48 protein-coding genes and 2 pseudogenes are annotated in these 54,804 nt (G+C 73.4%); 26 read left to right on the top strand and 24 right to left on the bottom strand.

Annotation, left to right across the window (positions count from 1 at the left end):
- On the top strand, positions 1-867 hold an 867-nt coding region (locus ACFYE3_RS17465; RefSeq protein ID WP_449274660.1), incomplete at its 5' end, for a transketolase-like TK C-terminal-containing protein.
- 76 nt (positions 868-943) lie between these two features.
- On the opposite strand, the gene ACFYE3_RS17460 is transcribed toward ACFYE3_RS17465, so the two are convergent.
- Positions 944-1,717: an IclR family transcriptional regulator gene (locus ACFYE3_RS17460; RefSeq protein WP_368833205.1), complete on the bottom strand. Its 774-nt coding sequence runs from the start codon at positions 1,715-1,717 to the stop codon at positions 944-946.
- 183 nt (positions 1,718-1,900) lie between these two features.
- Between ACFYE3_RS17460 and ACFYE3_RS17455 the strand changes: the two genes are divergently transcribed.
- From ACFYE3_RS17455 to ACFYE3_RS17400, 12 genes are all read left to right on the top strand, one after another.
- Positions 1,901-3,319, top strand: coding sequence for an NAD-dependent malic enzyme (locus tag ACFYE3_RS17455; protein WP_387611246.1), 1,419 nt, complete (start codon positions 1,901-1,903; stop codon positions 3,317-3,319).
- 90 nt (positions 3,320-3,409) lie between these two features.
- Complete coding sequence (aceB, locus tag ACFYE3_RS17450; protein ID WP_387611243.1) at positions 3,410-5,038, top strand: malate synthase A; 1,629 nt, start codon at positions 3,410-3,412, stop codon at positions 5,036-5,038.
- A 26-nt stretch (positions 5,039-5,064) separates the two neighbouring features.
- On the top strand, positions 5,065-6,381 hold the full coding sequence (locus ACFYE3_RS17445; protein WP_387611251.1) for a DUF6986 family protein: 1,317 nt from the start codon (positions 5,065-5,067) through the stop codon (positions 6,379-6,381).
- On the top strand, positions 6,378-7,199 hold the full coding sequence (locus tag ACFYE3_RS17440; protein ID WP_387611240.1) for a bifunctional allantoicase/(S)-ureidoglycine aminohydrolase: 822 nt from the start codon (positions 6,378-6,380) through the stop codon (positions 7,197-7,199). The genes ACFYE3_RS17445 and ACFYE3_RS17440 overlap by 4 nt, the downstream gene beginning before the upstream one ends.
- A 231-nt stretch (positions 7,200-7,430) precedes the next feature.
- Positions 7,431-8,237, top strand: a complete 807-nt coding sequence (locus ACFYE3_RS17435; protein ID WP_387611237.1) for a hydroxypyruvate isomerase family protein — start codon at positions 7,431-7,433, stop codon at positions 8,235-8,237.
- Between the two features lie 76 nt (positions 8,238-8,313).
- Complete coding sequence (locus tag ACFYE3_RS17430) at positions 8,314-9,198, top strand: 2-hydroxy-3-oxopropionate reductase (protein WP_387611234.1); 885 nt, start codon at positions 8,314-8,316, stop codon at positions 9,196-9,198.
- Between the two features lie 69 nt (positions 9,199-9,267).
- Entirely contained in the window at positions 9,268-11,043 is a 1,776-nt protein-coding gene (gene gcl, locus ACFYE3_RS17425; protein ID WP_387611232.1) for a glyoxylate carboligase, read from the top strand.
- A gap of 31 nt (positions 11,044-11,074) precedes the next feature.
- Positions 11,075-12,241 (top strand): glycerate kinase, encoded by a 1,167-nt coding sequence (locus ACFYE3_RS17420; protein WP_387611229.1) that lies wholly within the window; start codon positions 11,075-11,077, stop codon positions 12,239-12,241.
- Positions 12,242-12,662: 421 nt separating this feature from the next.
- The gene (gene allB, locus ACFYE3_RS17415) at positions 12,663-14,036 is read left to right on the top strand and encodes an allantoinase AllB (protein ID WP_387611249.1); all 1,374 of its coding nucleotides are present in this window, start codon (positions 12,663-12,665) and stop codon (positions 14,034-14,036) included.
- Positions 14,037-14,336: 300 nt separating this feature from the next.
- Complete coding sequence (locus tag ACFYE3_RS17410; protein WP_387611226.1) at positions 14,337-15,917, top strand: NCS1 family nucleobase:cation symporter-1; 1,581 nt, start codon at positions 14,337-14,339, stop codon at positions 15,915-15,917.
- 52 nt (positions 15,918-15,969) lie between these two features.
- Positions 15,970-16,701, top strand: a complete 732-nt coding sequence (locus ACFYE3_RS17405) for an aspartate/glutamate racemase family protein (protein ID WP_387611224.1) — start codon at positions 15,970-15,972, stop codon at positions 16,699-16,701.
- 161 nt (positions 16,702-16,862) lie between these two features.
- Positions 16,863-17,495, top strand: coding sequence for an AmiS/UreI family transporter (locus ACFYE3_RS17400; RefSeq protein ID WP_387611222.1), 633 nt, complete (start codon positions 16,863-16,865; stop codon positions 17,493-17,495).
- A gap of 420 nt (positions 17,496-17,915) precedes the next feature.
- Here the strand turns inward: ACFYE3_RS17400 and ACFYE3_RS17395 are convergent.
- Positions 17,916-18,254: pseudogene (locus ACFYE3_RS17395) on the bottom strand (nucleoside deaminase); the annotation flags it as partial.
- 234 nt (positions 18,255-18,488) lie between these two features.
- Between ACFYE3_RS17395 and ACFYE3_RS17390 the strand changes: the two are divergent.
- The 3 genes from ACFYE3_RS17390 to xdhC are packed head-to-tail and all read left to right on the top strand — an operon-like array spanning position 18,489 to position 23,168.
- Positions 18,489-20,000 carry a xanthine dehydrogenase small subunit gene (locus ACFYE3_RS17390; RefSeq protein WP_387611220.1) on the top strand — a complete coding sequence of 504 codons (1,512 nt, stop codon included), beginning with the start codon at positions 18,489-18,491 and terminating at the stop codon, positions 19,998-20,000.
- Entirely contained in the window at positions 19,997-22,372 is a 2,376-nt protein-coding gene (xdhB, locus tag ACFYE3_RS17385; protein WP_387611217.1) for a xanthine dehydrogenase molybdopterin binding subunit, read from the top strand. The genes ACFYE3_RS17390 and xdhB overlap by 4 nt, the downstream gene beginning before the upstream one ends.
- Position 22,373: 1 nt before the next feature.
- The gene (xdhC, locus tag ACFYE3_RS17380) at positions 22,374-23,168 is read left to right on the top strand and encodes a xanthine dehydrogenase accessory protein XdhC (protein ID WP_387611214.1); all 795 of its coding nucleotides are present in this window, start codon (positions 22,374-22,376) and stop codon (positions 23,166-23,168) included.
- A 29-nt stretch (positions 23,169-23,197) separates the two neighbouring features.
- Here the strand turns inward: xdhC and ACFYE3_RS17375 are convergent, their stop codons facing one another.
- The 5 genes from ACFYE3_RS17375 to ACFYE3_RS17355 form a co-directional block, all read right to left on the bottom strand.
- Positions 23,198-23,509: a DUF6907 domain-containing protein gene (locus tag ACFYE3_RS17375; RefSeq protein WP_387611211.1), complete on the bottom strand. Its 312-nt coding sequence runs from the start codon at positions 23,507-23,509 to the stop codon at positions 23,198-23,200.
- A 103-nt stretch (positions 23,510-23,612) separates the two neighbouring features.
- Positions 23,613-25,958, bottom strand: a complete 2,346-nt coding sequence (locus ACFYE3_RS17370; protein WP_387611208.1) for a chromosome segregation ATPase — start codon at positions 25,956-25,958, stop codon at positions 23,613-23,615.
- Positions 25,959-26,161: 203 nt separating this feature from the next.
- Positions 26,162-26,809, bottom strand: a complete 648-nt coding sequence (locus ACFYE3_RS17365; protein WP_387806167.1) for a response regulator — start codon at positions 26,807-26,809, stop codon at positions 26,162-26,164.
- The gene (locus ACFYE3_RS17360; protein WP_387611202.1) at positions 26,803-28,239 is read right to left on the bottom strand and encodes a sensor histidine kinase; all 1,437 of its coding nucleotides are present in this window, start codon (positions 28,237-28,239) and stop codon (positions 26,803-26,805) included. The genes ACFYE3_RS17365 and ACFYE3_RS17360 overlap by 7 nt, the downstream gene beginning before the upstream one ends.
- A 78-nt stretch (positions 28,240-28,317) precedes the next feature.
- Positions 28,318-29,202: a lysylphosphatidylglycerol synthase domain-containing protein gene (locus ACFYE3_RS17355; protein WP_387611199.1), complete on the bottom strand. Its 885-nt coding sequence runs from the start codon at positions 29,200-29,202 to the stop codon at positions 28,318-28,320.
- A gap of 94 nt (positions 29,203-29,296) precedes the next feature.
- On the opposite strand from ACFYE3_RS17355, the gene ACFYE3_RS17350 reads away from it, so the two are divergent.
- Positions 29,297-30,064, top strand: a complete 768-nt coding sequence (locus ACFYE3_RS17350) for a CDP-alcohol phosphatidyltransferase family protein (protein ID WP_387611197.1) — start codon at positions 29,297-29,299, stop codon at positions 30,062-30,064.
- Here ACFYE3_RS17350 and ACFYE3_RS17345 read toward each other — a convergent pair.
- The 5 genes from ACFYE3_RS17345 to ACFYE3_RS17325 all read right to left on the bottom strand — a co-directional run bounded on the left by ACFYE3_RS17345 (position 30,057) and on the right by ACFYE3_RS17325 (position 34,110).
- On the bottom strand, positions 30,057-30,914 hold the full coding sequence (locus ACFYE3_RS17345) for a class I SAM-dependent methyltransferase (protein ID WP_387611194.1): 858 nt from the start codon (positions 30,912-30,914) through the stop codon (positions 30,057-30,059). The genes ACFYE3_RS17350 and ACFYE3_RS17345 overlap by 8 nt on opposite strands.
- Positions 30,911-32,080 carry a glycosyltransferase family 4 protein gene (locus tag ACFYE3_RS17340; protein WP_387611192.1) on the bottom strand — a complete coding sequence of 390 codons (1,170 nt, stop codon included), beginning with the start codon at positions 32,078-32,080 and terminating at the stop codon, positions 30,911-30,913. The genes ACFYE3_RS17345 and ACFYE3_RS17340 overlap by 4 nt, the downstream gene beginning before the upstream one ends.
- Complete coding sequence (locus tag ACFYE3_RS17335) at positions 32,077-32,496, bottom strand: 6-pyruvoyl trahydropterin synthase family protein (protein WP_368822913.1); 420 nt, start codon at positions 32,494-32,496, stop codon at positions 32,077-32,079. The genes ACFYE3_RS17340 and ACFYE3_RS17335 overlap by 4 nt, the downstream gene beginning before the upstream one ends.
- Before the next feature lie 26 nt (positions 32,497-32,522).
- Positions 32,523-33,524, bottom strand: a complete 1,002-nt coding sequence (locus ACFYE3_RS17330) for a zinc-dependent alcohol dehydrogenase (RefSeq protein WP_387611189.1) — start codon at positions 33,522-33,524, stop codon at positions 32,523-32,525.
- Positions 33,525-33,639: 115 nt separating this feature from the next.
- A complete protein-coding gene (locus ACFYE3_RS17325; RefSeq protein WP_387611186.1) occupies positions 33,640-34,110 on the bottom strand; it encodes a MarR family winged helix-turn-helix transcriptional regulator in 471 nt (156 codons plus the stop codon).
- Positions 34,111-34,185: 75 nt separating this feature from the next.
- Here ACFYE3_RS17325 and ACFYE3_RS17320 point away from each other — a divergent pair, with 75 nt between their 5' ends.
- From ACFYE3_RS17320 to ACFYE3_RS17310, 3 genes are all read left to right on the top strand, one after another.
- Positions 34,186-34,827 (top strand): maleylpyruvate isomerase family mycothiol-dependent enzyme, encoded by a 642-nt coding sequence (locus ACFYE3_RS17320; protein WP_387611183.1) that lies wholly within the window; start codon positions 34,186-34,188, stop codon positions 34,825-34,827.
- A gap of 73 nt (positions 34,828-34,900) precedes the next feature.
- Entirely contained in the window at positions 34,901-35,434 is a 534-nt protein-coding gene (locus ACFYE3_RS17315) for an alpha/beta fold hydrolase (protein WP_387611180.1), read from the top strand.
- A gap of 52 nt (positions 35,435-35,486) precedes the next feature.
- Complete coding sequence (locus ACFYE3_RS17310) at positions 35,487-36,422, top strand: hypothetical protein (protein ID WP_387611178.1); 936 nt, start codon at positions 35,487-35,489, stop codon at positions 36,420-36,422.
- Between the two features lie 2 nt (positions 36,423-36,424).
- On the opposite strand, the gene fmdA is transcribed toward ACFYE3_RS17310, so the two are convergent.
- The 6 genes from fmdA to ACFYE3_RS17280 form a co-directional block, all read right to left on the bottom strand.
- Positions 36,425-37,678: a formamidase gene (gene fmdA, locus ACFYE3_RS17305; protein WP_387611176.1), complete on the bottom strand. Its 1,254-nt coding sequence runs from the start codon at positions 37,676-37,678 to the stop codon at positions 36,425-36,427.
- Between the two features lie 40 nt (positions 37,679-37,718).
- Positions 37,719-38,003, bottom strand: coding sequence for an FmdB family zinc ribbon protein (locus ACFYE3_RS17300; protein ID WP_387611174.1), 285 nt, complete (start codon positions 38,001-38,003; stop codon positions 37,719-37,721).
- 161 nt (positions 38,004-38,164) lie between these two features.
- Entirely contained in the window at positions 38,165-39,592 is a 1,428-nt protein-coding gene (locus ACFYE3_RS17295) for an FAD-binding oxidoreductase (protein WP_387611172.1), read from the bottom strand.
- 111 nt (positions 39,593-39,703) lie between these two features.
- Positions 39,704-41,446 (bottom strand): M23 family metallopeptidase, encoded by a 1,743-nt coding sequence (locus ACFYE3_RS17290; protein ID WP_387611170.1) that lies wholly within the window; start codon positions 41,444-41,446, stop codon positions 39,704-39,706.
- Positions 41,447-41,743: 297 nt separating this feature from the next.
- Positions 41,744-42,268 (bottom strand): mycothiol transferase, encoded by a 525-nt coding sequence (locus ACFYE3_RS17285; protein WP_387611168.1) that lies wholly within the window; start codon positions 42,266-42,268, stop codon positions 41,744-41,746.
- A 118-nt stretch (positions 42,269-42,386) separates the two neighbouring features.
- Positions 42,387-43,904, bottom strand: a complete 1,518-nt coding sequence (locus tag ACFYE3_RS17280; protein ID WP_387611166.1) for an MFS transporter — start codon at positions 43,902-43,904, stop codon at positions 42,387-42,389.
- A gap of 122 nt (positions 43,905-44,026) precedes the next feature.
- On the opposite strand from ACFYE3_RS17280, the gene ACFYE3_RS17275 reads away from it, so the two are divergent.
- The gene (locus ACFYE3_RS17275; protein ID WP_387611163.1) at positions 44,027-44,572 is read left to right on the top strand and encodes a TetR family transcriptional regulator; all 546 of its coding nucleotides are present in this window, start codon (positions 44,027-44,029) and stop codon (positions 44,570-44,572) included.
- Positions 44,573-44,581: 9 nt separating this feature from the next.
- Here ACFYE3_RS17275 and ACFYE3_RS17270 read toward each other — a convergent pair whose 3' ends face one another.
- Positions 44,582-45,178 carry a uracil-DNA glycosylase gene (locus ACFYE3_RS17270; protein WP_387611160.1) on the bottom strand — a complete coding sequence of 199 codons (597 nt, stop codon included), beginning with the start codon at positions 45,176-45,178 and terminating at the stop codon, positions 44,582-44,584.
- Complete coding sequence (locus tag ACFYE3_RS17265; protein ID WP_387611157.1) at positions 45,175-46,422, bottom strand: FAD-dependent oxidoreductase; 1,248 nt, start codon at positions 46,420-46,422, stop codon at positions 45,175-45,177. The genes ACFYE3_RS17270 and ACFYE3_RS17265 overlap by 4 nt, the downstream gene beginning before the upstream one ends.
- A 195-nt stretch (positions 46,423-46,617) precedes the next feature.
- Here ACFYE3_RS17265 and ACFYE3_RS17260 point away from each other — a divergent pair, with 195 nt between their 5' ends.
- Positions 46,618-47,175 (top strand): dihydrofolate reductase family protein, encoded by a 558-nt coding sequence (locus ACFYE3_RS17260; protein ID WP_387611155.1) that lies wholly within the window; start codon positions 46,618-46,620, stop codon positions 47,173-47,175.
- Between the two features lie 21 nt (positions 47,176-47,196).
- Here ACFYE3_RS17260 and ACFYE3_RS17255 read toward each other — a convergent pair whose 3' ends face one another.
- Positions 47,197-48,894: a RecQ family ATP-dependent DNA helicase gene (locus ACFYE3_RS17255; RefSeq protein ID WP_387611152.1), complete on the bottom strand. Its 1,698-nt coding sequence runs from the start codon at positions 48,892-48,894 to the stop codon at positions 47,197-47,199.
- A 211-nt stretch (positions 48,895-49,105) separates the two neighbouring features.
- Here ACFYE3_RS17255 and ACFYE3_RS17250 point away from each other — a divergent pair, with 211 nt between their 5' ends.
- The 3 genes from ACFYE3_RS17250 (at position 49,106) to ACFYE3_RS17240 (ending at position 51,110) form a co-directional block, all read left to right on the top strand.
- Complete coding sequence (locus ACFYE3_RS17250; protein WP_368833243.1) at positions 49,106-49,858, top strand: TSUP family transporter; 753 nt, start codon at positions 49,106-49,108, stop codon at positions 49,856-49,858.
- A 157-nt stretch (positions 49,859-50,015) separates the two neighbouring features.
- Entirely contained in the window at positions 50,016-50,552 is a 537-nt protein-coding gene (locus tag ACFYE3_RS17245) for an FG-GAP repeat domain-containing protein (protein WP_387611149.1), read from the top strand.
- A 42-nt stretch (positions 50,553-50,594) separates the two neighbouring features.
- On the top strand, positions 50,595-51,110 hold the full coding sequence (locus tag ACFYE3_RS17240; RefSeq protein WP_387611146.1) for a hypothetical protein: 516 nt from the start codon (positions 50,595-50,597) through the stop codon (positions 51,108-51,110).
- 10 nt (positions 51,111-51,120) lie between these two features.
- Here the strand turns inward: ACFYE3_RS17240 and ACFYE3_RS17235 are convergent, their stop codons facing one another.
- On the bottom strand, positions 51,121-51,543 hold the full coding sequence (locus tag ACFYE3_RS17235) for a ChaB family protein (protein WP_387611143.1): 423 nt from the start codon (positions 51,541-51,543) through the stop codon (positions 51,121-51,123).
- A 37-nt stretch (positions 51,544-51,580) separates the two neighbouring features.
- Positions 51,581-52,483, bottom strand: a complete 903-nt coding sequence (locus tag ACFYE3_RS17230) for an SDR family oxidoreductase (protein WP_387611140.1) — start codon at positions 52,481-52,483, stop codon at positions 51,581-51,583.
- A 200-nt stretch (positions 52,484-52,683) separates the two neighbouring features.
- On the opposite strand from ACFYE3_RS17230, the gene ilvD reads away from it, so the two are divergent.
- Entirely contained in the window at positions 52,684-54,375 is a 1,692-nt protein-coding gene (gene ilvD / locus ACFYE3_RS17225; protein WP_387611137.1) for a dihydroxy-acid dehydratase, read from the top strand.
- Between the two features lie 87 nt (positions 54,376-54,462).
- Here ilvD and ACFYE3_RS17220 read toward each other — a convergent pair.
- Positions 54,463-54,804, bottom strand: a pseudogene (locus tag ACFYE3_RS17220) (SRPBCC family protein); the annotation flags it as partial.

The raw sequence follows: 54,804 nt of genomic DNA, 5'->3' as shown, positions 1-54,804 counted from the left end.
GGCGACTCCTTCTGGGCCGCCGCCGACCAGATGACCCGCGGGTTCATCATCGGGGCCACCGCCGGGCGCACCACGCTCACCGGCGAGGGCCTCCAGCACGCCGACGGCCACTCCCCCGTGCTCGCCGGCACGAACCCGGCCGTGCGCTGCTACGACCCGGCCTACGGCTACGAGATCGCCCACATCGTCCGGCACGGCATCGAGCAGATGTACGGCCCGGACTCGGCGGACCCGAACGTCATGTACTACCTCACGGTCTACAACGAGCCGTACCAGCAGCCGGTCGAGCCGGAGGACGTCGACGTCGAGGGCATCGTGCGCGGCATCCACCTCATCGCCCGCTCCGAGCACCCCGGCCCCAAGGTTCAGCTGCTCGGCTCGGGCGTGTCGGTGCCGTGGGCGCTGCAGGCCCAGCAGGTGCTCGCCGCGGACTGGGGCGTCTCGGCCGACGTGTGGTCGGTGACCTCCTGGAACGAGCTGCGCCGCGACGGCCTGGCCGCCGAGCAGGAGGCCTTCCGCAATCCGGGAGCACCGCGCCGGACGCCCTTCGTGGCCCGGCAGCTCGCCGGGGCGGAGGGGCCCGTGATCGCCACGACGGACTTCGTCTCGGAGCTGCCGGACCGCATCCGGCAGTACCTGCCCCACGACTTCGCCACCCTGGGCGCCGACGACTTCGGCTTCTCGGACACCCGTGCCGCGGCCCGGCGCTGGTTCAGGATCGACGTGCACTCCATCGTGGTGCGGGCCCTGCAGATGCTCGCCGACCGTGGGGAGGTGGACGCCGCGGCCCCGGCCCGGGCCTTCGCGCGCTACCGCCTGGACGACGTCACCGCCGGCACCACCGGCAACGCGGGCGGAGACGCCTGAGTCCGCTCGAGCATGCGACGGCGGCGCCTGCCGGCCCCATGGGGCCGGCAGGCGCCGCCGTCGGGACGAGCAGATCTCAGGCCGGGCCGGGCATCAGTTCCGCGGCGATCGCCTCGGCGGCACGCCGCAGCACGGGCACGGCCCGGCGGCCGAAGTCCTCGTCCACCCGGGACACGGGCCCCGAGACGGAGATGGCCGTGGGCGTCGGCGCCCCGGGCACCGCCATCGCGTAGCAGCGCACCCCGAGCTCGGTCTCCTCGTCGTCGATCGCGTAGCCGCGCTCCCGGATCCGGTCCAGGTCCGCGAAGAGCTCCTCGAGGGTCCCGATGCTCTTGGGCGTGGGCGTGGGCATGCCCGCGGCGCCCACGATGGCGCGGATCCGCTCGTCCGGCAGGGTGGCGAGCATCGCCTTCCCCACCCCGGTGTCGTGGGTGTCGGCTCGGCGGCCCACCTCGGTGAACATGCGCATCGACCGGTTGGACTGGGCCTGGGCGATGTAGACGACCTCCTGGCCGTCGAGCACGGCCATGTTCGCCGACTCGCCGAGCTCGGCCACCAGCTCGTCCAGCCGGGTGCGGGCTGCGGAGCCGAACTGGCGTCCGGCAGCCTCCCCCAGCAGGATCAGGCGGGGACCCAGCGCGTAGTTGCGGTTGGGGAGCTGGCGGACGTAGCCGGAGGGCACCAGCGTGCGCAGCAGCCGGTGGATGGTGGGCAGCGGCAGCTTCACGGTGGCGGAGAGCTCGCTGAGCGACATCTCGCCACCGGCCGCGGTGATCACCTCGAGGAGCTCGAACACGCGTTCCACCGATTGCACCCCGCCCGAGCCGGCTCGTGTGGTCGTGGTGGTCATTGACATCTCCCGTCGGTACGGCCCGGGCGCTGCGTGCGGCGGGCGGAATCTCGGCCGGAAAGTCCGTGACAGGTGTCACGAAGAACGCTTGCCAACCTCAGCTGACTCCCATAATATCCATAATACGAAAGTTTCATTCCACGATACGACTGAAACTGTCAAACCACAGCCTCTGGAGGAACCATGGCCACGCCCAGTCCCGGTTATTCGATGATCCTGCGCGTCCAGGCGCCGGCAGGCCTCACGGTCACCAGCGAGCTCGCCACCGCCGCCGCGCGCGCCGGTGCGGCCGTGACCGCCCTCGACGTCGTCGAGTCCCACTCGGGCCACGTCGTCGTCGACGTCAGCTGCAACGTCTCCGACGCCAGCCACCGCGACGAGGTGCGCGACGCCCTCAACGCCCTCGACGGCGTGGAAGTCCGCAAGATCAGCGACCGCACGTTCCTCATCCACCTCGGCGGCAAGATCGAGGTCACACCCCGCGTCTCGCTGCGCAACCGTGACGACCTCTCCCGGGCCTACACCCCCGGCGTGGCCCGGGTGTGCATGGCCATCCACGACAACCCCGAGGACGCCCGGCGGCTCACGATCAAGCGCAACACGGTGGCCGTGGTCACCGACGGCACCGCGGTGCTCGGCCTGGGCGACATCGGCCCGGCCGCGGCGCTGCCGGTCATGGAGGGCAAGGCGGCCCTGTTCAAGGCCTTCGCCGGCGTCGACGCGTGGCCCGTGTGCCTCGACACGAAGGACACCGACGAGATCGTGCGGATCGTGAAGGCCATGGCGCCGGTCTACGGCGGGATCAACCTGGAGGACATCGCGGCCCCCCGCTGCTTCGAGATCGAGGCGAGGCTGCGCGAGGAGCTGGACATCCCTGTCTTCCACGACGACCAGCACGGCACCGCGATCGTGGCCCTGGCCGCCCTCTTCAATGCTCTGCGGGTGGTCGGCAAGAAGATCGAGGACGTCAAGATCGTGGTCTCGGGCGTGGGCGCGGCCGGGCACGCGATCATTCAGCTGCTCAAGGCTCAGGGCGTGCGGAACATCGTCGCCTGCTCCCGCAAGGGTGCCATCCACCGCGGGGAGAGCTACGACGACGCCCACCGCCAGTGGATCGCCGAGAACACGAACGAGGCCGGGTTCTCCGGTTCCCTCAAGGAGGCCGTGGTCGGCGCCGACGTCTTCATCGGCGTCTCCGCGCCGAACCTGCTCGACGAGGCCGACATCGCGTCCATGAACGACCGTGCGATCGTCTTCGCCATGGCCAATCCCGATCCCGAGGTCGACCCGGGCGTCGCCGCGGAGCACGCCGCGGTGGTCGCGACCGGCCGCTCTGACTTCCCGAACCAGATCAACAACGTCCTGGCCTTCCCCGGCCTGTTCCGCGGCCTGCTCGACGCCGGGGCCTCCGACATCACCACCGACATGCTGGTCGCCGCCGCGCGGGCCATCGCCGACTGCGTGGCCGAGGACGAGCTCAACGCGAGCTACATCGTCCCCAGCGTCTTCGACCAGCACGTGGCCCCGGCCGTGGCCGAGGCGGTGCAGCGGGTGGCCCAGCAGGACGCCCAGCAGCACTCACTGGTGGCCGCCCAGCGGTAGCCCGGCAACCGCCCCCGCACCACCGCGCGTCGAGGCCGCTCCCTGCCGGGCGGCGACGCCCACCCAACCCAGCACCGAACGGAGACCACCATGGCCATCGAGTTCACCACCCCAGCAGGCCTGGACCGCGCGAGCGAGATCCTCACCGACGAGGCCCTCGCCTTCGTGGAGGCCCTGCACCAGAACTTCGCCGACCGCCGCACCGAGCTGCTCGGCGCCCGGGAGCAGAACCGCCGCCGGGCCGCCGAGACCGGCACCCTGGACTTCCTCCCGGAGACCCGGGAGATCCGCGAGAGCCAGTGGAAGGTCGCCCCGGCACCGCCCGCCCTCCAGGACCGCCGGGTCGAGATGACCGGGCCCGCCTCTCCCGCCAAGATGGCGATCAACGCCCTGAACTCCGGGGCGAAGGTGTGGCTCGCCGACCTCGAGGACGCCTCGAGCCCCACCTGGCACAACCAGGTGGACGGCATCCTCAACCTGTGCGACGCCGCGCGGGGCACGCTGTCCTTCACCTCCCCGGAGGGCAAGGAGTACGCGCTGCGCCAGGACGCCCCGCTCGCCGTGGTGGTCACCCGACCCCGCGGCTGGCACCTGCCCGAGCACAACGTCACCGTGGACGGGCAGCCGGTCTCCGGCGCACTCGTGGACTTCGGCCTGCACTTCTTCCACACCGCGAAGCTCCTGCTGGCCAACGGGCACGGACCGTACTACTACCTGCCGAAGATGGAGTCCCACCTCGAGGCGCGGCTGTGGAACGACGTGTTCACGTTCGCCGAGGAGCACCTGGACATCGAGCACGGCACCGTCCGGGCGACCGTGCTCATCGAGACGATCCCCGCCGCGTTCCAGATGGAGGAGATCCTCTGGGAGCTGCGGGAGCACGCCTCGGGGCTCAACGCGGGACGCTGGGACTACCTGTTCAGCATCATCAAGTACTTCCGGGACGCCGGCGAGCGGTTCGTCCTGGCGGACCGCTCGACCATCACCATGACCGCCCCACTGATGCGGGCCTACACCGAGCTGCTCGTGAAGACCTGCCACCGCCGCGGCGCCTTCGCGATGGGCGGCATGGCCGCCGTGATCCCGAACCGCCGGGACCAGGAGGCCACCGAGGCCGCGTTCGCCAAGGTGCGCGCGGACAAGACCCGTGAGGCCAGCGACGGCTTCGACGGGTCCTGGGTGGCCCACCCGGACCTGGTGCCCACCTGCCGCGAGGTGTTCGACGAGGTCCTCGGCGAGCGGCCCCACCAGGTGGACCGGCTGCGCGAGGACGTGCAGGTGACCCCCGAGCAGCTGCTCGACGTCCCCAGCGCCGGCCGGGTGAGCACCCAGCAGGAGCTCGCGGCCAACCTCTACGTGGCCGTCCGCTACACCGCCGTGTGGCTCTCCGGCAACGGGGCCGTGGCCATCCACAACCTCATGGAGGACGCCGCGACCGCCGAGATCTCCCGCTCGCAGATCTGGCAGCAGATCCGCAACGGCGTGGTGTACGAGGACACCGGCAACACCGCGACCCGCGAGCTCGTCGCCGAGGAGCTCCAGAGGCAGCAGGAGGTGCTGCGCGCAGAGGTCGGCCAGGAGCTGTTCGAGGCGTACTTCGAGCCGGCCGCGCGACTCATCGCCGATCTCGTCCTGGACGAGGAGTACGTCGACTTCCTCACCCTGCCCGCCTACGAACTGCTCGAGAAGTCCGCCCGCGACCGGGTGACCACGAAGTGAGCGCCGGCGACCTGGGCACCAGGACGCTGGGAAGGGCCTTCCAGCAGCGCGCGGCCGAGCTGCTGACCGGCACCGACCAGCTGCTCCAGCGGGCCTACCCGGGAGATCCGGGAACCCGCCAACCCGTGCACACCGTCTACCTCCCGGCCGACACCTTCACCCCTGAGACGGCCCAGCAGTGGGGGGCGCGCGCCGCCGAGGCCGTGGCCGGACTCGGGGTGGGCGTCCTCGCGGCGCGCATCGCCCCCGAGGGGGCCGCTCCCGAGCTGGTCGACCAGGTGGCCCGGGCGGTCGAGCGCAAGCTCGCCAGCGAGCCGATCGAGGATCTCCGTCTGGACTTCGAGGACGGCTTCGGTGACCGCGGGGACCAGGAGGAGGACGAGTGGTCCGTCCGTGGGGCACACACCGTGGCCCAGGCCGTCCGGGAGGGCACCGCACCGCCGTACATCGGCATCCGCTTCAAGTGCTTCGAGGCCCCCACCCGGGACCGCGGCCTGCGCACCCTCGACCTGTTCCTCACCACCCTGGTGCGCGAGGGCGGGCTGCGGGCGTCCGGGCACAGCGAGGACGGCCTGCCCCGCGGCCTCGTCCTCACCCTGCCCAAGGTGAGCACCCTGGAGCAGGTCGAGGTCATGGTCGAGGCCTGCGAGCAGCTGGAGGCCGGCCTCGGGCTGCCGGCCGGGCGGCTGCGGTTCGAGGTGCAGATGGAGACCGCCCCCATGATCCTGGGAACCGACGGCACCTGCCCCATCCCGGCGATGCTCCACCGGACGGACGGACGGGTCGAGGCCCTGCACTACGGGACCTACGACTACTCCGACTCCCTGCAGATCGCCGCCCAGTACCAGTCCATGGAGCACCCGGCCGCCGACCACGCCAAGGCCGTCATGCAGGTCGCCGTGGCCGGCACCGGGGTGCGGCTGTCCGACGGCTCCACGAACATCCTGCCCACCGGGAACGACCAGCAGAAGCTGGCCGCCTGGCGGCTGCACTCCCGCCTGGTGCGCCGCTCCCTGGAGCGGGGCTACTACCAGGGCTGGGACCTGCACGCGCACCAGCTGCCCACCCGCTACCTCGCCACGTACTTCTTCTACCGCGAGGGTTTCGCCGCGGCGGCGCTGCGGCTGAAGAACTACGTGCACGGCATCGAGTCGGAGATCATGGACGAGCCCGCCACGGCCCGCGCCCTGGCCCGCTTCGTCCACCGCGGCGTGCTGTGCGGAGCGATCTCCGGGGAGGAGCTCGAGGAGAGCGCCGGCATCGGAGAGCACGAGCTCTTCTCCCTGGCCCACCCCAAGGCCGCGGCACCGGCCACATCGACCACCGGAGGCGACTTCACATGAGCGAGACCACCTACCACGCGCCGCACGGCGGCCACCCCGACCAGACCCAGCTGCTCACGGACCGGGCGATGTTCACGGAGGCCTACGCGGTGATCCCGCGCGGGACCATGCGCGACATCGTGACCAGCCGGCTCCCGTTCTGGGACGACACTCGCGTCTGGGTGCTCGCCCGCCCCCTGTCCGGCTTCGCCGAGACCTTCTCGCAGTACATCGTTGAGGTCGCCCCCGGCGGCGGCAGCGACCGACCCGAGACGGAGTCCGGCGTGGAGGGCGTGCTGTTCCTCATGGAGGGGACGCTGGTCCTGACCGTCGACGGCGAGGAGCACCAGCTCGCTCCCGGCGGCTACGCCTTCCTCCCGCCGGAGTGCGAGTGGACCGTGCGCAACACCGGCGGCGAACCCGCCCGCCTGCACTGGATCCGCAAGGCCTACGAGTACGTCCAGGGCATCGAGGTCCCGGAGCCGTTCGTCACCAACGAGCAGAAGGTCGAGCCGACCCCCATGCCGGGAACCGACGGCAAGTGGGCGACCACCCGCTTCGTGGACCCGGACGACGTCCGGTACGACATGCACGTGACGATCGTGACCTTCGAGCCGGGCGCGGTGATCCCCTTCGCCGAGACCCACGTGATGGAGCACGGCCTCTACGTCCTCGAGGGCAAGGCCGTCTACCGGCTCAACCAGGACTGGGTCGAGGTCGAGGCCGGCGACTTCATGTGGCTGCGGGCCTTCTGCCCCCAGGCCTGCTACGCGGGCGGCCCGGGCCGGTTCCGCTACCTGCTCTACAAGGACGTCAACCGGCAGATGAAGCTGCGCTGACCCGACGGCGATCCCGTCCCCACCGACCGGACCCCGTGCCGCCCTGCCACCGTGGCGGCACGGGGTCCTTCCATGCCACCGAACCATGACTGCGCATTTCCACATAACGAAATAGTTTTTCCAATCGGGGATTGACCTGCATCACAGCGGACCGTACGCTGTTTCATAAGACAGAAATCGCCTTCCACATCTCGAAATAAGTGGGGGCCCGCCTGAACCAGGAGGATCCAGATGTCCTACACCGTGAACTGCTCCATCCTTCTCACCGACCTGCCCCTGCTCGAACGGCCGGCCGCGGCGAAGGCCGCCGGCTTCGACGCGGTCGAGTTCTGGTGGCCCTTCGCCGAGTCCGTGCCCGCGGACCGCGACGTCGACGCCTTCGTGAGCGCGATCGGGGACGCGGGAGTGCAGCTGACCGGGCTGAACTTCAACGCCGGCAACATGCCCGGCGGTGATCGCGGCCTGGTGTCCTGGAAGGGTCGCGGCAGCGAGTTCAAGGAGAACGTCGCCGTGGTCGCTGCCATCGGCGAGCGCACCGGGTGCAAGGCCTTCAACGCCCTCTACGGCAACCGTCAGCCCGAGCACACCCCGCAGGCCCAGGACGAACTGGCCGTGCAGAACCTCGTGGCCGCCGCCGAGGGCGTGGCGCGCATCGGCGGCACCGTGCTGCTGGAGCCGGTCTCCGGCACCGAGGCCTACCCGCTGAAGACCGCCCAGGACGCCCTCGACGTCATCGCGAAGGTCCAGCAGGCCGGGGCGGAGAACATCAGGCTGCTCGCCGACTTCTACCACCTGTCGGTCAACGGCGACGACGTCGCCGCGGTCATCGAGAAGCACGCCGCGGACTTCGGCCACATCCAGATCGCCGACGCCCCCGGCCGCAACGAACCAGGCACCGGCAAGCTGCCCCTGCAGCAGTGGATCGACCGGTCCCAGGAGCTCGGCTACGCCGGCTGGGTGGGTCTCGAGTACAAGGCCTCCCAGGAGGACCCCTTCGCCTGGACCGCCGCATGGTCCGCGGCCCGCCCCGGCGCCTGATCCACCTCCTCCCCCGCACCTGCCACCACCGCCCGTCGCCCGCACCGCACGGGCCCCCACAGTGAGGACTCCCACCATGACCAACGTCACCGTCATCGGACTCGGCATCATGGGCCTGCCCATGGCCAAGAACCTCGTCAAGGCCGGCTACGACGTCGTCGGCTTCAACCGCTCCCAGGACAAGATCGACCAGCTCGTCGAGGCCGGCGGCAAGGGCGCGTCCAGCGTGGCCGAGTCTGTCGAGAACGCCGACGTCGTCATCACGATGGTCCCGGACTCCCCGGACGTCGAGGGCGTCGTGACCGGCGAGGACGGCGTCTTCGCCAACGCCGCACAGGGCACCGTCTGGATCGACGCGAGCTCCATCCGCCCGGACGTCGCCGCACGCCTGTCCCGGGAGGCCGTCCAGCACGGCCTGCGCCCGCTGGACGCCCCGGTCTCCGGCGGCGAGCAGGGCGCCATCGACGCCGTGCTCTCGATCATGGTCGGCGGCGAGGCCGCGGACTTCGAGGCCGCCCGCCCGGTGCTCGAGGCCGTCGGCAGGACCATCGTGCACGTGGGCCCCGCCGGCTCCGGGCAGACCGTCAAGGCCGCCAACCAGCTGATCGTGGCCGGCAACATCCAGCTCCTCGCGGAGGCCATCGTCTTCCTCGAGGCCTACGGCGTGGACACGGACGCCGCGCTGAAGGTGCTCGGGGGCGGCCTGGCCGGCTCCAAGGTCCTGGACCAGAAGGGCCAGAAGATGCTGGACCGCAACTTCGACCCGGGCTTCCGGCTCCAGCTGCACCACAAGGACATGGGCATCGTGACCTCCGCCGCACGCGAGGCCGGCGTGGCCGTGCCGCTCGGCGCGATCGTCGCCCAGCTCGTGGCCGCCACCGTCAACAAGGGTGACGGCGGACTCGACCACTCGGGTCTCTTCAAGCTCGTCGAGGAGCTCTCCGGCCGCTCCGGCCGCTGACCTGCCCGACCCCACCCCACCCCACCGCTTCCCGACCCGATCCCGGGTCCCGCTCCCAAGGAGTTCATCATGGCCAGAATGCGCACGGTCGACGCCGTCGTCGCCATCCTCGAGAAGGAGGGCGCCACCGAGGCCTTCGGCCTGCCCGGCGCCGCCATCAACCCGTTCTACTCGGCGATGCGCGCCCACGGCGGCATCCGGCACACCCTCGCCCGGCACGTCGAGGGCGCCTCGCACATGGCGGACGGCTACACCCGCGCCGCCCCCGGCAACATCGGGATCTGCGTCGGCACCTCCGGTCCCGCCGGCACCGACATGATCACCGGCCTCTACGCCGCGTGGGCGGACTCCGTCCCGATCCTGTGCATCACCGGCCAGGCCCCCGTGGCCAAGCTGCACAAGGAGGACTTCCAGGCGGTGGACATCTCCTCGATCGCCGCACCGGTCACCAAGATGGCCATGACGGTGCTGGAGCCGGGCCAGGTGCCCGGGGCGTTCCAGAAGGCCTTCTACCTCATGCGCTCGGGCCGGCCCGGACCGGTGCTGCTGGACCTCCCCCTGGACGTCCAGCTCGCCGAGATCGAGTTCGACATCGACGTCTACGAGCCCCTGGCCGTGCACCGCCCCGCAGCGACCCGCGCGCAGGCCGAGAAGGTCCTGGACATGCTCTCCGCAGCGCGGCGTCCGCTCATCGTGGCCGGAGGAGGCATCATCAACGCCGATGCCTCGGCGCAGCTGGTCGAGCTCGCCGAGCTGCTGGACGTGCCCGTGATCCCGACCCTCATGGGCTGGGGCGCCATCCCGGACGACCACCCGCTGATGGCCGGGATGGTGGGGCTGCAGACCTCGCACCGCTACGGCAACGCGACGTTCCTGGAGTCCGACTTCGTGCTCGGCATCGGCAACCGGTGGGCCAACCGGCACACCGGCGGTCTGGACACCTACACCCGGGGCCGCACGTTCGTGCACATCGACATCGAGCCCACCCAGATCGGGCGCGTGTTCTCCCCGGACCTCGGCATCGTCTCCGACGCCGGCGCGGCCCTGGACGTCCTCATCGAGGTCGCCCGGGAGCGCAAGGAGCAGCTCTCCGTGCCGGACTGGTCGGTGTGGGTCAAGGACTGCGCCCAGCGCAAGGGCTCCATGCACCGCAAGACTCACTTCACGCAGGTCCCCGTCAAGCCGCAGCGCGTCTACGAGGAGATGAACACCGCCTTCGGCACGGACGTCACCTACGTCTCCACGATCGGGCTCTCCCAGATCGCCGGCGGCCAGTTCCTGCACGTGCACGGCCCGCGCCAGTGGATCAACGCCGGCCAGGCCGGGCCGCTGGGATGGACCGGGCCCGCCGCCCTCGGCGTCGTCCGGGGCAAGCCCGAGGCCACTGTCGTGGCGCTCTCCGGGGACTACGACTTCCAGTTCATGATCGAGGAGCTGGCCGTCGGGGCGCAGTTCAACCTGCCCTATCTCCACGTGGTGGTGAACAACTCGTACCTGGGCCTCATCCGCCAGTCCCAGCGCGGGTTCAAGATGGAGCAGAACGTCTCCCTGGCCTTCGAGAACATCAACTCCCCCGAGACCCAGGGCTACGGCGTGGACCACCTCAAGGTCGTCGAGGGCCTGGGCTGCAAGGCCCTGCGCGTGACAGATCCGGAGAAGCTGCAGGAGGCCTTCGGCCAGGCCCGGACCCTCCTGGAGAAGCACCGGGTCCCCGTGGTGGTGGAGGTCATACTGGAGAAGGTCACCAACATCTCCATGGGGACCGAGATCGACAACGTGGTCGAGTTCGAGGAGCTCGCCGCCAGCGGCGTGGACGCTCCGACCGCGATCGCCCTGCTCGACTGATCCCCACCCGCACAGAACAGGAGGACCGGCCGTGCGCATCGTCGTCGCCCCGGACAAGTTCAAGGGTTCGCTGGAAGCCACCGACGTGGTGGAGCACCTCTCGGCGGGCATCCGGTCCGTGGAACCGTCCGCCACGGTCGTGGCCGTCCCGGTGGCCGACGGCGGCGAGGGCACCCTCGACGCCGCCGTCGGGGCCGGGTTCACCGCCTGCCCCACCACGGTGACCGGTCCGGTCGGGGAGCCCGTCGAGGCAGGGTTCGCCCTCCTCGACCGGACCGCCGTGGTGGAGATGGCCCTGGCCTCAGGACTGGCCGCCCTGCCGGCGGACGAGGACGGCGAACCCGTCCTCGACGCCGGGGGCGCCACCAGCCGCGGCACCGGGGAACTGATCCGGGCCGCACTCGACGCCGGAGCCACCCGGATCGTCCTGGGCGTGGGCGGCAGCGCCTGCACCGACGGCGGCGCGGGGCTGCTCGAGGGTCTCGGCGCCCGCCTGCTGGACAGTGAGGGTCACGAGCTGGGCCGCGGGGGCGCCGAGCTCGCCCGGCTGGCCCGGATCGACCTCACCGGTCTGGACCCCCGGGTGCGGGACGCGCAGTTCGTCCTGGCCGCCGACGTGGACAACCCCCTCACGGGGACCAACGGAGCCCCGGCCGTGTTCGGCCCGCAGAAGGGCGCGGACCCCGGACTGGTCGCATCCCTCGATGCCGCGCTGACGCTCTTCCGGGACCGGCTGGCGGACGTCCTCGGCCCGGCCGTCCTGGCGGCGGCCGGGTCCCCCGGTGCCGGAGCCGCCGGAGGCGTGGGATTCGCGGCACTCGCCGTGCTCGGGGCCCAGCGCCGTCCGGGCATCGACGTGGTTCTGGAGTTCGTGGGTCTCGCCGACCGGGTGACGGGCGCCGACCTCGTGGTCACCGGCGAGGGCAGCCTCGACGAGCAGTCGCTCGGCGGGAAGACCCCCATGGGGGTCGCCGCCGCGGCGCACGCCGCCGGCGTGCCGGTGGTGGCCGTGTGCGGCCGCACCACCCTCGACGAGGAGACCCGCCGGGACGCGGGCTTCCTGCGGACCTACGCCCTGACCGAGCTCGAGCCCGATCCGCGGGTCAGCATGCGCGAGGCCGGCAGGCTGCTCGAGCAGGTGGGCGCCCGGCTCGCCCGTGATCTCCCCGACCTGCTCGCCGGGGCCCAACCCAACTGACCGATCCGGCGCCCCGTGCGGACGCCGATGACGAGAAGGAACGTCGATGACGGAGAAGAAGACACCGCAGCAGCCGGGCACTCCCGGCCGGGGCGAGAAGCAGACCGACAAGCAGGGGCGTCATCCGGCCCCGCAGGAACCGTCCGCGGAGCGCGAGGGGCGGGCGGACGGCACCGCGGACGGCACCGCGGACGCCGCCGGGCGCCCGCAGCGGACGACCGGGGACCCCGCGGCGACCGCCCAGGAGGACTCCGCGCGCGCGGCCACCAGGCCGGCCGCCGCCCAGAGCGCGTTCGAGGCCGAGCAGGCGCACCAGCGAGAGGTGAGCGAGGACGCCAACGACCCCGAGCGCGTCCGCCGCCTCATCGCCGACTACAAGCGGGAGCACGGGCTCCCTGCCGACGCCTCCGACGCCCCCCACCTGGGGGCGGACGACGACGGCACCTTCGCGGGTGATCACCGCGAGTTCGACCTCGTGGTGCGCGGGAAGAACGTCTCCTGCGGCGACCACTTCGCTCCGCGCGAGGTCGGCGTGCGCAACGGCAAGATCGTGGCCATCGAGCCCCTCGGCGCCGGACTGGTCGGCCGCGAGACCGTGGAGCTGGCCGAGGACGAGCACCTGCTGCCCGGCCTGGTGGACACCCACGTGCACATCAACGAGCCCGGCCGCACCGAGTGGGAGGGCTTCGCCTCCGCGACCCGCGCCGCCGCCGCCGGGGGCGTGACCACGGTCCTGGACATGCCGCTCAACTCGGTCCCGGCGACCGTGAACGTGCCGGCCCTCGAGTACAAGCGCCTCTTCGCCCAGAACAACGTCTTCGTCGACGTCGGCTTCTGGGGCGGGGCGATCCCCGGCAACAAGCCCCACCTGCGCGAGCTGCACGACGACGGCGTCTTCGGCTTCAAGTGCTTCCTGCTGCACTCCGGCGTGGACGAGTTCCCGCACCTCGAGGCCGACGAGATGGAGGAGGACCTGGCCGAGATCAAGACCTTCGACTCGCTGATGATCGTGCACGCCGAGGACTCCCGCGCCATCGACCGCGCCCCGCACCCGGAGGGGGACGTCTACGAGAACTTCCTCAGGTCCCGCCCGCGCGGGGCGGAGAACCTGGCGATCGCCGAGGTCATCGAGCGCACCCGCTGGACCGGCGCCCGCTCACACATCCTGCACCTGTCCTCCTCGGACGCCCTGCCGATGATCGCGACGGCGAAGGCGGACGGCCTGGACATCACGGTCGAGACCTGCCCGCACTACCTCACCCTGCTCGCCGAGGAGGTGCCCAACGGGGCCACCGCCTTCAAGTGCTGCCCGCCGGTGCGGGAGGTCGGCAACCGGGAGCTGCTGTGGCAGGGCCTGATCGACGGGACGATCGACTTCGTCGTCTCCGACCACTCCCCCTCGACCCTGGACCTGAAGGACCTCGACAACGGCGACTTCGGCGTGGCCTGGGGCGGAGTCTCCTCCCTGCAGTTGGGCCTCTCCCTGATCTGGACCGAGGCCCGCCGCCGGGGCGTGGCCCTGGGCCGCGTCGTGGAGTGGATGTCGACGAAGCCCGCCCAGCGCGCCGGCCTGCGCGCCAAGGGCAGGCTGTCCCTGGGCTACGACGCCGACCTGGTGGTCTTCGCGCCCGACGACGCGTTCGTCGTGGACGCCGGGAGGCTGCACCACAAGAACCCGATCACCCCGTACCAGGGAAAGGCGCTGTCCGGAAAGGTGCGCCGGACCTACCTGCGGGGCACTGCCGTGGACTTCGAGACACCGCGGGGCCGCCTGGTCCGCCGGGGTGAGAGCTGACGGTCGTCCGGCACGCCTCGGCACAGGCCGCCGAGAAGGAGCCCGCTCCTTCTCGGCGGCCTGTGGTCGTTTTAGACGCAATTGGTTCACAAGTGAAATTACCATTCCAGAACCCTTGACTGTGCCCTGGGCCACATCTAGAGTTATTCCAATGGATGAAATCTTAATTTCGCCATACGAAATTCATGACAGGTTGACCTCGATGTGCCGGCCAGTAGCGCTACATCTGGCAGCACGGACCTAGGCCACCTCCGCCCGAATCCGGGCCCCACCTCTCATCGCCGCAGGGAGATCCGAATCATGTCCCCACAGCACGCTCCCGGCCCGCACGCCGAGCACGGGCACCCGCACCTGATCACCTCGGAGCCCTGGGGCACCGGGGACCCGGCTGTGGAAGCTGCCGTCCACGTGCCGGGTACCACCGGCCCCATCCCCACGGGCGTCAGCCCCCGGCTCTACAACGAGGACCTGGCACCCACCACGAAGAAGGGCCGGACCTGGCACGCCTACAGCATCTTCACGCTGTGGGCCAACGACGTGCACTCCCTGGGCAACTACGCGTTCGCCATCGGACTGTTCGCCCTGGGGCTGGGCGGGTGGCAGATCATGCTGGCCTTCGTCCTCGGTGCCGCCCTGCTCTTCCTGCTCCTGAACCTCTCCGGGTTCATGGGAGAGCGCACGGGGGTGCCGTTCCCGGTCATGAGCCGCATCGCCTTCGGCGTCAAGGGCGCGCAGATCCCCGCCATCGTCCGCGGCGGCGTGGCCATCGCCTGGTTCGGCATCCAGACCTATCTGGCCTCGTTGGTGCTCCGGGTGCTGATCCTGGCACTGGCGCCGTCCCTGGCACCGCTCGACACCAACTCGTTCCTCGGCCTCTCGACGCTGGGCTGGATCGCCTTCGTCGCGCTGTGGATCGTGCAGGTCGTCATCGTCAGCTTCGGCATGGAGATGATCCGCAAGTACGAGGCCTTCGCCGGCCCGATCATCCTGACCACCCTGCTCGCGCTGGCGATCTGGATGTTCGTGGAGGCCGGAGGGTCCATTGCCTGGTCCACGGCCGACTCCCTGACCGGCGTCGAGATGTGGGTGCGCATCTTCCAGTCCGCCGCCCTGTGGGTGGTCATCTACGGCACCTTCGTCCTGAACTTCTGCGACTTCACCCGCGGCGCCCCCTCGGAGCGCTCGGTGGTGCGCGGCAACTTCTTCGGCATCCCCATCAACATGATGTTCTTCGCCGCCATCGTCATCGTCCTCGCGGGCGCTCAGTACCAGATCGACGGAACGATCATCGAGGGCCCCACCGACGTCGTCAACGCCATCCCGAACACCTTCCTGCTGGTGCTGGCCTGCCTCGCCCTGATCATCCTGACGATCGCCGTGAACCTCATGGCCAACTTCGTCGCCCCCATCTACACCTTGGCCAACCTCTTCCCGCGCGCCTTGAACTTCCGCCGGGCCGCCATCGTCTCCGCGGTGATCGGCCTGCTCATCCTGCCGTGGAACCTGTACAACTCCCCCGTGGTCATCGTGTACTTCCTCGGCGGACTGGGGGCGCTGCTGGGGCCGCTGTTCGGCGTGATCATGGCCGACTACTGGCTGGTGCGGAAGGGCAAGGTCAACATCCCGGACCTGTACTCCGAGGCCCCGGACGGGGAGTACGCCTACACCCGCGGCGTCAACCGCAAGGCCATCGTCGCGGGCACACCGGCCGCGATCGTCGCCCTGATCCTCGCACTCGTTCCCGCCTTCACCTTCGTCGCCGGGTTCTCCTGGTTCGTCGGCGCGATCCTGGCCGCCGTGATCTACCTGCTGATCAGCGACCGCCACGCCACGTTCCACGCCGTCGACGGCGAGGAGATCGCCGTGGCCCCGAAGCACTGACCGCCCCGGCGACCACCACACGCCCGGGACCTCCGACCGAAAGGCCATCCGCATGCGCATCCTCGTGCTCAACGTCAACACCACCGAGTCCATGACCGCATCCATCGGCCGCGAAGCAGCGGCCGTCGCCGCCCCGGGGACGGAGATCGTGCCCCTGACCCCGCAGTTCGGGGCCGAGTCCGTCGAGGGCAACTACGAGAGCTATCTGGCCGCCATCGCCGTGATGGAGACCGTCAAGGCCTATCCCGACCCCTTCGACGCCGTCATTCAGGCCGGCTACGGCGAGCACGGCCGGGAGGGCCTCCAGGAGCTCCTGGACGTGCCGGTGGTCGACATCACCGAGGCCGCCGCCAGCACCGCCATGTACCTCGGGCACAAGTACTCGGTGGTGACCACCTTGGACCGCACGGTCCCGCTCATCGAGGATCGCCTGAAACTTGCTGGGCTCTCCGACCGCTGCGCCTCCGTGCGGGCCAGCGGCATGTCCGTCCTGGAGCTGGAGTCGGACCCCGACGCGGCGGTCCAGGCCATCCTGGACCAGTCGATGCGCGCCGTCGAGGACGACCACGCGGAAGTCATCTGTCTGGGCTGCGGTGGCATGGCCGGGCTGAAGAGCAAGGTCTCGGAGCTCACCGGCGCTCCCGTGGTCGACGGCGTCACCGCAGCCGTGACGATCGCCGAGTCCCTGGTCCGGTTGAACCTGTCCACGTCCAAGATCCGCACCTACGCCCCGCCCCGGACCAAGACCGTCAAGAACTGGCCCCCGCGAGGCCTCCTCTCGTGAGATGCCTCCCGGTCATGCCCCGGTGCGCCAGACTCCGCCTGGCGCACCGGAGCGAGGCCCCGCCACTGCCCGAGGCGACGAGCGGTGGCGGAGAAAGGTCGAGGAACAACCATGGCCGCCTCCTGGCCCTGGGACCGTAACGCTCACGGGAGCCGTCGACCATGACCGCGGTCGGCCTGCTCTACGTCGGCGCGGTTCTGTTCATCAACGGGATGATGCTGCTGGGCCACATCAGCGGCACCGCCGCCGCTCCGCTGAACTTCTTCGTGGGAGCACTGCAGGTGATGACCCCCACCTGGCTCATCGTCTCCGCCGAAGGCGATAGCGCCCGGATCGCCGCGGCCGCCGGGCTGTACTTCTTCGGCTTCACCTACCTCTGGCTGGGCGTCAACCTGGTCACCCGCTGGCCCGACCACGGGCTGGGCTGGTTCTCCCTGGTCGTGGCCGTCAGCGGGGCAGGCTTCGCGGCGCATTCCTGGGTCGTCCTGGGCGGGCGGGTCCTCGCCGTGCAGTGGTTGATGTGGTCCGCCCTCTGGGGCGCCTTCTTCGTGCTCATGGCCCGGGACCGCGCGGACCTGGCGCCTGCGGTGGGCGTCCTGGCCATCGGCAACGCTCTGTTGACGACCGGCCTGCCCGGCTTCCTCGCCCTCTCCGGAGGGTGGCACGACTCCTCCGCACTCGCCGGCAGCCTCGCCGCCCTGGGAATCCTCCTCCTGCTGTCCTGCCGCCCCGTGGGCCGGCTCCTGGCGGCCCGCCCGCGTTCCCCCGGTGAGCCCCCGGCGCCACGCCACTGACCCAGGGACGCCGGAGAGGTCCGGGCGCCCTGGCAGAGGTGTCCTGCCCAAGGCAGCGGCACGGGGCGCGAGGCCCCGGCCGCCGGGTTCGCCCCTCCCAGGGGTGGCTCAGGCCCTGCCCTGGTCACCGATCACCGATCACCTGCAGGATCGAGCCCGTGTGCGTGATCTCCCCGGAGTCGATCAGCTTCCGGACGTCGTCGAAGTGGCGCCCGGGACAGCCACGACCTCGGCCCCGGCGGCGGTGACCACGAACCGGCTGCGGACGCCCGTCGCCGCGACGAGGCCCACGTTGGCGGCGAAGGCCGTCTGGGTGAACGGGTCGAGCACCGGCGCCCCGCGGAGGAGAGCACGTCCGCCCGCAGGCCGTCGGCCACGCGCTTCGAGTCGACCTCGGTCCCGCTGCTCCGCGCTCCGGGCGAAGAACTCGTAGAACTCGGCGTCGTCGAATCCGCCGGCCGCCGCGTCGTGCCGGTCGGCGGCGAAGCACACCGCGTCCAGCCGGGCCCACAGCGAGGCCGACAGGCACAGCGGGCACGGCTCGCAGCTGGTGCAGAGCACGGCCCCGCTGAGGTCGAAGGTCTCCAGCTCGCGACAGGCGCTGCGGATCGTCATGACCTCCGCGTGCGCCGTGGGGTCGTTGTCCGCCGTCACGCGGTTGACGGCGGGGACCTCCCGCCCGGTAGATGGTCCCGCTCGACCGGGACCCGCCATTGGCTGAGCCAGACGTAGAGCAGTCCGACGTGAGGTACAACCCATTGCGGAAGAATTCCTCCAGATCCACGCGGGAGCCGGAGTCGGCGCACCACCTCTTGCGGCCACCCCACGGCGTGGTTATGGTGTGACTCAGCCTACGGCGGGTCCTGAAGCGGACTATCTACCGGGCGAGCAACGACGAATCGCGCTGGTCCGCCGCCAGAGAGCTCCCGGTCCCCCTCGGGAACCACCTGACTCCACGTCGCGGCCAGTGGCACGCACCGAGGAGCACAAGGCATGAGTGACATCCGAGTGACGGTCAACGGTCGGGCCCGCAGCTGTGACGGGGCCGGCCCGCACACCCGGCTGCTGGACTGGTTGCGCGGTGAAGGACTGACCGGGGCCAAGGAGGGCTGCGCCGAGGGCGAGTGCGGTGCCTGCGCGGTGCTCGTCGCCCGGCCGGACGGGGAAGGCCGCAGCCGGTGGACCGCGGTCAACGCGTGCCTGCCCGCAGCCGTCGCCTTCGACGGCCAGGAGGTCGTCACCGCCGAGGGTCTGGGGACCGCCCCCGGGGCCTGCGCGCCGGCGGCGCTGCACCCCGTCCAGCAGGAGATGGCGGTCCGGGGAGGCTCGCAGTGCGGCTACTGCACGCCGGGGTTCGTCTGCTCCATGGCCGCCGAGTACTACCGTCCCGAGCGCGAGGCCTCCGGCCCGGAGGACGAGGTGCAGACCGGCACCGAGGTCACCGGCGAGGAGCACGCGGCCGGCCACGAGTGCGGGCCCAACGGATTCGACCTGCACGCCCTGAGCGGCAACCTCTGCCGCTGCACCGGCTACCGGCCCATCCGCGACGCCGCCTACGCGCTGGGGGCGCCGGCCGACGCCGACCCCCTGCTCCAGCGCCAGGAACGGCCCGCGCCGCCCGCCGCGCCCACCCAGGTGGAGGCCGGCGGCGCACGGTTCGTCCGTCCCGGCTCCCTGGCGGAGCTCTTCGAGCACCTGGAGGGCGCGCCGGAGGCGCTGCTGGTCGCCGGTTCGACGGACGCGGGCGTGGGGGTCAACATCCACCACGCCCGTCCGCGGCTGACCCTCGCCGTGGACGGGCTCGACCAGCTGCGCACCCTCGAGGTGCGGCAGGACGGGATCGAGATCGGAGCGGCCCTGAGCCTGTCCGAGGTCGAGCGCGGACTCGCCGGACGGGTGCCCCTGCTCGACCAGCTCTTCCCGCAGTTCGCCTCGCGCCTGATCCGCAACGCCGCGACGTTCGGCGGCAACCTCGGCACGGGCTCGCCCATCGGCGACTCCGCCCCGGCGCTGCTGGCCCTGGGCGCCTCCGTGGTGCTGGCCTCCGCCGGGGGCGAGCGCGAGGTGCCCCTGGACGAGTACTTCACGGGGTACCGGCGCAGCGTCCGCCGCCCCGGGGAGATCATCCGCGCCGTGCGGATCCCGTTGCCTCTCGCCCGGCACACCGCGTTCCACAAGATCGCCAAGCGGCGCTTCGACGACATCTCCAGCGTGGCCGTCGGCATCGCCGTGCAGGTGGACGACGGAACGGTCTCGTCCGTGCGGATCGGTCTGGGCGGGGTGGCGGCCACCCCGATCCGAGCGCACGGCGCGGAGCGCATCCTGAGCGGCGCGCCGTGGCACCGCGACACGGTCGTCGCCGCGGCGGCCGCGCTGGCCGGGGAGGGCACGCCGATCGACGACCACCGGGCCAGCGCACGCTACCGCTCGGCCATGCTCGAGCAGGCCCTGCTCAAGTTCTGGGCGCAGAACGCGCCCACCGCCGATCTGGAGGTGTCCCGATGAAGTCCCTCGCCGACCGACCCGTCGACCCCGTGGTGGGCCTGTCCGTCGCGCACGAGAGCGCCGCCCTGCACGTCACCGGCACGGCCCTGTACACCGACGATCTGATCGTGCGCCACCAGGACGTGCTGCACGCCTGGCCGGTGCAGGCACCCCACGCCCACGCCCTCGTGCAGGACGTGCGCACGGCCCCGGCCCTGGAGGTCCCCGGCGTGGTCCGGGTCCTGACCGCCGCGGACGTGCCCGGCGTCAACGACTCCGGCACCAAGCACGACGAGCCGCTGTTCCCCGCCGAGGTCATGTTCCACGGGCACGCCGTGTGCTGGGTGCTGGGCGAGACCCAGGAGGCCGCCCGGCTGGGGGCCGAGGCCGTCGAGGTCGACTACGAACCGCTGCCGTCACTGATCACCGTGGCGGAGGCCGTCGAGGCCGGGAGCTTCCAGGGCGGTCAGCCCACCGTCAGCCGCGGGGACACCGGCACCGCGCTGGCCGCCTCCGCCCACCGCTTCGGCGGGGAGTTCGGGTTCGGCGGCCAGGAGCACTTCTACCTGGAGACCCACGCGTCCTTGGCCTACGTCGACGAGGCCGGGCAGGTCCTGGTGCACTGCAGCACCCAGCACCCCACGGAGACCCAGGAGATCGTCGCCCACGTCCTGGGCCTGCACAGCCACGAGGTCACCGTGCAGTGCCTGCGCATGGGCGGGGGATTCGGCGGCAAGGAGATGCAGCCGCACGGCTACGCCGCCGTCGCCGCCCTCGGGTCGGTGCTGACCGGACGGCCGGTGCGGCTGCGGCTCAACCGCACCCAGGACATCACCCTGTCCGGCAAGCGCCACCCGTACCACGCCCGCTGGGAGGCCGGCTTCGACGAGAGCGGCCGCCTGCAGGCCCTGGAGGCCACCGTCACCAGCGACGGCGGGTGGAGCCTGGATCTCTCCGAGCCCGTGATGCAGCGGACGCTGTGCCACATCGACAACGCCTACTGGATCCCCCACGTGCAGGTCCACGGCCGCATCGCGAAGACGAACAAGACCTCCCAGACCGCGTTCCGCGGCTTCGGCGGACCCCAGGGCATGCTGGTGATCGAGGAGGTTATGGGCCGGTGCGCCCCGCTGCTCGGCCTGGATCCCACGGAGCTGCGCCACCGCAACCTCTACGTCCCCGGCCAGTCCACCCCCTACGGCCAGCCGGTCCGGCACGCCGAGCGGCTGCGCACCATCTGGACGCAGCTGCTCGACCGGGCCGACGTCGAGCGCCGCCGCGAGGAGATCGCGGCGTTCAACGCGACGCACCCCGACACCCGGAGAGCGCTGGCCGTCACGCCGGTGAAGTTCGGCATCTCGTTCAACCTCACGGCCTTCAACCAGGCCGGTGCGCTCGTGCACGTCTACAAGGACGGGTCCGTGCTCATCAACCACGGGGGCACCGAGATGGGGCAGGGCCTGCACACCAAGATGCGCCAGGTCGCGGCCACGGCGCTGGGCGTGCCGCTGGAGATCGTCCGGCTGGCGCCCACCCGCACGGACAAGGTGCCCAACACCTCCGCGACGGCCGCCAGCTCCGGGGCGGATCTCAACGGCGGGGCCGTGAAGAACGCCTGCGAGCAGATCCGCGACCGGCTGGCCGAGGTCGCCGCCCGCAAGTTCGACATCCATCCCGACGACGTGCGCTTCGTCGACGGCACAGTGACCGGGATCGGCTTCTCCGACCAGGTGATGTCCTTCGCCGAGCTCGCGCACGACGCCTACTTCCAGCGGGTCTCGCTGTGGGCGGCCGGGTACTACCGCACCGAGGGGCTGCACTGGGACGCCGCCCGGATGCAGGGCGAGCCGTTCAAGTACTTCTCCTACGGCGCCTCCGCCTCCGAGGTGGAGGTCGACGGGTTCACCGGCGCCTACCGGCTGCTGCGCACCGACATCGTCCACGACGTGGGCGACAGCCTCTCCCCCCTGATCGACGTCGGCCAGATCGAGGGCGGCTTCGTGCAAGGGGCCGGCTGGCTCACCCTCGAGGAGCTGCGCTGGGACGTCTCCGACGGTCCGCACCGGGGCCGGCTGGCCACCCAGTCCGCCAGCACCTACAAGCTGCCGAGCTTCTCGGAGATGCCCGAGGAGTTCAACGTGCACCTCTTCGAGGAGGCCACCGAGAGCGGCGTCGTGTACGGCTCCAAGGCCGTGGGGGAGCCGCCCCTCATGCTGGCCTTCAGCGTGCGCGAGGCGCTGCGGGAGGCCGCGGCCGCGTTCGGGCCCGGCGGGCGGAGCACCTCGCTCGCGAGCCCCGCCACTCCGGAGGCCGTGTTCTGGGCCGTCCAGGAGGCCCGGCGCGCCCTGCGCACGGAGGACGCCGCCGCGCCGGCCGCCCCGGCGGCGCGCTGACGTGGACTGGCTGGACGCGCTGCAGCACCTGCGCGCGCAGGGCGAACCGGGGGTGCTCGTGACCGTCACGGAGGTGCGCGGGCACGCCCCCCGGGAGGCCGGGGCCAAGATGGTCGTGTCCGGGACCGCCACCTGGGACACCGTGGGCGGCGGCAACCTGGAGGCCAGCGTGATCGAGCGGGCACGGACGATGCTGGCGACCGGGGCGAGCACGCCGGAGACCCTGACCTTCGCGCTCAACGAGCACGCCGCCGTGGCGCACGGGCGGCAGTGCTGCGGGGGCGTGGTCAGCGTCCTGCTCGAGCCCCAGCGCGCCCTGCCGGTGGTCGCGGTTTTCGGCGTGGGCCACGTGGGCCACGAGCTCGGCCGGGTGCTGTCCCGGCTGCCGCTGCACCTGCACCTGGTGGACAGCCGGGAGGGGCAGCTGGACACCGATCGTCTGGCCGACGTCACCGACGGGGCCGCGCAGGTCCACGTCCACCACAGCCCGGTCCCCGAGAACGTGCTGGCCGGGTTGCCGGCCGGTGCGCACGTGCTGATCATGAGCCACGACCACGCCGAGGACTTCGTCCTCTGCGACGCGGCCCTGCGCCGGGACGACCTCGGGACCGTGGGCCTGATCGGCTCCCGGGCCAAGTGGTCGCGGTTCCGGGGACGGCTGCGGGAGGAGGGGCACGCCGACGGCGCGCTCGAGCGCATCACCTGTCCCATCGGGCTCCCCGGCATCCCGGGCAAGGCCCCGGCGGTGATCGCCGTCAGCGTCGCCGCCGACCTGCTCCGGCGGATGAGCCCGTGAGCACCCCGGCCCCGGCCCGCGGAGGTCGGTCACCGCGGCGGCCGAGATCCCGCAAGGTCCGCCAGCGCGATCAGGGACCGTCCCAGCGCGGCGGTCGCCGCCGGGGTGTACTCGCTCGAGCCGATGAGGATGTGGGGCCCGTCCTCCTCACCGTTGCCGGGGTCGACGGACATGCACAGCTGCGCGGTGACGCCCTCCGTGACGGTCAGCGGTTCGCCGGCGTGGACCCAGTCCTCCTCCCCCAGCTGCGCGCCGTGCCGGGCGACGCACCAGTCGGGGCAGATCCGGCCCGGGCTGCGCACGTCGTCGCCCGGGCGCTCGATCTCGGTGCCCTCGTGCACGGGGGATCTCCTTCTGCGCTGCTCGGGGGCCGCGGCAGGTCCCGGATCGTTCGATCCGGGACCCGCCGGCTCCCACCCGCCGAGCACCCCTGTCGGCCGGCGGTCAGGCGACGCAGCCGCCGAGCGCGATCGTGCCGTCGATCGCGCTGATCTGCTTCTGGACCTTCCCGAGCTGGTCCTCCAGACCGTTCACGACGGCCGTCTGGGCGGCGATCGCGTCCTTGTTCTGCTTCTTGAGCGCCTGCAGGTCACGGAGCGTCTTCTGCGCCGCGGTGACCTGCTTGTCCAGCGACACGGCCTGGCCCTGCAGCATCGTCAGCTGCTTCTCCGCGGCGCTGACCGCCTCGTCCGCCTGCTGAAGCTGACCCAGGAGCGGAGCCACGCGACCCTGCAGACCCAGGACCTCGGCCTCCTTCGCCGCGATCTGCGTGTTCAGTCCGGCCACCTTCGCCACGAGGGCGTCCATCTCCGTGGCCAGCGTGGCGATCTCGCCCTGCTTCGTGGCCACGGCCTCGGCGGCGTCCTCCGCGGCCGCCGTCAGCGCGGGCAGCTCACTCTGGAGCTTCTGAAGCTCCGTCTCCTGGGCGGTGACGGCCGCGTCCGCGCCCTCGAGCGCTCCCGTGGCCTCGGCCAGCTGGTCCTGCAGGTCCTCCAGCACCGACTGCTGGTCGCTGATCTCCTGCTGGGCGGCCTCGACGCCCTCCGTGAGGCCCGGCAGGGCGGTCCCGAGATCTGCCACGACCTGCTCCTGCGCGGTGACGCGGTCGGCCGCGGCGGTGACCGCGTCCTGCAGCGCCGGCAGCTGACCCTGCAGCCCGGTCAGCTCGGCCTGCCCGGCCGTCACTGCCGTGCTCGCGTCGGTCACGGCGGACCTGAGCGCGGGCAGCTCGTCCTGCAGCCCGGTGAGCTCGGCCTGCTTCGTGGCCACCGCGGTGTTGGCGGCGGTCAACGAGGCCTGCAGCGGGGCGACCTGCTGCTGCAGGGCGGCGCTCTCCAGCTGCTTGGCCGTCAGCTGCTGGGACAGGGTGTCCGCCTGCTTCTGCAGGGTGGTCAGGTCTCCCTGCAGACCGGAGATCAGCGTGTTCTTGTCGTCGATCTGGGCGGTGACGGTGTTCACCTCGGCCTGGTACTGGGCGATGAGGGCCTCCCGCTCCTTCTTGGTCTGCCCCTCACCCTTGATGTTCGACAGGCGGGCGATCTCCTGGTCCAGGAACGTCCTCCGCTCCTGCAGCTTCGTCAGCTCGGTCCGGGCCTTCGTGAGCTCGGCCTGCTTGGCGGTGATGGCCGTGCTCTTCTCGTCGATCTGCTGCTGGAGCGCGGTGGTGTCGGCTCCCACCGCGGCGATCTTCGCCTCGTTCGCGGCGACGGCGTCCGCGGCGGCCTTCGCCGTGGTCCCGAGAGCGGCCAGCTCGGCCTCGGCCTCGGTGATCTCGGCCTGCTGGACGGCCAGCGCGTCGGCGGCGCGCTGCGCGGTGTCCTGCGCCGCGGCGAGGGTCTCCTGCACCTGGGTGATCTCCGCCTGCTGGGCGGCCAGCGCGTCGGCGGCGCCCTTCGCGGTGTCCTGCGCCGCGGCGAGGGTCTCCCGCGCGTCGGCGATCAGGCGCTGCTGGGCGTCGAGCTCGTCCTGGGCGGCAGTGCCGCTGTCCTGCAGCCGCTGGAGCTCCGCCTCGGCCTCGGCGACGGCCCACTCGGCGGCGGTGCGGGCGGCCCCGGCCGTGGCCGCGGTGTCCTCCAGGACGGCGAGCCCGGCCTCGGCCTCGTCGACCTGCTCGTTCTTGGCGGTGAGGGCACCCTCCGCCGCGGTCGCGGCGGCCTCCAGCGTCGTCAGCTCGGTCCGGGCCGCGTCGATCTGCTCCTGCTTCAGCACGGCGTCCGCGGTCGCCCCGGCGGTCTGCTCCGCCAGGGCGGCGAGCGCCTGCTTCCCGGCGTCCAGGTCCGCTTCCAGGGGCGCCAGCCGCTCCCGCAGGGAGGTCTGCTGCGACTGCAGCTCGTCGAGGGCCTTCTCGGCGGCGGCCACGGCCTCCACCGTCTCGGCCTGCTTCGCGATCAGCGCGGTCTGCTCGTCCTCGGCCGCCGTGATGTCGAGGTCGGTCTGCGCGGCCTGGGCCTCGAGCTCGGCCAGGCCCTTCTCCTCCGCGATGATCCTGGCCGTGAGCTCCTCGGCCGTCCTCACCAGCGTGGCCTTCTCGGCCTGCAGCTTGGTGATCTGCTCGGCGTTCTTCTTCGCGGCCGCCTTCAGCAGGCCCTGCTGCACGGTGCCCCGGTGCGCCGTCTGGTTGACGACACCGTTGCACACCCCGCCGGTCGTGGACGGCGGTGCCGCGTGCGCCGGCGCGGCCACGGCGATCCCGCCGAACACGGCGGAGATCGCCAGGGCCGCCACGGCGCGTCCGGCACCCCGGCGGAAGGTCGTGCCGGACGGTGCAGCAGGAGTGCGTGCGAAAGACATGGTGGAGCCCCCAGATTCGTCGACCCGCTCCCCCTGAGCGGGTCCCCGCGAGAAGTCTGCGGCACGTCGAACTGCTCGGAGCCCGTTTCCGCGTTCAAGTTCGTAAACGCGAAGCCGTTGTCGCGTTCAAATGCCTGAACGCCGCTGTCCGCCGCGGGAGCGGCTGCCGGCAGGACCAGGCCGCGCGGTGCCCGCGGCGGGCCCTATTCGCCCTTGAGCACCCGGAAGGCGCTCTCGCGGTCCTTGACCCGGAGCTTGCGCAGGACCGTGGAGACGTGGACCCGCACCGTGGTCGGGGAGACGAACAGCTTGCCCGCCACCTGCTCGGTCGACCGTCCTTCGGCGAGCAGCTCCATGACCTCCCACTCCCGGGGGCTCAGCTTGGCCGCGGCGTCGGACCTCCGCCGGAAGACCCGCCGGCCCGGCGCGCGGAACTCCTCGAGCACGCGCGTGACGAGGGCGGCGGGCATCGCGGCCTCACCGGCCAGGACGCCCCGCAGGGCATCGGGCAGGGTCGCGGGGTCGGCGTCCTTGAGCAGGTACCCGGAGGCGCCCGCCCGCAGGGAGTCGAAGAGGTCCTCGTCCTCCCGGGACTGGGTGAGCATCACGACGCCGGTCCGGGGAGCGCTGCGGGTGATCTGCTGGGCGGCCTGGATCCCGCTCCCCGGCATGTGGATGTCGAGCAGGACCGCGTCGGGCCGGTGCTCCGCCACGAGCCGCACGGCGTCCTCGGCGCTGGCGCCCTCCCCGCACACCTCGCAGCCGCCCGCCTCCAGCGCCTCGCGGATCCTCGTGCGCATCCGCGCGTGGTCGTCGGCGATGACCACGCGCATCCGGTCGTCCCCTACCACGTCAGCGTCACCGTGCTCCCCCTGCCGAGCTCCGAGTCGATCTCGAGGGAACCGGGCAGTCCACGCGCCCGGTCCCGCATGCTGATCAGACCATAACCCGCACGGACCCCGGTCGAGCGGAGGACGTCGAAGCCGTCGCCGTCGTCCTGGACGGTGAGGCGGCGGCGTTCGCCGTCCCGGCTCAGCCGCAGCCACAGCCTGCCGGCGTGCCCGTGGCGCACCGCGTTGGAGACAGCTTCCCGCGTGATGCGCAGGATCGCGTGCCGCTGGTCGCTGTCGGCGTCGATGGAGTCGTCCACGTCCACCTCGAGCTCCACCCGGTACCGCTGGGCCAGTTCCCTCGCGGTCCGGTGCAGCGTGAACCCGAGGGCCTCGTCCTCCGTGTGCTCCAGGGCGTGGACGGCGGCGCGCGCCTCGTCCAGGGCGCGGTCGGAGGCGGCCATGATGTGGCTCCGCGAGGGGTGCTCCTGCGGCAGGGCGTGGCACTCCATCCGGATGAGCGCCAGTTCCTGGACGACGCCGTCGTGCAGCTCGCGGGCGAGCCGCCGCCGGTCCTCCAGCACCGCGGCCCGGGAGGAGTCGGTCCAGTACTGCTGGATCTCCCGGCCGGCGCCCACCAGCAGGCACAGGTAGAAACCGGTCCGGAGCACGTCACCGGCGTAGAGCCAGTCCGTGTACAGGGAGGGGAACAGGACGTAGTTGACGCGGGCGAAAGCGGCGAGCGCACAGGCCGGGCCCAGCCAGCGCAGGAGGGGGTCCTCGTGCTCCACGGCCTGCACGGTGAAGGCGACGGAGGCCACGAAGAAGCACAGCGCGGCCACCCCCTGCCCGATCAGCAGCAGGGGGTGGCCGGTGAGGATCGCCTGCGGGGTCGTCGCGAGGGCACCGGGCTGGTCGAGGGCCACGGGGAGGGACGATCTGACGGCCCACAGTGCGGAGGACGTCACGGCGACGACCACCAGGGGCGCGCCCACCACCCACAGCTCGGAGCTGAAGGGCGCGTCACGCCGGGGCCCCACCAGGGCAGCCGCTGCGATGAGCGCCGCGCCCGAGAGCCGCAGCGCCAGCGGCAACCAGATGTCCAGGGTTCCGCCCGGACCGAGCCCGGCCGCCTCGACCATCCAGGCCAGGCCGATCCCGGCGACCACCAGGAGCACGAGGCCCTGGGCGAGCAGCAGATCCTGCAACCGACGTCGACGCACGAACCGCCCGTGCAGGAGATACGCGACCAGGAGAGCGACACAGGCGTCGACCGAGTCCAAGACCAGGTGCACGGAGGGACTGCGGTAGCCGAACAGGACGTGCGGGCTCCAGACGACGAGTCCGGTCCCCACGAGGCCGACGGCCCATCCGGCGATCGTCGGCCCTGCGGCGCGCCGGAGAAGGGGGTCCCCGGCGCGGGCGTCGGGGAGCACGGTGGGGGGGTGCATGGGTCGGATTCTAGGCGGCCCTCCGGCACGGCCCCGGGCTGATCCGCCCGTGTCGCCTCCGCCGGGTCCGAGGAGTTCCTAGCCCGGGAGGCGACCGACGGGCAGGAGCCAGCGCGCCAGGACCACGGCCCCCGGCAGGGCGGAGACCAGGGCGAGCAGCCCGTAGCCGATCGAGATCGCGAAGCCGGTCCCGGCGGGCAGACCGTGGGCCATCGCGGCCAGGGTGGTGATCCCCTCGCGCGGGCCCCAGCCGCCCACCCCGACGGGCACGGACATTCCCGCCAGGCCCAGCACGGTGGTCCCCCACAGGTCCCCCAGGGTCTCCTGCGGGGCGGTGCGCACGGCGGCCAGCAGGAACAGGCCCTGGTAGCAGGTCCAGGCGAGCACGGACAGCGCCCACACCCCGGCCCGGTCCCGCGCCGGGGCGCCGCTCGTCGAGCGCCAGGCGACGGCCCCCACGGCGAGCGCCCCGAGGCCCAGGGCCGCGGCGAGCCAGCCGCCGACCGCCAGGGCGGGGACGACTCCCGCCGCGAGGAGCACGGACGTCCCGGCCAGCCGCTCGCCCAGCACGGAGCCGCCGGCCCCCGGCCAGCTGTCGCCCCGCCGGCGGCGGCGCAGCACCCGCACCGCGTCCCCGGCCACGCCCCCCGGCAGCAGCAGGTTGACGAGCCCGGACGCCCAGCACTCGCCCAGGGACTCCCCGAAGCCGATCGGCGTGCCCCGGCTGCGGGCCACGAGCCGCCAGCGCTGGGCCTGGGCCGTGGTGGCCACGAGCCCGGCGCCCAGGGCGAGCGCCACCGTGGCGGGGGTCAGGATCCCGAGGGCGCTGCGCACCGCGTCCGTGCCCAGCACGCGGAACAGCACGGCGAGGAGCCCCAGTCCGGCCGCCGCCTGCCCGGCCGCGAGCAGCACGCGCAGAACGGGCCGCCGCCCGCTGGGGGCGGGCGGGGTCTCGGCGGGCATGGGCGCAGTCTAGCCACCGCCCGTCGTCGTCCGGATTGACGCCGCGGGCCGTGCCCGCCCACGATGAAGACCCCCCGACGCGGAAGGCGACCGCATGCCCCTGGCCCGATCCACCGGCCCCCGCCCCTCGCCGCGCCGGGACGGTGTCCTGGCGTTCACGGCCCTGGGAGGATCGCTCGCGACGCTCCTCCTCCTGGCGGACGCGGAGCCCTTCGTGCTGGTGGCCTCCGGGATGCTGGGGCTCACCGTGCTCGGCGCGGTGGTGCGCAGCACCGTGCGCCGCCGCGGCGAGCCCTACGGCCCCGCCGACCGGGTCACCGTGGGCCGCTCCGTGCTCGTCGCCCTGACCGCCGCGCTCCTGCCCGTGGGGCTGGCCCCCGTGCTGGCGCAGGACGCGGGCCGGCCCGCCGACGCCTGGTGCTGGACCGTGTTCGCCGTCGCGCTGCCCGCCTGGCTGCTCGACGGGGTCGACGGGTGGGTGGCGCGCCGCACCGGCAGCGCCACGCGCGCCGGGGCACGGTTCGACCAGGAGGTCGACGCCGTGCTGCTGCTCCTCCTCTCCGTGGCCGTCGCCGCCCGGCTCGGGCTGCCGGAGGCGTGGTGGGTGGTGGTGATCGGCGCCCTGCGCTACCTCTTCCTGCTGGGACTGCGGGCGCGTCCCGCGTGGCGCCGCGAGCTGCCCTTCTCCTCGTACCGGCGGGTCGTCGCGGGGATCCAGGGCGGGGTCCTGCTCGGCGCCCTGGTCCCCCTGGTCCCGCTGCCGCTGGCCGTCACCGCCGCCGTCATCGCGCTGGCCCTGCTGCTGCTCTCCTTCGGCCGGGACGTCCTGTGGCTGGAACGGGACGCCCGCGGCCTCAGCTGACGGGCGGCAGGCCGAGCACGTCCGCGTGCCCCACCGTGGCCCGCAGCCGACCGCGGGCGCAGTCCACCAGACGGGTCCGCACCCAGGCGTGGGCCTCGGCCGTGAGGTCCGGGCGGTGCTCCACGGCGGCGTCCGCGCGGTCGGCGAGGAACCGCTCCAGGAGGGGCCGGGCCCACGCCTGGTCGGAGATCCACCAGGGGGTGGGCACCACGTCCACGACCATGCCGCGCTCCCGCAGGGCCTCCGCGGCCAGCCGCACGGCGTCGGTGCCGGCCAGCTCACCGCGGTGCTGGTGGTCCTCGAAGGCCCCCAGCACCGAGGGATCCAGGGGGTGGGGCGGGTCGATCAGGACCTCGCCGTCGACGGTCAGGGCGAGGAGCGCCGGGACGGCCTCCTCGGACAGCACGCGGGCCAGCTCCCGGAGCTGCTCCCGGGTCAGCAGGTCGAGCAGCGCCGAGCACGTCACCAGCCGGCGGGGCGCCGGGTGCTCCGCGAGCACCCTGCCGAGCTCCTCGACCCCGGCGAGGACGGGCACGACGTCGGCCCCCTCCTCCCGGGCCGCGGCCACGGCCTGGTCGAGCAGCTCGCGGTCGTGGTCGAGCAGGATCCAGCGCTGGGGGCCGGGGAGGTGCCGGGCGAGCCAGGCCCGGTTCGCGCCCGTCCCGGCGCCGAGGTCCACGACCACGACGGGCTCGGCGGCCGAGGAACCTGAGGCCCCGAGTTCCTCCCAGTGCCGGACGAGACGGCCGATCAGCGGCAGGGAGTCCTTGCGGGCCGCGGCGTCGGCGGGCTCCCGCAGGGCCAGCCAGTCACCGGCGACGGGCCGGTCGGGGGCGGAGTGGTTCGTCATGACGGTCTCCTGGTGCGGTCGGTGTCGTGGTCGTGGCCGGCGCCGTGCTCGCCGGGGCCAGGCGGGCCGAGGGGTGGGTCGATCGCCGCGAGGACGTCGCGGGCGGTGTCCTCCCAGCCGCGCAGATGCTCGCGGCGGGCCAGCGCCGCGGCCCGCCACTGCGCGCGCAGGGCGGGATCGGTCAGCCAGGCGCGCAGCACCCCGGTCCAGGCGGACGGGCCGGCGGGGTCGAGGGCGGCGCCGGGCCGGGTGCCGCCGACAGCAGCGCCGGCACCGGCCGCACCCCGGGGTCCCGGCGTGCCGTCGAGGGCCTCGACGGCACCGGTGCCGGCCGCGACCACCGCGGGCACGCCGTGGGCGAGCGCCTCGGAGACGACCATGCCGTAGGTCTCGGTCGTGGAGGGCAGCAGCAGCAGGTCCGTGCGCGCCCACTGCCGGGCCAGCGCGGCGCCCTCGAGGGGACCGGGGCAGTGCACGCGCCCCGGCTCGGGGAGGTCCCGGACCGCCGCGCGCAGCTCGGCGACGTGCTCGGGGTCGCCGTCGGGGCCCACGAGGTCGAGGGTCCAGTCGAGGCCGGTCAGCGGCGCGAGGGCCTCCAGCAGGAGGCGCTGGTTCTTGCGGGGGGTCAGGGACGCCAGGCAGGTCAGCCGCGGCGGGCGGGACCCCGCGGCCACCGGCCCGCGCTCGGCGCCCGGCTCGGCCACGGCGGCGTCCGTGGTGCCGTAGCGGCGGCGGAGGTCGCGGGCCGCCCAGGTGCTGGGCACCAGCACGCCGGTGGCGGCGGCGAGGGCGGCCGTCTCCCGCCGGGCGAGCTCCGTGGCGGTCGCGGGGTCCAGCCCGGTCTCGGCGGGCAGGGGCAGGTGCACGAGCAGGTGCACGGGCACGCCGGAGCGCACGGCGTCGTCGACGGTCTCCGGGGCCGCGCATCCCACGAGGCCGTCGAGGACGACCGCCCGCCCGGGGGCGGGTGCGCCCAGCGCCCGCCGCAGCCCCGCCCGGGCGGCGCCGTCCGGGGCGGGCCAGTCCCCGGCCACCGGCACGAGGCGGGCCGGGCGGCCCAGGGCGCCCAGGGCCGCCACGAGCCGGCGGTCGTAGAGCGAGCCGCCGGAGGGCCGCCCGCCGTCGTCGGGCACCACCACGTCGAGGCCCGCGCGCGCGGTGCTCACCGGGCGGGGGCGGGCCCGCCGCGCTCGCTCAGCACGGGCAGCTCGAGGGTGTAGGAGGCCCAGGCGTCGGGGGTCTCCCGGAGGGTGACGGTCAGCCGCTCGAGCCCCTCGACGAACGCCGCGCCCGCGGCGAGCCGCTCGGCGACGTACTGGGCGAGGACCTCCGTGGTGGACAGCCGGCCCGCGAAGTCCGGGTGCTCGTCGAGGTTGCGGTAGCGCAGCCCGTCGAGGACGCCCGCGAGCAGGTCGTTGGCCACGCCGATGTCCATGACCACCCCGTGCTCGTCGAGGACCGGCCGGGACCAGGTGGTCTCCACGTCGTAGGTGGCCCCGTGCAGGTTCTGGGCGGGACCGAAGAAGGGGTCCGGGAGGCTGTGGGCGATCATCATGTGGTCTCGGACGGTCAGGGTGAACACGGGGCTCCTCGGGTCGGGGGGGGCGGTCAGTCGTAGTGGACCACGTGGCACAGCACGTCCGGGGCTCCTGCGGCGAGCCGCGCCATGGTGGCGGGCAGGTCCTCGAAGGAGGAGGTCCCGGAGAGCAGGGCGTCGAAGCGGGGGTCCCGCAGGGCGTCCAGCGCGGTGGCGAGCCGGTCGGCGGTCGTGCGGCGGGCCCGGCGGGCGGGGGCGACGGCGCCGACCTGGCTGGCGCGGAGCTGCAGCCGGCGGGCGTGGAAGTCCGCGCCGAGCGGGACGGCCGGGTCCTCGTCGCCGTACCAGGAGAGCTCGATCAGCTCTCCCTCGTCGCCGAGCAGCTCGAGACCCCGCGCCAGGCCGGCGGCGGTGGAGGAGGCGTGCAGGACGACGTCGCACTCCCCCGCGGCGTCCTCCGGCAGCGCGTGCTCCACGCCGAGCCGTGCGGCCAGCTCCCCGCGGGACGGCTGGGGGTCCACGAGCTGCAGCCGGGCGAGCGGGAAGCGGGCCAGCAGGGCGGCCGCGCACGCGCCGATCATCCCGGCCCCGACCACGGCCACGCGGTCCCCGAAGCGGGGCGCGGCCTCCCACAGGGCGTTGACGGCCGTCTCCACCGAGCCGGCGAGCACCGCGCGCCCGGAGGGGACGTCGTCGGGCACGGGGGTCACGGCGGAGGCCGGGAGCACGTAGCGGTCCTGGTGCGGGTGGAGGCTGAAGACGCGCCGGCCCAGCAGCTCCTCCGGCCCCTGCTCCACGACGCCCACGGACAGGTAGCCGTACTTCACCGGGCCCGGGAAGTCCCCCTCCTGGAAGGGCGCGCGCATCCGCCCGTGCACGCGCGCCGGGACGAGGCCGCGGTGGACGAGCGACTCGGTGCCGCGGCTGATCCCCGAGCGCAGCGCCCGCACCAGGACGTCCTCCGCGCCCGGGCCGGGCAGCTCCGCGGTGCGCAGCTCCCCCCGGCCGGGCTCCACGGTCCAGTAGGCGCGGCAGGTGCGGGACTCCTCCGGGGCGGCGGCGGCGTCGGTCATGGTCCCATTGTGTCCTGACGGCGGCGCCGCGCCACCGGGTGACCGCGGCGGACCCCCGTGACCGCCGCGGGCCCGGCGGAGCACGCCACCGCGCGGCCGGCCGGGCTCTCCCGGGTCAGGCGGGCGGACCGTGGCCGGCCGGCGAGGAGCGGACGTCGCCGGGCTCCTCGTGCAGCTCGGCGAGCGCCCGGCGCAGCGCGGCATAGCGCCGCGCCCCGAGCCTGACCCTCCACTGCTCCTCCACCTCCGCGACCACACCGGCCGCCACCGCCTGGGCGGCCCGGCCGCGCCCGGCGATGGTCACGAGCCGCGCCCGGGCGTCCGCGGGGTCGGGACGACGCTCCACGTAGCCCTCCTCCTCCATGGCCTGCACGAGCAGGCTGGCCGTCTGCTTGGTGACCCGGGCCTGCTCCGCCAGCTGCACCGTGCGGGTGCCGTCCGGGCCGATCCGCTGGAAGATCCGCGCCTGGGCGTAGGAGAGGTCCGCGAAGCCGGCGGCGTGCAGGGCTTCCAGCACCCGGATCTCCATGTCCCGGTACGGGTAGTACAGCAGCAGCCCCGTGTTCGTCCCCGCGTCCTCGTGCATTCCCACCCCTTGACACCGTGGCGTCCACCGCCGGAAGATTTAGTCAGCAAACCTGACCACCAGGGGGAGATTACCATGGACCGCACCGCCGTCTGGGACGCTGTTCACCGGGAGCGGTCCGCGCTGGCGGACCTGCTCGAGACGCTCAGCCCCGAGGAGTGGGACCACCCCACGCTGTGCCCGGGATGGGCGGTCCGGCACGTCGCGGCCCACGTCATCGCCTCACCCCAGTTCGGCCTCGCCGATCTCGTCCCGGTCCTGTGGCGGGGGCGGGGCGACTACAACCGCGCCATGTACCTGGACGCCCTGGCCCGCGGCCGCCGGCCGGTCGAGCAGATCGTCGCGGACTACCGCCGCCTGGACGGGTCGAGGCGCCACCCCCCGGGCACGACCGTCCGCGAGCCGCTGCTGGACGTCCTGGTCCACACCCAGGACATCGCCCTGCCCCTGGGGCGGCACCACGCCATGCCGCCGGAGGACGCCCGCACGGCCGCCGACCGCGTGTGGTCCATGCCGTTCCCCTTCTGGGCGCGCCGGAGACTGCGCGGGGTGACGCTCACCGCAACCGACATCGACTGGCGCGCCGGCAGCGGGCCGGAGGTCCGGGGCACCATGGAGGCGCTCCTGCTGCTGCTGACCGGCCGCACCGCGGCCCTCGACCGGCTCGAGGGGCCGGGACGGGACCGCGTGGGAGCAGGAGCCGCCCGCCGCTCTTGACACCCCGCCGCGGCGGCGGGGACGCTGGGAGAGGCGGCGTCCGCCGTCACCTCCCAGCGTCCCGAGGTGACCCATGGTCCAGCGCATCCTCTTCCTGCACGGCGCCGGGCCCCAGCCCGGAGCCGGTGACAACCCGGTGCTCGAGGCGGTGCGGCGGCAGTGGCCCGACGCCGACCTCGTCGCCCCGGAGCTCCCGAGCCCCGAGGACCCCGACCCGGAGCAGTGGCAGGAGGCGATCGGCCGGGCCGTCCGCGCCATCCCGGACGAGCCCTGGGTGATCGTGGGCCACTCCCTCGGCGGGTCCGAGGCCCTGCGCTTCCTCTGCCACCGGATCCCCACCCTGCTGCAGCGCGTCGTCACCGTGGCGGCCCCGTGCTGGTGCCCGGAGCACCCGGACATGGACGAGCAGGGCTTCGCCCTGCCCTCCACCGTGGGCCGGACGCTCGCGGACCTCGAGATCGTCGTGGTCCACGCCGAGGACGACGACGTCGTGCCCCCCGCCCACGCGCGCTGCCTCGTCGAGCGGCTGCCCTCGGCCCAGCTCGTGCTGCTCCCCTCCGGCGGGCACCTCCCGACGTCCTGGACGGACCGGGGGCTCATTACGTGAGGAGAACCCGCTCGGATCGGCAGAACGGCCGCCGTGGGGGAGCATGGGACCCATGAGCCGACCGCACCCGCAGCACCGAAGGACCGCCCGCACCCTGGGGACCGCCGCGCTCCTGCTGGGGCTGTCCTTCCCGGCGCCCGCGTCGGCGCTCCCCGCCGCCCCGGGCGGCGAGGCCGCCGCGCCGGTCGCCGTCCCCGCCTCCTGCGGCCCGGCGGCCGGGCCGCTGCCCGTCGCGGGCGGGGCCACGGCGGCGGAGGACCAGCGTTCCCTGACCACCGCGCTGGACGGGCTGAGCGGGGCGGTGGGCGCCGAGATCGCGATCGTGGTGCAGGACGCGGACGGCCGCACGGTCTTCGCCCACCGTCCCGAGGTGACCGGCATGGAGGCCAGTCTCTCCAAGGTCCCGCTGGCCCTCACCACCATGCGCCTCGCGGCCGAACGGGACGGCCGGCTCACGGAGCAGCAGCGGGCACTGATCCGGGACAGCGTGCACGAGAGCGGCAACGAGTCCACCACCGCCCTCTACGGCGCGCTCGGGCCCACGCTCTCCGCCATGGAGGGCGAGCTCAACGAGACCTACGACCTCATGGGCGTCGGCTCGACCCGGTCCTCGGGGGGCTGGGGTCACAACCTGACCACCGCCTCCGACCAGCTGGCCGTGCTGGGCACGGTCGTCCACGGGGCGGACTGGCTGCCCGAGGAGGACCTCGACTGGCTGCGGGAGCAGATGCGGCCCAGCCACCCGTCCCAGACGTGGGGCGTGGGAGCTGCCCGCGCGGACGGGGCCGGAACGGCGGACTCCCTCGTGAAGAACGGGTGGCTGCCGGACACCGGTGGCGCGTGGGACACCCACAGCGTGGGGCGGACGGTCACGGGCGGGACCGCCCACCACATCGCGGTGCTGGGCTCCGGCTACCCCACCGCGGCGTGCGGCCAGGACGTGGCCACCGCCGTGGTCGACCTGTACCTCGCGCTCGGGACCGCCTGAGCTCACGCGGCCGCGTGCGGCGCCCCCCTGCCCGGATCCACCTGGTGCGGTCCGGCCGCGGACGGCCGGACGTCGAAGTCGAAGATCGCGGTGGGCAGGTAGACCGTGGCGCAGGAGTTGGGGATGTCCACCACCCCCGAGAAGCGGCCCTCGATCGGCGCGGCGCCCAGCAGAAGGTACGCCTGCTCCGGGGAGTACCCGAACTTCGTGAGGTAGTCGACGGCGTGCAGGCACGCCCGCTGGTAGGACAGCTGCGAGTCGAGGTAGCGCTGCTCGCCGTCGAGGGTCACCGAGGTGCCGGAGAAGGCGATCCACTCGCTGTACTGCGGGTCCGTCCTGCCCGGCAGGAAGATCGCGTTCTCCGTGACCCCGTAGGTCTCCATGCCGCCCTTGATGACGTCCACGTGGAAGTCGATGAACCCGCCCATCTCGATGGCGCCGCAGAACGTGATCTCGCCGTCGCCCTGGGAGAAGTGCAGGTCGCCCACGGAGAAGTTCGCGCCGTCCACGAAGACGGGGTAGTAGACGCGGGTGCCCTTGGTGAGGTTCTTGATGTCCTGGTTGCCGCCGTTCTCGCGGGGCGGGGCGGTGCGCGCGGCCTCCGCGGCGACCCGCTCGACGTCGGGGCCGGGAACCCCGCCGAGCAGGGCGTTCTCGGGCTCGGGCGGCAGCGCCAGGGGCGGGACCCGGTCCGGGTCGGTGGCGATGAGCGCTCCTTCGCGCGCGTTCCACCCGGCCAGGAGCTCCGCGGAGGGCGCGGTGCCCATCAGGCCGGGGTGGACGATGCCGGTGAACGAGACCTCCGGGACGTGCCGGGAGGTCGCGGTCTGGCCGCGGAAGTCCCAGATCGCCTTGTAGGCGTCCGGGAACCGGTCGGTGAGGAAGCCTCCGCCGTTGGACCGCGCGAAGACGCCGGTGTACCCCCAGCCCTGCCCGGCCAGTGGGCCGGAGTCCTCCTGCGGGATGGGGCCGACGTCGAGGATGTCGACGACGAGCAGGTCGCCCGGCTTGGCGCCCTGCACCGCGAACGGGCCGGAGAGCTTGTGCACGGTCGTCAGCGGCGCGTTGAGGACGTCCTCGGCGGAGTCGTCGTTGACGATCGCGCCGTCGAACCACTCCCGGCAGTGCACCCGGAACGTGTCCCCCGGTCGCACGGTGGCCACCGGGGGGATCTCCGGGTGCCACCGGTTGTGCCCGACCAGCTGCTGGTCCTCGAACGGCCGTGACGAGTCCAGGGGAAAGATGAGCTCCGGCATGACGTGCCTCCTTGGCGGCTGTGCTGCGGTGGTGTGCCTCTCAGGGCCGGGGAAGTCTGCGGTGCAGGGGGTTGCCGGTGGTCCGGGGCGCTCGCCGGGACCCGGGCGGGGGCGCCGTGACGACGTCGGGCTCCGCGGCGGTGCGCTCGGTGCGCTCGATCAGCCGGGCCGCGGGGGCGCCGGCACGGGAGAGCCCGGGCGCGCTCATCAGCCGCCGCGCCGCGGAGCCGCAGCCGGGGCAGTCGCTCTCGCGCGTGGCCGCGCCCATGCCCAGCAGGACCTCGAAGTCGCCGCACTCCCGGCACCGGTACTCGTAGATCGGCATGCGGGGCGCCTCCCGGGAACGCGGGGTCTCTGGACTGACGACCCTAGTGCCGGGTCCGGGGCCGGGGAAGGGCCGCCACCGACATCGCCCGGACATGACGGGGCGGGGCCGCCGGTTCCTCGGGGCGCGAGCCCGCGCGAGGGGCCCCGCCGGACGTGTGCTCAGGGCCGGCCGGGCAGGACGTTCAGGTTGTGCCGGAAGAGGTTGCCGGGATCGTAGCGGTCCTTGAGAGCGGCCAGCCGCTGGTGCTTCTCCCGCCCATAGGCCAGGCGGGCCGCCCCTGCCGGATCACCCCCGAGCTCGGCGTCCGGACCCATGAGGCCGACGTACTCGCCGTGCTCGGCGAACGGCTGCATCGCGTCGCGCACGGTCCGCACGAAGGCGGCGAGGTACTCGTCGGCGGCGGGGTCCTGCCGGACGCCGTGGACCGTCAGCCAGTACCGCGCGGACCGGTTGGGGAAGGCGGTGGCCTCCTCGGGCACCCTGCCGAAGGCGCCCTCGAGGTGGTGGACGTCGATGCCGGCGCCCCGGCAGGTGATCCGGGAGGCCAGTCCGACGAGGACGTCGACGACCTCGTCGTCCAGCCGGGAGAAGGGCAGGTTCCGCCAGTGGCCGTGCGAGCCCTTGGGGAAGAGGCCGCCCCTCGCCCCCTGCCACGCGGGCCACGGCGTCGGGCCCATCTCCTCGGCGTCGGGCGGAGCGTCCTCCCGCAGTCCGTCGACGACGCCCAGGCCGGCGGGGTGGTCCTCGGAAGCCCAGCTGAACCCCACGGTCAGCACCGGCTCGTCGCCCATCCCGGCCCCCGGGGGCGGGATCGCGAACATGAGGACCGGGGTCATCTCGTCCGGCAGGCCGTGCGTCCACGCGGCGAAGGCGGTCAGGGCGTCCCGCCAGTGGGGTCTGCGGTAGTAGAGGTTCCCCGCGAGCACGGTGGACGGCAGCCGGCGAGCCCTGAAGGTGAACGAGGAGACCACCCCGAGGTTGCCCCCGCCCCCGCGCAGTCCCCAGAACAGTCCGGCGTTCTCCTCCTCGCTGACGTGCAGGTGGTCGCCGGCGGCGGTCACGACGTCGGCGGAGTCCAGGTTGTCGAGGGTCAGCCCCCTGCTGCGGGTCAGCCAGCCCATGCCCCCGCACAGGGTGAGCCCCGCGACGCCGGCCGTGCCGACGAGGCCGCCGGGAACGGCGAGCCCGTGCCGGGCCGTGGCACGGTCGAGAGCGGCCAAGGTGGTGCCGGGGTCCACGCTCACGAGCTGGTTCGCGGGATCGACGACGACGCCCCGCAGCCGCCCGAGGTCCAGCACCAGACCGCCCTCGACCGTTCCGTGGCCCGCCACGCCGTGCCCGCCGCCCCGCACCGCCAGCGGCAGCCGCGTGCGGTGGGCCGCGGCCAGGGCCCGGTCGATGTCATCGAGGTCGCCGGCCCGCACGACAGCGCGGGGACGCGCGTCGATCAGGCCGTTCCAGACGCGGCGGGCTTTGTCGTAGTCGGGGTCCCCCGGCTCGACCAGCCCCCCGGTGAGACGGTCCTGGAGTTCCTGGAGCGCCCTGGTCGTCCCGTTGCCCGGCGCACCGTGGTCGGTGGTGCTCATGGCTCCCGCTCCTGCGCGAAAAAAATCGTCAGCCCGGTGGCAAATTCTAGTCCGCCGCGCGCCGGACTCGGCAGGTGCCCTCGTCACGCCTGCATAACTCCGCGCAGGACGTCAGGGACGGACCGTCACACCCGCTCCGGGGGCCGCCGCGGGCGGGACGGCCGGATCCGCCCCGGCGGCGTCAGCGCCCTCCGCCGAGGCGACGGCGCCGGACGGGCCGGCCGGGTCGGTGGCCTCGGCCGGGTCCGTGGCCGGCGCGGACGCCGTCCTGGGGGCCGGGCGGTCCGGCTCCGGGTCCTTGTCATTGAGGATCCCGTCCCCGTCGCGGTCCGGGTCGTCCTCGTTGCGCAGACCGTCCCCGTCCATGTCCGGGTCCACGTCGTTGCGGACCCGGTCCCCGTCGATGTCGTCGTCCAGCTCGTTGGGGACGCCGTCGCGGTCGATGTCGGGATCCTCCACGTCGATGGTCCCGTCCCCGTCGGTGTCCCGCACGGCGTCCGGCACGACGACGGGAGCGACTCCCGGCTCGAGCTCGGGCTCGGGCTCGGGCTTCACCTCGGGCACGGGTACAGGCTTCACCTCGGGCACGGGGACGGGCTGCACCTCGGGCACGGGCTTCGGCGCGGGTACGGGCTTGACGTCGGGCACCGCGGGAGGCGGGGCAGGGTTCCCGGAAGCCGGCGGCGTCGGCACGGTAGCGGGCGGAGGAGCCGTCACGACCGGGGTCGTCGGAGACGGTGCGGCCTCCACCGGCGGCACGGGCTGCTCGACGGTTCCGGTCTTCCCGGTCTTTGCCTTCTTCGCGGCCTCTTCCTTCTTCCCGGCCTCTGCCTTCTTGGCGGCGTCGGCCTGCTTCTTCGCGGCGTCGGCCTTCTCCGCCGCCTCCGCCTTCGTGCGGGTCTGCGTCTTCTCGGCGGACTTCGCCTGCTTCTTCGCCGCCTCGGCCTTCTTCGCCGCCTCGGCCTTCTTCGCCGCCTCGGCCTTCTTGGCCGCGTCCGCCTTCTTCGTCGCCTCGGCCTTCTGCGCCGCCGGGTCCTCGACCGTGTCCGGGACGGGGACCTCGAGGGAGTACTTGCTGCGGGAGGCGGGGATGACGCGCATCCCGTCGACCCAGTCGAAGGACTGCGGGTCGACGGCCTGTCCGTCCACCCAGGTCTCGAAGTGCAGGTGCGGGCCCGTGACCCGCACGCCGGTGGCCCCGACCGTGCCGAGCTGCTCGGAGGCGGCGAGCCGGTCGCCGGTCCGCACCCGGACGTCCTCGAGGTGGTTGTAGGTGGTCCTGATCCCGTCCGCGTGGGTGACCTCCACGCGGTTGCCGCCCCAGACGTCCCAGAACACGTCCGTCACCACGCCGTCGAGGGCGGCGACGACCGGCAGGCCCGCCGCGGCGGAGACGTCGGTCCCGTTGTGGAACTCGCGCCCGCCGCGGTCGGGCGCGATCCGCCAGCCGAACTGCCCACCGGACAGGACGGCACCGGGGCGGGTCGGTGCGATGATCGTGTTGACGGGCAGCTCGCCCTGGTAGAGCTTCGGCGCCTGCCGGCCCGGGCGCACCGTCGAGGCCGCCTCGCGGCCGCCGTCACCGCGGCCCGTTCCTGCCCGCCAGGAGCCCTGGCCCGCGCCGCCGTCCCGCACGGGCGAGGCAGTACGGTCCTCCCGCAGCGGTCCGGCCGGAGGGGTGGTCTGCTCCTGTCCGGCCGCGAGCAGGCTCCAGCCGCTGTCCGGCCGCTCGGCGGAGGCGGCCGGAGCCCCGAAGGCCGAGGCCCCCCGTTCGCCGCCGGCCCCCGGTGCGATGCCCGCGCTGACGGCGACGCTGACGGCCACGAGGGCCGAGAACGCGGTGAGGGCGGTCACCGGCGAGGAGGCACGGTGACGCAGATCGGTGTGGGCAGGACGGCGAGAGGAGTCGCGGGGCATGACGGTGTTTCCCCCAGGATGTCGCGGCGAGCGACGAAAAGATCGTGCAGGAGTTCGAGGTGCTGGGACCCAGCGTGATCAGCTTAAGCGAACGGACCCTGACCACCGAGGAAACTCCCGTCCCCACATCAGCGCCTTGTCATGCGACGACTTGATGCAGATGCAAATGGGTGGAGTGGGCGGAACCTCCCGCGCGACTCGCCCGCACGGACCGGGGTCCTCCGCGGGAGGCGGTCAGTAGGGCCCGGACCACCCGTCGTCGAGCAGGCCGCGGACGTAGGCGGCCTGTCCCAGGTGCTGCGCGGCGTCGTCGACCGTGCTCACCAGGCGCACCCCGCGGGTGACGGGCGGGGTCCACGACCGGTCCACCACGTCGCCGAGCTGGGCGTCCGTGAGCCCGTGCACGTAGGCCACCGTGCGCTCGACCACCGCGTCGAGGTAGCCGCGCAACAGGTCGGGGGACGTCACCCGGATCCGCGCGACGTCCTCCGGGCCCTGGCCGAAGCCCGTGGCGGAGTCGGGGACGTCGAGCCCGAACCGCCCGCTCCACCCCTCCGCGGTCCACACCTCCTCGGTGCCGGCGAGCTGGGCCACCTGCGCGTCCTGCTGGCGGGCCGCGTGCCACACCAGCCAGACCACGGAGTTCGCGGTCCCGCCCGGCATGGTGTTCAGCACCTCCGCCGAGATGCCCTCGAGCACGTGCTCCGCCACCTCGGACGGGCGGTGGGCGGCGTCCTCGAACAGTTCCTGCGGCGTCATCGCAACCACTCCCTCCGTACGGGGAGACCGGGCCGGCCCCTGCCGCCGAGCCTACGTCCCCCCGGAGCCCGGGGAGCCGCGCCACCGTCCGGTGACGCGGCTCCCCGGCGGCGGCACGTCAGCGCGTGGCCGGCCGCAGCATGCGGGCGACCGTGAACGCCGCCAGGACCACGACGGCCGTCATGACCACCACCGTCCAGTGCATGCCCGCGGTGAACGCGTCGACCGCCGCCTCCCGCACGGCGGGACCGAGCGCCCCGGCGCCCTCCGCGATCTCGACGGCTCCGCCGAGGGTCTCGTGCGCCGCGGCCGACGGGCCGGCACCCAGGGCCGCGGGCAGCTCGAGGTGGCGCTGGTAGAAGGCGGTCAGCAGTCCGCCGAGCACCGCCGTGCCCAGCACCGCACCGACCTCGTAGCCGGTCTCCGAGATCGCCGAGGCCGCGCCGGCCTTGTGCGGCGGGGCCGCCGTGAGGACGAGGTCGTTGGACAGCGTCTCGGCGAGCCCGATGCCGGTGCCGACCAGGCAGAAGGCCACGAGCACCACCACGGCGCCGGCGGCCGCGGAGAGGTCTGCGAGGGCCACCACGAGGAAGCCGACCGAGGACAGGAGCATCCCCGCCGTGATCACGGTCCGGGGCGTCAGCCACCGCACGGCGCGCACGGCCACGAAGCCGGCGAGGACCGTGAGGACGAGGCCGGGGACCATGGTCAGGCCCGCGGTCATCGGGTCCAGGCCGACCACGAGCTGCAGGTACTGGGTCAGCATGAACAGGAACCCGTAGAGCCCCACGTTGCCGAGGACGTTGACGGTGACGCCGCCCCTGAAGCCCGGGTGCCGGAACAGGGCGAGGTCGAGCATGGGGTGCGCCAGGACCGCCTGGCGGCGGACGAACAGCACACCGGCCAGGACGCCGAAGGCCGCGCTGAGCAGGCCGTGGAAGAGCTCCCCGGAGGCCGTCGCCGCCTTGATGCCGTAGACCACGGGGGTCATGGCGAGCATGGCGAGCAGCACGGACGGGGCGTCCACGGGTCCGGGCCGGGGGTCGCGCGACTCCGGCACCAGCACGGGACCGAGCACGAGCAGGGGCAGCAGCACCGGCACGGCCATGAGGAACACCGAGCCCCACCAGAAGTGGTTGAGCAGGAAGCCTCCGACGATCGGGCCCAGCGCGGCACCACCGCTGAAGCCGCCGGCCCACACCGCGATCGCGATCCGGCGCTGCCCCGGGTCCAGGAAGATGTTGCGCAGCAGGGACAGGGTCGCGGGCATCAGCATCGCACCGAAGAACCCCATGGCGGCCCGCCCTGCCACGAGCAGCTCGGCGGTGGGCGCGAAGGCCGATGCCGCGGAGACGGCTGCGAAGCCCGTGCCGCCGATCAGCAGCAGCCGCCGGCGGCCGATCCGGTCCCCGAGCGATCCCATGGGGATGAGCAGCCCGGCGAGCACGAGGGGGTAGACGTCCACGATCCACAGCAGCTGCGCCCCGGTGGGGTGCAGCGCCTGGGAGATGGTGGGCAGCGCGAAGCTCAGCGCCGTGTTGTCGACCGACACGAGCAGGACGGGCATCATCAGGACCGCGAGTGCGGCCCATTCGCGCGCGCCGGCCGTGGGGCGGGGCGTCAGCAGAGTGGTCATGGTTCACCTCCGGGGAACGGATCAGGATCGGACAGCCTCAGAAACTGTACCGTCCAGACGGTACAGTTATGTGCGAGCTGACACAATGGGCCCCACGTCCGACCCAGGGAGGTCTTCCTCACATGCCACGCCCACCCGTGGCCCGGGACAAGCTCCTGGCCGCCTTCGAGCAGATCGTCCTCGACGACGGCGAGCGCGCCGCGACCCTCGACGCCGTCGCCGCCGCCGCCGGAGTGTCCAAGGGGGGCCTGCTCTACCACTTCCCGCACCGCCAGGCCCTCGTGGACGCGACGCTGCAGCGGCTCGAGGAGCTCATGCACCTGGACCTCGAGGCCATGGCGGCGGCTCCGGACGGGGCCGCGCGCTACTTCCTCGTCACGTCCCTGTTCGAGGACAGCCGGCTGGACCGGGCCCTGATCGTGGCCTCCCGGCTGGTCCAGGCCGGGGACGAGAACGCCCGGGCCGCCCTCAAGCGGCTCGAGGAGGCGTGGTACGGGCTGATCCTCGCGGATGTGGGGGACCCGGTGGTGGCGACCGCGATCCAGCAGATGGGCGACGGGCTCTACCACAACGCGTCGATCGGGCTGCTGCCCGACGGCAGCGCGCAGCGGCACACCATCCTGGAGCACCTCCTGGCCGCGGTGGACCGGCTCAGCCCACGCCCCTGAGCGGCCGGTTCAGGCCCGCGCCGCGGCGGCGGCCGTGCGCAGCGCGACGAGGATGCGCTGCCGGGTCTCGGCCCGGCGGTGGCCGTTGCGCAGCGACGGGTGCGGCACGCCCAGCACGGGCAGCAGCCGCGGGGGCTCCTCCACGGTGAGCAGGCGCATCATCCCGGTGAGCGCCGGGGCCCCGAAGGTCACGACGACGCGCAGCTCCGGCAGCGCCCCGACCAGCTCGCGGAGAGCAGGTCCCGCCTCGACGAGGTCCTCGACCCTCGGCGGCCGCTGCCGGCCGCCCTCGTCCCGCAGCGCCCAGGGCACCACGTTCCAGCGCAGGCAGTCGCCGCGGGCCAGCCCGGACTCCTCCCGCAGCGCCCGGAAGGTCCGGGCGGTGGGATCAGGGTTGTCCTCGGAGCTGAACCCCAGGTCCCCGGCGGCCACGGTGGCCGGCCCGGGCGCCTCCATGAGCACGAGCACCCGGGCCGCGGTGCCGCCGCCGTCGGGATCGACCCACGGCACGAACCGGCCGCCGTGGCGCCAGGAGCGCACCAGGGCGTTGAGCGGGGCCACGTGGGGCTCGTCCACCCGGGCGCGCTTGTCCGGGACCGGGGTCATCCGCGTGCCGCGCCGTCCGTCGCGCGCAGCTCGGCGGGGACGTGCTCGGGCCGGAGGCCGATGCCGATGGCCCGCCCGGTGAGGTGCGGCAGGAACGGCAGCGCCCGGACCACCCCCAGGGGCACCGGGGGCCTCGGCCGCGCCCCGGCCCGGGCGGGCACGAGCCGGCGGGCCAGCACGAGCTGGAACAGCTGGGTGGCGCGCGCCGGCCACGCCCGCCGGCGCTGCACCCGGGCGAGGTCCCGCGCCCGCACCCCGCCGTGCAGCAGGCGCGGCCCGAGCAGATTCGCCGCCGCGACCGCGTCCTGGATCGCGAGGTTGATGCCCACGCCGCCGGCCGGGGACATCGCGTGCGCGGCGTCGCCCAGGAACAGCACCCCGGGCCGCCACCAGCGGCGCAGTCGGTCCACGCGCACGCGCAGCAGCTTCACCTGGTCCCAGTCCTCGATCGCCGCGAGCCCCTCCCCCAGCCCGGGGGCGAGCGCGCGCACCCGGTCCCGGAAGGCCTCCAGCCCCTGGGCGCGCAGCGCGTCGTGCTCCCCGGCCCGCACGATCATCGCGGCCTGCCAGTAGCCGGTGCGCGGCAGGGCGACCACCGCGCCGTCGCCGGCGTTGAACAGTGGCTGCTCCTGCCCCTCGCGGCGGGGCACGCGGAACCACAGCACGTCCATCCGGGACGGCGAGGCCGTCGGGACCAGCCCGGCCGCGGCCCGCAGCACGGAGTCGCGGCCGTCGGCGGCCAGCACCAGCTCGGCCCGGATCCGCACCGGCGCCCCGTCGTCGTCGTGCGCCGTGACGCCCGTGCACCGGCCGTCCTCGACGAGCAGGCCGTCGGCGGCCGTGGAGCGCAGCAGCCGGAAGCCGGGCAGCGCCTCGCCCTTCTCGGCGAGCAGGTCCAGGAAGTCCCACTGCGGCAGGAACGCGATGAACGGGCAGCGCACGGGCAGCCGGTCGAACCGCCCGACCACGACCGTCTCCCCGCCGAGGGACACCGTGGCGCGCTCCACGCGGGTGTGCGGCAGCGCCAGGACGTCCTCGAGCCAGCCGAGCTCGGCCATCAGCTCCAGGGTGGAGGGGTGCAGGGTGTCGCCGCGGAAGTCGCGCAGGAAGTCCCCGTGCTTCTCCAGCACGACCACGTCCACGCCCTGCCTGGCGAGCAGCACCCCTGCCATCAGCCCGGCCGGGCCCCCGCCCACCACGCAGCACGTGGTCCGCACCTGCTCCGCCGCCTGCTCCTCCGCCACGGGTGCCTCCCGGACCCTCGCCTGACCGCCGTCCCTGCCGACGATCCCACCGGGGTGGCGGCCGCGCAAGAGGCGGTGCGGCCCGCGTCCCGGCCGGACGCGTCGTGCCGCGCCGCCCCCCTTCCCCCGGCCGCGCGGGAGCACCAGAGTGGGAACCGCACGGAGGACCGCCGACCGCACCGACAGGAGAACCCCATGGGCACGCTGATCGTCACCGAGTTCATCACCCTCGACGGCGTCGTCGACTCCCCCGGCGGCGGCCCGCACCCGCACGCCGGCTGGACCTTCCGGCACGTCGCCTACGAGGAGGCCGCCTACGAGCTCAAGGACCGGGAGCAGAAGGAGGCGGCCGCGATGCTGATGGGCCGGGTGAGCTACGACGAGTTCGCCCCCGTCTGGCCGTCGATGGAGGACTTCGCGGAGTACAACGCCATGCCCAAGTACGTGGTCTCCTCCACCCTGGCGGACCCGCAGTGGCACAACACCTCCGTGCTGCGCTCCCTCGACGAGGTCGCGACGCTCAAGGCCACGGTCGACGGCACCATCCTCGTGCACGGCAGCGCCACCCTGGCCAAGGGCCTCGCCGCCGCGGGGCTCGTGGACCGGTACCACCTGCTGGTGTTCCCCGTGCTGCTCGGCGCGGGCCGCCGTCTCTTCGACGACAGCACCGACACGTTCCGCACCCTGGAGCTGGTGGAGCACGAGGCCTACGCCAACGGCGTCCTCAAGTCCGTCTACGACGTCGTCCGCTGACCGGCGGCCGGCCCCCGGAGGTCACGGCCCCTCTCCCCGCCGCTCCTCCGGTCCGCGCTCCAGCAGGCCCTCGTGCTCCTCGATCAGGCGCAGGGAGAGCTCCTTGTAGCCGACCGAGTCGAACAGGACGGTGATCCGGTCCGGCTCCGCGCCCATCACGATCCCGTGGCCCCACTCGCGGTGGGTGACCGGGGTCTGGATCCCCCAGCCGTGCGGGGTGGCGGCGGCCCGCTCGGCGGCCTCGGCGGCGGAGCCCGTCTCCGCGCAGGTGTCGCAGTTGCCGCACCAGCCGTCGGTCTCCTCGCCGAAGTAGTTGAGCAGCCAGTCCCGCCGGCACCCGTCCGTCTCGGCGTACCCGCGCATCATGTCGATCCGCGACCGGTCGATCCGGTGCTGGGCCTCGGCCTCCGCGAGCGCGGCGGCCACGGCGGCCTCCGGCGTGGCCCCGCCCACGGCACGGCAGCCCTGCGGCCCGGCGAGCACGCCGCCGCTGTGCTCGAGGAGGTGCAGGGCACGGGCCTGGGCGCGAGGGCCCAGGCCCGTGCGCTCGCGCAGCTCACGGGCCCGGACCGGCCCGTGCCGGCGGACCGCGCGGAAGACCACCTCGAGGTCCTCCTGCCCGGGGGCGGCGCCGGCGAAGTACTGCTGGAGCCCCAGGTCCTCGGAGCGGTAGTGCAGTACGGCGAGGGCCGGTCTCCCGTCCCGGCCGGCCCGGCCGATCTCCTGGTAGTAGCTGTCCAGGGAGTCGGGGATGTCCGCGTGCACCACGAAGCGCACGTCCGGCTTGTCGATGCCCATCCCGAAGGCGGTGGTCGCCACCACCACGTCCAGCTCGTCGCCGAGGAACCGGGCGTGCACGTCGTTCCGCTCGGACCGCGTGCGCCCCGCGTGGTAGGCCTCGGCGCGCACGCCGCGCCGGGTCAGCTCGGCGGCGTAGTCCTCCGTCTCCCTGCGGGTCGCGACGTAGACCAGCCCCGGGCCCACGAGCCCGGAGACCTCGTCGAGCACCGCCCGGCGCTTGTCGGAGGCCTGGTGGTGGCGCACCACCCGCAGCTCGATGTTGGGCCGGTCGAAGCTGTGCACCAGGACCAGGGGGTCGCGCAGGCCCAGCCGGTCGACGATCTCGGCCCGGGTGTGCGGGGACGCGGTGGCGGTCAGGGCGACGACGGTCGGGCGCCCCAGCCGTTCGACCGCCTCCTGGAGCACGAGGTAGTCGGGGCGGAAGTCGTGACCCCACGAGGAGATGCAGTGCGCCTCGTCCACCACGAACAGGGACGGCGGATGCACGGCGAGCCGCTGCGTCGTCTCCTCCCGGGCCAGCTGCTCGGGGGCGAGGAAGAGGAACTTCGCGTCCCCGCGCTCCACGGCCCCCCAGGCGGCGCGCTCACGGCGCGCCCCCACCGTGGAGTTCAGCGCGAAGGCGACCTCCGCTCCGAGGTCCTCGTTGATCGCCTCGACCTGGTCGTGCTGGAGGGCGATCAGCGGGGACACCACCACGGCGGTCCCGGGCAGGACGGTGCCCGGCACCTGGTAGATCGCGGACTTGCCGTGGCCGGTGGGCATCACCGCCAGGACGTCGCGGCCGCCGGCCGCCGCCGCCATCGCCTCGAACTGCCCCTTCCGGAACTCCTCGATGCCGAAGCAGGACGCGGCGACCTCCCGGAGCCGTTCCACGGGAACCGGTGCGGTGGACTGTTCCGCGCCCCTGGCGGCGCTCACCGGTGCAGCACGGGAACCGGGCGAGGACGGTCACGGATTCGTGCTCGCCGCCGCTGATCCAGGTCTCGGCCGATGCTCATGACGCACCTCTCGGTCGACGTCGCCTCACGGGCTCCCATGACCACAAGGCTACTTATCGAATCTGGGAGGAACCACGAAGGACCACCGCGGGCCCGTGTGCGGTCCGGGACCGGGCGGCCGGGGGCGCAGAATGGGACCCGTGGAGATCATCGTCATCGCGGCGCTCGCGATCCTCGTGGGCTCGGTCCTGCAGCGCGTCTCGGGCACCGGGGTCGGCCTCGTCGTGGCCCCGACCCTCGCCCTGCTGCTGGGCCCCGCCACGGGCGTGCTCGTGACCAACGCGACGACGACCGTCTCCGGCTTCCTCATCATGCTCTCGGTGTGGCGGCACGTGGACTGGCGGCGCTTCGCCCTCATCGCCCCGGCCGCGGCGGTGGGCGCTGTGCCGGCGGCGCTCGTGGTCCGCGAGCTGCCCGCCGCGTGGCTGCAGGTGCTGGTGGGCGGCGTGGTGCTCCTGGCCCTGACCACCATGTTCGGGCTCCCCCGCCTGCCCGAGTGGACGGGGCGGCTGCCCACGGTGCTCGCCGGCGCGATCGGGGGGTTCTTCAACACCACGGCGGGGGTGGCCGGCCCCGTCATGGTGATCCACTCCCGGCTCGCCCGGTGGGAGCAGCGCTCCTTCGCCGCGACCCTGCAGCCGGTGTTCATGACGATGGGCGCCCTGTCGGTGCTCACCAAGACCCTGCTCGGGGCGGCCGGGACGGGCGGGATGCCGCCGTGGTGGGTGGCGCCCGGGGTGGTCCTCACGGTCGTGCTGGGCGTGCGGATCGGCGGGGTCGTCGCCCGCCGCGTGCCCCTGAGCACCGCGCGCACGGTCGCGCTCGTCCTGGCAGGATTGGGCGGGGCGATCACGCTGGTGCGCGGACTGCTGGGCGTGCTCTGAGCGACGGAGACGACCGTCGACGACATCGCCGCACGTCGCACTTCGCACTTCGGCAACGAAGCGTTGCGCGGCGGATCCCGGCAGGTCCTCCGGAACTAGGCTGGACCCACCGACTCGGGGGGCATCCATGGATCGTCAGCGGCATCTCCGTCTGCCGGTGGGACTGGCCTCCGCCGTGCTGCTCGTCGCGGCGGCCGCCCCTCCCTCTGCGGCGGCGGAGCCGGGGAGCTTCAGCTACGCCCAGGGCTGGCGGGTCGGACAGCACCCGCGGGAGCTGGCCGACGTCAACGGCGACGGGCGCGCCGACGCCGTGGGCTTCGGTGATGCCGGTGTCCTCGTCGGGTACGGCCTCGACGACGGCACCTTCTCCCCCGCGACGCTGAAGGCGAGCTCCTTCGGCCGGGACCAGGGCTGGCGGGTCGACAGGCACGAACGCGCACTGGCGGACCTCAACGCCGACGGACGGGCCGACGTCGTCGGCTTCGGCGAGGACGGCCTGTACCTGTCCTACTCGGTGCCCAACGGGGTCATCACCACGCCCACCCACTCCGACCCCGACCTGGCGGACTACGGCGTCGACCAGGGCTGGCGGGTCGACCGGCACCCACGGAAGCTGGCGGATGCCACCGGCGACGGGCGGGCCGACGTCATCGGCTTCGGCGACGCCGGGACCTATCTCTCCGTCGCGAGTTAGGAGGACGACCTCCTCGCGGAGCTCAGGCCCCCAGTGCTCGGCGTGGGCGACTTCGGCCACGACCAGGGCTGGCGGGTCGACCGGCACCCGCGGCAGCTGGCCGACGTCGACGGCGACGGACGGGCCGACGTCATCGGCTTCGGCGACGCCGGGACCTCCGTCTCCTACGCCCGGTCCGACGGGACCTTCAGCGCCGCCGCCCTGAAGGTCCGCGACTTCGGCCACGACCAGGGCTGGCGGGTCGACCGGCACCCGCGCTTCGTCGAGCAGGCCACCTCGGGGCAGGGCGCCGACGTGGTCGGTCTCGGCGACAGGGGTACGTACTTCTCCTTCTCCGGGGACGGGGAGTCGATGTCCCGGGCCTGGCTGGGGTTCGAGGAGTTCGGACACCTCCAGGGCTGGCGGGTCGACCGGCATCCGCGGGCGCTGGCGGACGTCAGCGGTGACGGCATTCCCGACGTCGTCGGATTCGGCGAGCGGCGGCCCGTGGTCGCGACGCTGCTGATCCACGCGGTCCCGCCCGACATCTTCGAGAACGACCCGGCGACGGGCGGCTGAGGGACCGGGGTCAGCCCTCGCGGGCGCGTCGCGTCGCGGCGTCGTTGGCCTTCCGGATCGCGTCGACCAGCTCCTTCTTGGTCATGTAGGAGCGACCCTCGACGCCGAGCCGCTTCGCCACCTCGTAGAGGTGGTGCTTCGAGGCGTTCGCGTCGACCCCGCCGGCGGTCTCCGCGCGGGAGTCGCGGCCGCCCGCGGCGTGCTCGTCGGAGGGCCCGTACTCCTCCTTGGCCTCCCAGTGGTCGCCGACCTTCTCGTGGGTGTGCTTGAGCGCGCTGTAGGCCGTGCGCGCCGCACGCTCCTCGTCGCCGTACTCCTCGAGCGCGGAGTCGTAGGTCTTGGCGAACGTGTCCTGCGCCTTCCGCCCCGAGCGCTGCAGGGTGGAGGGCAGCTCGCTCTTCCTGGCGTGCTCGTCCTTGCCGGTCTTGGGCACGAAGTGCTCCTTCCGTGGGGGGGGTGGGGGACGCCGCTCAGAAGACGGGCATGCCGCCGGTGACGCCGAGGACGGCGCCGCTGACGTAGCTGGCCTCGGCCGGGCAGGCCAGGAAGACGTAGGCGCCGGCCAGCTCCGCGGGCTGGCCGATCCGGCCCAGGGGCGTCTCCTTGCCCATGTTCGCGACCGCCCCGGGCTCCTTGGTGGCCGGCCCCAGCGGGGTCCACACGGGGCCGGGGGCGACCGCGTTGACACGGATGCCCTCGGGGCCGAGCTCGGCGGCGAGGTTGGCGGTGACGTTGTTCAGGGCCGCTTTCGTGGCGGCGTAGTCGAGCATCGACACCGAGGGGTCGTAGGCCTGCACGGACGTGGTGTTGATGATGCTGTCCCCGCGCCCCAGGTGCGGCAGCGCCGCGCGGCTGACCCAGAGTGTGCCGTAGAGGTTGGTGCGCACGGCCCGCTCGAGGTCCTCCGTGGCGAGCCCCTTGAGTCCCGCCTCCCCGCGGGCCCAGTGGAAGCCCGCGTTGTTCACGACCACGTTGAGCCCGCCGAGGCCCTCGACCGCCCGGTCCACGATGTCCTGGCAGCCCTGCTCCTCGCGCACGTCACCGGGGACCAGGACGGCCGTGCGTCCGGCCTTCTCGATCCACCCCGCCACGTCCTGGGCGTCCTCCTGCTCCTCGGGCAGGTAGTTGATCGCGACGTCGGCGCCCTCCCGGGCGAACGCGATCGCCACGGCCCGGCCGATCCCGGAGTCCCCGCCGGTGATCAGGGCCTTGAGCCCCTCGAGCCGGCCCCGGCCCACCCAGGACGCCTCTCCGTGGTCGGGCACGGGGTCCATGGCGGCGGTCAGCCCCGGGGGCGTCTGCTGCTGCTCCGGCATCCCGCCCTCGTCGTCGGCCATCGCGCGGGCGTGCTGGGAGACGGGTGCTTCAGGCATGTCGGGCTCCTTCAATCAGGTTGCTTATCTTTTCCTGCTCCCACCCTAGGAGGACGGGGGGCCCCTTGTCTCCCCCGGCGGGCACAAACTTCCGCGCCCGCCGTGGACAGGCCTCGACGCCCCTCGAGTTCCGTTGATAGGTTCGCGGCACGCCCTGCCCCGCGCACCCCACCGCGCACCGACGACCCGGGAGAGACCGCATGAGCCCCGACATGAAGCCCCGCAGCCGTCAGGTCACCGACGGCATCGACGCCACCGCCAGCCGCGGCATGCTCCGCGCCGTGGGCATGGGCGACGCCGACTGGGAGAAGCCCCAGATCGGCATCGCGAGCTCCTGGAACGAGATCACCCCGTGCAACCTCTCCCTGGACCGGCTCGCCCAGGGCTGCAAGGAAGGCGTCCACGCCGGAGGCGGCTACCCCCTCCAGTTCGGCACGATCTCGGTCTCGGACGGGATCTCGATGGGCCACGTGGGGATGCACTTCTCGCTGGTCTCGCGCGAGGTCATCGCGGACTCCGTGGAGACGGTGATGCAGGCCGAGCGCCTCGACGGGTCCGTGCTGCTGGCCGGGTGCGACAAGTCCCTGCCGGGCATGCTCATGGCCGCCGCCCGCCTGGACCTGGCCTCGGTGTTCCTCTACGCCGGGACCATCGCCCCGGGGTGGGTGAAGCTCACGGACGGCACGGAGAAGGACGTGACCATCATCGACGCGTTCGAGGCCGTGGGCGCGTGCAAGGCCGGGATCATGGGCAAGGCCGACCTGGACCGGATCGAGCGCGCCATCTGCCCGGGCGAGGGCGCCTGCGGCGGGATGTACACGGCCAACACGATGGCGTCCATGGCGGAGGCCCTCGGCATGAGCCTGCCCGGCTCCGCGGCCCCGCCCTCGGCGGACCGGCGCCGCGACCAGTTCGCCCACCGCTCGGGGGAGGCCGTCGTCGAGATGCTCCGGCAGGGCATCACCGCCCGCGACATCCTCACCCGGGAGGCCTTCGAGAACGCGATCACCCTGCTCATGGCACTCGGCGGCTCCACGAACGCGGTCCTGCACCTGCTCGCCATCGCCCAGGAGGCCGGTGTGGACCTCACCCTGGGGGACTTCAACCGGATCGGGGACCGCGTCCCGCACCTCGCGGACCTCAAGCCGTTCGGCCGGTACGTGATGAACGACGTCGACCGGCACGGCGGCATCCCCGTGGTCATGAAGGCCCTGCTCGACGCCGGGCTGCTGCACGGGGACGCCCTCACCGTGACCGGCCGCACGATGGCCGAGAACCTGGCCGCCCTGGACCCCGATCCCCTGGACGGCGACGTGATCCGCACGCTCGACAACCCGATCCACCGCACGGGCGGGATCACCGTCCTGCACGGCTCCCTGGCACCGGAGGGCGCGGTGGTGAAGTCCGCGGGCTTCGACGCCGAGGTCTTCGAGGGCCCGGCCCGCGTCTTCGAGCGCGAGCAGGCCGCGATGGACGCCCTCGAGGCCGGCGAGATCACGGCCGGGGACGTCCTCGTCATCCGCTACGAGGGCCCCAAGGGCGGGCCCGGCATGCGCGAGATGCTGGCCATCACCGGGGCGATCAAGGGCGCGGGGCTGGGCAAGGACGTGCTGCTGCTCACGGACGGGCGGTTCTCCGGCGGCACCACGGGACTGTGCATCGGCCACATCGCGCCGGAGGCCGTCGACGCCGGGCCGGTCGCGTTCCTGCGCGACGGCGACCCGATCCGGGTGGACCTGGCGGCCCGCTCCCTGGACCTGCTGGTGGACCCCGAGGAGCTGGCGCGGCGCCGCAGCGGCTGGGCCCCCCTGCGCCCGCAGTACGAGGGCGGCGTGCTGGGCAAGTACGTCAAGCTGGTGCGCTCGGCGTCGCTGGGCGCCGTCACCGGCTGACCGGCCGGTTCCGCCGCACCGGGCGTCCCGCTCGTGCGCCGGGCCCCGACCGCATGCGGTCGGGGCCCGGCGCACGAGCGGGACGGCTCAGAGCGGGCCGCCGGCGGGGCGGTCGCCGGTGCCCCGGGTGGTGGGGTCCACGTCCACGTCCGCGTCGACGGTGTCGTCGGTGAGGGCCCCGTCCACGGCGGGGATCGGCGGGACCTCCCCGGTCACGGTCTCCCCGGGCACTCCCGGTGAGACCGGTGCCACCGGCGCGGCCGGCGGTGCGGTCGACTCGAAGGTGACCGGCTCCGTGTCCGGGCCGGAGTCCTTCTTCTTCGCCGCCGCGGCCACCCCGGCGGCGGCCACCCCGGCGGCGGCCACACCCGCGGCGACCGCCTTGCCCGACACCCCGGCCTTGCCGTCGTCACCGCGGGAGGCCGCGGC

This window comes from Kocuria arenosa, from assembly GCF_042879215.1.
Taxonomy (GTDB): Bacteria; Actinomycetota; Actinomycetes; order Actinomycetales; family Micrococcaceae; genus Kocuria; species Kocuria arenosa.
Note: the sequence above shows the minus strand (reverse complement) of the source record. Positions and strands in the feature narration are given on the sequence as shown.

Bases quoted from the DNA above. Each gene is read 5' to 3' on its own strand.
- aceB (WP_387611243.1), top strand. From the start codon at position 3,410: ATGGCCATCGAGTTCACCACCCCAGCAGGCCTGGACCGCGCGAGCGAG.
- ACFYE3_RS17285 (WP_387611168.1), bottom strand. From the start codon at position 42,268: ATGACGCCGCAGGAACTGTTCGAGGACGCCGCCCACCGCCCGTCCGAG.
- ACFYE3_RS17440 (WP_387611240.1), top strand. From the start codon at position 6,378: ATGAGCGAGACCACCTACCACGCGCCGCACGGCGGCCACCCCGACCAG.
- ACFYE3_RS17360 (WP_387611202.1), bottom strand. From the start codon at position 28,239: ATGCACCCCCCCACCGTGCTCCCCGACGCCCGCGCCGGGGACCCCCTT.
- ACFYE3_RS17400 (WP_387611222.1), top strand. From the start codon at position 16,863: ATGACCGCGGTCGGCCTGCTCTACGTCGGCGCGGTTCTGTTCATCAAC.
- ACFYE3_RS17310 (WP_387611178.1), top strand. From the start codon at position 35,487: ATGAGCCGACCGCACCCGCAGCACCGAAGGACCGCCCGCACCCTGGGG.
- gcl (WP_387611232.1), top strand. From the start codon at position 9,268: ATGGCCAGAATGCGCACGGTCGACGCCGTCGTCGCCATCCTCGAGAAG.
- ACFYE3_RS17455 (WP_387611246.1), top strand. From the start codon at position 1,901: ATGGCCACGCCCAGTCCCGGTTATTCGATGATCCTGCGCGTCCAGGCG.
- ACFYE3_RS17430 (WP_387611234.1), top strand. From the start codon at position 8,314: ATGACCAACGTCACCGTCATCGGACTCGGCATCATGGGCCTGCCCATG.
- ACFYE3_RS17300 (WP_387611174.1), bottom strand. From the start codon at position 38,003: ATGCCGATCTACGAGTACCGGTGCCGGGAGTGCGGCGACTTCGAGGTC.
- ACFYE3_RS17280 (WP_387611166.1), bottom strand. From the start codon at position 43,904: ATGACCACTCTGCTGACGCCCCGCCCCACGGCCGGCGCGCGCGAATGG.
- ilvD (WP_387611137.1), top strand. From the start codon at position 52,684: ATGAGCCCCGACATGAAGCCCCGCAGCCGTCAGGTCACCGACGGCATC.
- ACFYE3_RS17260 (WP_387611155.1), top strand. From the start codon at position 46,618: ATGGGCACGCTGATCGTCACCGAGTTCATCACCCTCGACGGCGTCGTC.
- ACFYE3_RS17275 (WP_387611163.1), top strand. From the start codon at position 44,027: ATGCCACGCCCACCCGTGGCCCGGGACAAGCTCCTGGCCGCCTTCGAG.
- ACFYE3_RS17405 (WP_387611224.1), top strand. From the start codon at position 15,970: ATGCGCATCCTCGTGCTCAACGTCAACACCACCGAGTCCATGACCGCA.
- ACFYE3_RS17230 (WP_387611140.1), bottom strand. From the start codon at position 52,483: ATGCCTGAAGCACCCGTCTCCCAGCACGCCCGCGCGATGGCCGACGAC.
- ACFYE3_RS17355 (WP_387611199.1), bottom strand. From the start codon at position 29,202: ATGCCCGCCGAGACCCCGCCCGCCCCCAGCGGGCGGCGGCCCGTTCTG.
- ACFYE3_RS17460 (WP_368833205.1), bottom strand. From the start codon at position 1,717: ATGACCACCACGACCACACGAGCCGGCTCGGGCGGGGTGCAATCGGTG.
- ACFYE3_RS17350 (WP_387611197.1), top strand. From the start codon at position 29,297: ATGCCCCTGGCCCGATCCACCGGCCCCCGCCCCTCGCCGCGCCGGGAC.
- ACFYE3_RS17370 (WP_387611208.1), bottom strand. From the start codon at position 25,958: ATGTCTTTCGCACGCACTCCTGCTGCACCGTCCGGCACGACCTTCCGC.
- ACFYE3_RS17320 (WP_387611183.1), top strand. From the start codon at position 34,186: ATGGACCGCACCGCCGTCTGGGACGCTGTTCACCGGGAGCGGTCCGCG.
- ACFYE3_RS17315 (WP_387611180.1), top strand. From the start codon at position 34,901: ATGGTCCAGCGCATCCTCTTCCTGCACGGCGCCGGGCCCCAGCCCGGA.
- xdhB (WP_387611217.1), top strand. From the start codon at position 19,997: ATGAAGTCCCTCGCCGACCGACCCGTCGACCCCGTGGTGGGCCTGTCC.
- ACFYE3_RS17390 (WP_387611220.1), top strand. From the start codon at position 18,489: ATGAGTGACATCCGAGTGACGGTCAACGGTCGGGCCCGCAGCTGTGAC.
- ACFYE3_RS17295 (WP_387611172.1), bottom strand. From the start codon at position 39,592: ATGAGCACCACCGACCACGGTGCGCCGGGCAACGGGACGACCAGGGCG.
- ACFYE3_RS17345 (WP_387611194.1), bottom strand. From the start codon at position 30,914: ATGACGAACCACTCCGCCCCCGACCGGCCCGTCGCCGGTGACTGGCTG.
- ACFYE3_RS17250 (WP_368833243.1), top strand. From the start codon at position 49,106: ATGGGACCCGTGGAGATCATCGTCATCGCGGCGCTCGCGATCCTCGTG.
- ACFYE3_RS17325 (WP_387611186.1), bottom strand. From the start codon at position 34,110: ATGCACGAGGACGCGGGGACGAACACGGGGCTGCTGCTGTACTACCCG.
- ACFYE3_RS17435 (WP_387611237.1), top strand. From the start codon at position 7,431: ATGTCCTACACCGTGAACTGCTCCATCCTTCTCACCGACCTGCCCCTG.
- fmdA (WP_387611176.1), bottom strand. From the start codon at position 37,678: ATGCCGGAGCTCATCTTTCCCCTGGACTCGTCACGGCCGTTCGAGGAC.
- ACFYE3_RS17410 (WP_387611226.1), top strand. From the start codon at position 14,337: ATGTCCCCACAGCACGCTCCCGGCCCGCACGCCGAGCACGGGCACCCG.
- ACFYE3_RS17330 (WP_387611189.1), bottom strand. From the start codon at position 33,524: ATGACCGACGCCGCCGCCGCCCCGGAGGAGTCCCGCACCTGCCGCGCC.
- ACFYE3_RS17270 (WP_387611160.1), bottom strand. From the start codon at position 45,178: ATGACCCCGGTCCCGGACAAGCGCGCCCGGGTGGACGAGCCCCACGTG.